This is a genomic window from Duganella hordei, assembly GCF_040369125.1.
Taxonomy (GTDB): domain Bacteria; phylum Pseudomonadota; class Gammaproteobacteria; order Burkholderiales; family Burkholderiaceae_D; genus Rugamonas; species Rugamonas hordei.
The window spans coordinates 1-56635 of sequence record NZ_BPWI01000017.1 but is presented as its reverse complement, the minus strand read 5'-3'; the positions used below and the strand labels follow the sequence as shown (position 1 = coordinate 56635).

Sequence of the window (56635 nt, the reverse complement as noted above, 5' to 3'; positions counted from 1 at the left end):
GGACACCGTGAAGCAAACAGCCAGAAAGCCTATAGTCTTGCGCATAGTTTGTATTCCTGATCTTTACCCGAAGAAAAGAAATAGTGTATAGCAAGTTTTCAAAGAATAACCGGCTGATACAATAAAATACAAACTAAGTCACAGTTAATATAGTTGATTTACTTGATTTGCAACTGACGCTCCTGGAACTCGAAATGGGCGTCGTCGGTGGCGATCATGGAGGCGCTTGGAACGTCCAGCCTCATCAGCGGGGAACCCTTGCCGCTGTTGGCTTTCTGCCAAACCGGCAGGCCTGCGCCGTTGGGATTTCCGGTCTTGATGAAGTTGGCAAAATACGCCTGCATCTGCGACGACAGCGCCGCATCCTCCGCAGTCCATGAATACACTTTATTTCCCGGCAGGTTACCCAGCGCGTATTCGATTTCCACCGAGTGGCCGGCGCCGGTCTCGCCCGGACGCGGATGCGAGTAATAGTAGCGGTAGACCGGCTTGCCACCGGTGCGGGCATGGGTGTCCAGCCACTTCCAGGTGCCGTAGGCGATGAAGCGGTCGCCGGCCAGGTCGGTGGCGGCCTGCATCACGTCGCCGCTGTAGGCTTGCCGGGCGGCGGCCGCGCGCTCGCCGTAGAGTTGTTTCAGCGCGCTGTCGAAGTTTTCGGCGGTGGCTTCCTTGTCGCCCAGGATCTGCCTATAATGGCCTTCCTGCGAATTCCAGCCGGCCAGCAGCGGCACCTTGGCCTGCTCGCCCGCCGCGTACATGGCGGCTGGTTGACGCGGCAGCACGTAGCCGTCCTGGATCGCGCTGAACCACGGAGTGCCGGGCTGCTTCAGGGTTTCCAGCAACTGCTGCGCGGGCAGGGCGCGCAGCGCGGCCAGCGTCGGCGCGCCGATTTTCTCGGCGAACGCCGCGCCGTTCTTTTCCGCCTCGGCCAATGGCGGCGGGGCGTTCAGGCCGAGCAGCGAGCCGCTCTCGCCGATGGCGCCGGCGATCAGCCCCTTGGACAGCGGCGTAATCATCTGCGCGCTAACCGACCACGAGCCGGCCGATTCGCCGGCGATGGTCACCCGCGCGGGATCGCCGCCGAAGGCCGCGATATTCTTGCGCACCCATTGCAGCGCGGCCGCCTGGTCCATCAGGCCGTAGTTGCCGGACGCCTTGTTGGGCGATTCGGCGCTCAACTCGGGATGGGCCAGGAAGCCGAAAACATTCAGGCGATAATTGACGGTCAGCGTGACGATGCCTTGTTTGGCCATGGTTTCGCCATCGTAGCGCGGCTCGGAACCGTCGCCGGCAGCGAAGCCGCCGCCGTAGAAGTAGACCAGCACCGGCAGTTTGGCCTTGGGCGACTTGGCCGGTGTCCAGACGTTCAGGTACAGGCAGTCCTCGCTGACGCCGCTGGAGCGGAACACCATGTCGCCGAACAGCGGCAGCTGCATCGCGCGCGGGCCGAAGTGATCGGCCTTGCGCACGCCTTTCCACTTTTGCGCCGGCTGCGGCGCCTTCCAGCGCAGGTCGCCGACCGGCGGCGCCGCAAACGGGATGCCCTTGTACGATGTGACGCCCGACGCTTCAAGCGTGCCCTCGACCACGCCGGTGGCGGTGGCGGCGCGCGGCGCGGAGGCGGCCTGGGAATTGAAAGTGATGGCACTGGCGGCGATCAACAGCAAACCGAATTTGTTCATATCGTCTACGAAAAGTGGAATGGTAGCGGTAACTATAGCTGGAAGCGAGACGATTGGCGACATTTTGTTGTGCAAAACGTGCAGCAGGTCTACATTCGTACTTACCCAAACTAAAACGGAGATGAATATGACCGGTATTTTTAAACGACTGCTGTCGCTGACGATCGCATTGGGTTTGCTGGCCGCCGCGCCGGCCACCTTCGCGCAGGGGAAGGGCAACGCCGACGACGCCACCGCGCTGGTGAAGAAGGCGGTGGCGTTTTACAAGAAGTACGGCAGGGAGAAGGCGCTGGCGGAGTTCAGCGATCCGAAAGGGCAGTTTATCGACCGCGACCTGTATATCTTCGTGATCGATCAAAAGGCCAAGATGCTGGCGCATGGCACCCTGCCCAAGATCATCGGCAAGGACGTCATCGAGATGAAGGACGCCGACGGCAATTTCCTGTTCAAGAACATGCTTGAACTGGTCAATTCCAAGGGCAGCGGCTGGGTCCATTACAAATGGCCGAATCCGATCACCAAGAACATCGAAGCCAAGTCCACCTATCTGGAAAAGGTCGACGACCTGGTGATCGGCTGCGGCATCTACAAATAAGCCGGCCCGGTTTTACTTTTAACGCAGCGTTTCCGTCAGTACGCGGCCTTCCGCGCCTGACGGCGGACGCACGTGCAGCAGGTTCGCCAGCGTCGGCGCGATGTCGACCACTTCGGCGTACTGGCCGTAGTAGCCAGGCTTGATCCAGCGCTTGCCCATGATCAGCAGCGGCACGTTGGTGTCGTAGGCGTACGGCGAGCCGTGCGAGGTGCCGCTGATGCCGGTGCCGAAGTACCAGTACGGCTTGGTGACCACCATCAGGTCGCCGGAGGCTTCGCGGTTCCATGCGCGGCGCATCAGGGTGGCGATGCGCGTGGTGTTGGCGGCGCCGCTTTCAAGCTGCGTGCGGGTGTACGCTTCGACGATGCCGTTCTGCTTCAGCAGGAAGCGGGCGGCGGCGTTTTCCACTTCTTCCCGTTTCAAACCGCTCTTGTCGATCTGCTCGTAGTCGAGGTGGATGTTGGGCAGCGACCATGCGCTCAGCAGCTTGGCGCCGCCGAATTTGTCCGACAGGTGCTTGCCCAGCGCCGTCATCATCTTGTCGCCGTCGATGCGCTGGGCGTCGATGTGCTGCGTCTGCGAGAACTCCGGCGTGTTCGGGAAGCCATGGTCGGCGGTCAGCACCACCACCACGTTGTCCATGCCGATCCGCTTGTCCAGGTAGTTGAAGAAGTCGGCCAGCATGCGGTCCAGCCGCTGCAGGTGGTCGTGCGACAGCTTGCTTTCCGGGCCGAACGCGTGGTTGACATAGTCGTGCGCCGACAGGCTCACGCCCAGCAGGTCCGGCACGCCGGCGGGATTGCGGCCGAGGTTTTCGCCTTCGACGGCGGCGCGCGCGAAGTCGATGGTCAGCTGGTCGAGGAAGGGGCCGGTCTTCAGGTTGTTGTAATAGCCGGCGTCGATCTCGCCGCTTTCGCTGTAGTAGGTGTACGGCAGGCGGTTGTGCGTACCGGGTTTCGGCGCATTCAGGTCTTCGCTGGCGTCGCCGGCGTAGGCGGCTTCCGGCAGCAGCGCGGTCCACGACTTGCCGTAGTAGCGGTCCTGCGGCTTGCCCGCCTGGTACTGCTTGACCCAGTCCGGATGCTGCTTCATGTAGAAGGTGCTGCTGGCGAAGTCGCCGGTCTTGTCCATGTACATATAGGCGGTGCCGGTTTTACCGGCCAGCAGGATCGCGCCGCGATCCTTGCCGGAGACCGCCACCACCTTGCTGCGATTGCCGGTGGCATAGCGCAGCTGGTCGCCCAGCGTGTCGACCTTCAGGCGGTTCGGCGAGGTGCCGTCGCTGGACTTGGTCTCTTCGCCGATATAGGTGTAGTTGGTATCTTCGGTGCAGTAGACCGATTTCCTGGTGACCGGGTCGATCCAGTTGTTGCCGATGATGCCGTGCACATAGGGATAGGCGCCGGTCAGCACGGCGCTATGGCCGATCGCGGTGACGGTGATGCCGTGTGCCTGGTGCGCGTTGCTGAACGATGCGCCCTGGTCCAGCAGGCGGCGGAAGCCGCCCTGGCCGAACTGGTCGCGATAGCGCTGCAGCTGCTCGTTCGGCAGGCCGTCCACCACCATCACCAGCACCAGTTTCGGTTGCGCGGAGGCGGCCGGTGTCACGGAGGGGGCTGCCGCGTGGGCCCAGTCGGCGGCCAGGCAGAAGGTTAAGCAGGTGGCCAGGATCCGCAGGGCGGGCAGGCATGCCGGTACATTCTTTGTCATAGTTGCTCGTGTCAGGTTGGAGGAGGCCCGCGCGTGATGCGGGCAGCGTCCATGATACCCGAGCTGTGTGACGATGCGATGACAGAAAATCGCCGGTGGCCGGTTAGTCCGGCGTCAGGAACAGCGCCGAGGTCCAGACCCGCGACTGGTCGCGCTGCCGCGCCGTGACGAACAGCGGATGCTCGCGCCCCGGTTCCAGCGCCAGTTCGCCCAGCGCGATGCTGCCTGCCACCTCGCGCGGCAGCGCGCCTGCGCTGATGCGTTCAACCGCCACGCTCAATTCCGCTCCCGGCAGCTTTTGCTCCACGCCGCCGGCGGCCAGCAGTTCTTCTCCTGCCAGCGACAGCACGGCCTGCGGCGCATGGACATAGGCCTGCGGCTGCAGCGGATCGCCGACCTTGATATAACTGTCGAGGCGCGAGTGCACCTCGATGCGGGCGCCGGCCAGCGTCGACAGATCCAGTTCGATGCTGTCGGTATCGCCGCTGGTGCTGGTGCGGAAGGCGATGGTGGTGGCGTCCTGGCGCCAGACGGCTTGCTCGGGATGATCGAGGCCGTAGGCGCTGAAGTCGCGCACCACGGCGCCGGTCACGCGGATGGTGCCGCTCCAGTAGGCGCCGCGATAGCGCTCGTGCACCCGCGCGCCGCCGAGGCGCAGGCGGATGCGGCCGTCGGCCAGCCCCGCCTCACGGTGCAGGTCGCGCTGCCAGACCACGCGCGCGCCGTCGTACAGCGTGACCGATTCCCAGCCCTGGTCGCCCAGCAGGCGATAGTCGAGTTGCGCGCCGGCGCCGGTGCTCAGCACTTCGCCCATCCAGTGTTGTCCCAGTTTCAGGCTGGCGTAGCTGCGCTCCCCGGTGGTGGCGAAAGTGCGGCGCGCGCGCAGGGCGACGGCCACGCCTTCGCGGTCGAAGCGTTCGGCGATGACGCCGGTCAGGCCGCCGCGCGAGCCGAAGACGGCGGTGGCCGGCACGCCGCCGCCGCAACGGCCCTGGTGCTCGTCGCTGTTGGCGGCGGCGCCCATGCGGTAGCCTTTCCGCAGCGCCTCGGCATACACCCAGTGGAACTGGCCCCAGGCCGACGCCACTTCGATCAGCCTCTCCAGCTGCGGGTGGTGCCAGTCCAGGTTGCAGCGGCGGCCGCCGATGTGCGGCATCATCAGATGGCCTTCGGGATCGTCCGCGTAGGCCGCATACAGTTCGTCGACCGGCCAGGCGCCGGGCTTCAGCGTGCCGGCGGTGAACTCGTTCCACTCGAAGGAGCGCACCAGCCGGCCCTTGTCGTCGAAGGGGAAGCGCGGCTTGCCGTCGCGCAGGAAGACGATGTTGCGGTCACCGCCGGCGCTGGAGTTGCCGCACCATTCGGTGCCTGGATAGCAGACGAAGCGCCCAGGCTCGTTCAGTGCGTGGATCAGTTCCACGGCCTTGTTCCAACGCTGCTCGGTGATGTTGAAATCGTTGGCGGTGTAGCCCAGCACATCGAGGCCGGCGACGTCGCGGCCGTAGCTCAGGTTGTAGCTGGTGTCGTTGGTGCCGACCGTGTCGTCGGAGTGCACATGCAGGTCGGCGTACAGCGCGCGCAGGGCACCGCTGCTGTTTTCCACGTTGACGTAGGCGCTGGCCTCGGCCAGGCGCGGATCGTCGACGCCGGCCGCGATGCGCCATTCGCCGTTGCGCGCCAGGCGCAGGCCTTCGGCGCGCACCACGGCCCATCCGGATTCGGCCAGCGTATAGGCTTGTTCCCGCACTTCGCCTTCCGGGCCATGCAGCCGCAGCGTGCCGGCCAGCGGCAGGTTGCGGCAGGTGTTGCCCCAGGCGTCGTCGGCGCGGACGATGATGTCGAACGCTTCCTCGTTGCCGACCAGGCGCGGCGCCACGATCTGCAGGCTGGCCGGCGCGCCGGGCACGATGTCGATCAGGCTGTCGCCCGGCACCTCGGCAAACTTGGAGCTGCCCAGCGGATCGATGAACATGCGGAAGCGGAAGCCCTGTTCGACAAAGCTCTGCACCCGCGTGCCGCCGCCGCCCTGGCGCCGGTCGCCCAGGCGGATCACGATGCGATCGCCCGGGTTCAGGTAGCCGTCGACGATGTCGATGATGACGGCTTTCTGGAACGGCCGTTCGTGGCCTTTCTGGTCGAAGCGCACCTTCAGCTGCTGCACCGTGGCCGCGCTCTGGCCGGGCACCAGTTCGCCGGCGTGGTATTCGGCCGAGACGTAGTTGGCGCCGGCCGGATCGCTGGTCTGGAACAGCGCCCAGTCGGAATAGAACTTGAAGGCCAGCTTGAGCCAGGCGCCGTCGGCCAGGCCGGAGCCGCCGACCGTGTAGACCAGCTGCAGCTCGGTCCATTCTCCGGCCACCAGTTCGCTGCGCGGGCAGGACAGGCTGCCGAGGAAGGGCAGGTTCTTGTTGCGTTCATACAGGCCGATGGGCGCGATGTAGTCGCCGGCTTCGGTTTTCGGATCAAATTGCGGCATGTCGTTTTCCTTGTCTGTTTATGCGGTGCGCCAGTTTTCGTAGTGGCGTTCGATGCGGCGGAACACCAGGCTTTCCATCAGCCAGGCGATCAGGCCGATGATGGCGATGCCCAGCAGGACCTGGCTGCTGTTGCCGACCTGGCCGCCCATCGACACCATCCAGCCGATGCCCTTGCTGGCGCCGACCATCTCGGCGGCGACCAGCGCGCGCCAGGCCTGGCTGAAGCCGATGCGCAGCGCCGCCGTCAGCACCGGCAGCGACGCCGGCAGGTACACGTGCAGCAGCAGCTGCGCCGGCTTGGCGCCCAGCGCGCGGGCGGCGCGCACCTCGCCGCGGCCGATGGCCTGCACGCCTTGCTGGATGGTGACGGCCATCGGAAACGCCGCCGCCACCAGGATCACCACCATGATGGAGACGTAGCCCAGGCCGAAGATGATCATCGTCAGCGGCGCCCAGGCCACCGGCGGTATCGCCATGAACAGGCTGTTAAGCGGCGAGATGAAGGCGCGGAAGCGCGGCGACACGCCGCCTGTCACGCCCAGCAGCAGCGCCGCGGCGATGGCTGCGCCGAAGCCGCCCAGCTCCTCCAGCACGCTGGCCAGCAAATGCGGCCCGAGGCTGCCGTCGCGGACCCAGCGCGCCGCCTCGGCCAGCACTTCCCACGGCTGCGGCAGGACGTAGCTGGGAAAGCGGCTGGCGGCCAGGCCCCACGCCAGCAGCAGGAACGGCAGCGAGGCCCAGCTCCATGAAGGTTTCGGCCAGCGCATTTACGGCGCCGCCTTTGGTTGTGTTTTCAATTGCGTTTTCTGCTGCCACGACAGGTCCAGCAGCTGCTCGACCTTCAGCGGCTTGGGTATGAAGCCGAGCGCCAGCGAATAGTCCATCAGCCGCTGGATGAACTGCTGGTCCGACGTTTCCAGTTTGGCCGACCAGCCCAGGCGCTTGCGCGCTTCCTTGACCACCGCCTCCGGCGCCACGGTCTTGCCGTCGACGGTCTGGATCGGTGCGATCTTGAAGGTGTCGATGATGATGCGGTTGGCCGCATCCGGCTGTTCGTTGAGGAAGGCGATGGCCTTGTTATGGGCGCGCAGCAGCTTGACCACGTCGTCGGGCCGCTCGTGCAGGGTCTTGGGCACGGCCATGATCACGTACCACGGATAGTTGGGCAGCGCCTTGTTCACGTCCAGCACCAGCCGGCTGCCGCCGCGCAGCAGCGCCTCGCTGACGAACGGCTCCCACGAGAACGCCGCATCGGCCACGTGGCGGTCCAGCGCCGCGTTCATGTTCGCCGGCGGCATGGCGACGATAGACAGCTCATGCTCGGGATCGAGCCTGGCGTAGTCCTTCAACACATAGCCGCGCAGCAGCACGTCCATGCCGCTGCCCTTGGCCACGCCGGCCAGCTTCTTGCCGCGCAGGTCGGCCACCGTATTTATGCCGGCCTCGTTCGATGCGATCACGGCGGCCTGGCCGGAATTGACCTTGGCCAGTATCTTGCCTTCCAGCCCGCGCGAGAACCATTGATACACCGGCGGCGCGCCTACATAGGCGACATCGATTTCGCCCGCCGCCACCGCCTGCTGCAGCAGCGGTCCGTCGCCGAAGGATTTGAGTTCGACCTTCAGGCCCTCGGCCGCGAACAGGCCTTGCTGCTCGGCGACCGCCGCCGGCGCGTTGGCCATGGCGTAGACCCAGCCTATCCTCAGCGGCTGGCTGGCCGCCTGGGCAAACATGGACAGGGTGCCCAACAGCAGGGCGGCGAGGATGTTGTTACGCATGGGTGGTGCTCCTGGTCGGGGTGATCTGGTCCAGCAAGTCGTTGCGGTAGTCGAGGAAGCGCGGCAGGCGGCGCGTGTGCTGCAGGCTGCGCGGACGGGGCAGGTCGATGTCGACGATGGCGCGTATGCCTTCCGGCGCCGTGCCCAGCACCACCACGCGGTCGGCCAGGAAGATCGCCTCGTCGATATCGTGGGTGATGAAGACGGTGGTCTGGCCCAGCGCGGCCCACAGGCGCAGCGTCTCCTCGTTCATGGTGTTGCGGCTGATGGCGTCGAGCGCGGCGAAGGGCTCGTCCATCAGCAGCACTCGCGGTTCCAGCGCCAAGGTGCGCGCCAGCGACACGCGCTGCTGCATGCCGCCCGACAGCTGATGCGGCAGCTTGGCGCCGGCATCGGCCAGGCCGACCAGCTCAAGGTAAGACTGCGCACGTTCGATCTGCTCCGCGGCCGACAGCTGCCGCGCCATGCGCAGGCCGAAGCGCACGTTGTCCAGGGCGCTGAGCCACGGGAACAGGTTGGGCGACTGGAACACATAGCCCAGTTCCTGCATCTCCGGATTGACCGCGCGGCCGTTGATGCGCACGGTGCCACTATCCGGTTGCTGGAAGCCGGACAACAGGTTCAGCAAGGTCGATTTGCCGCAGCCGGATGGGCCGAGGATGGCGATGAATTCGCCGGGACGGACCTGCAGCGACAGGTCGCGGAACACTTGCTGGCCGCCCGGCCAGGCGAACGACACGCCGTCCAGCGACAGCGCGGCGGCGGGCGCAAAGGCAGATGAAATGGCGGCCGGTATCGCGGGAATTTTGTTGTTGGTCATGGCTGGAAATCCAAGCATTTTTTCGGTATGGCTGTGATAATACGTTTTAATACAAGTTGTAAGAACTGACATTTCCGCATTTGCATATCTGTTCCCTGATTGCCGCTTCCCGACCCGCTATGCACCTGATAAGAGAAAACATCGCCTCGCTGTACGAACAAATCGCCTCGCTGCTGCGCGAGGAAATCCAACAGGGCCGCTTCGAACCGACGGGAAAATTGCCGTCGGAGGCGGCGCTGTGCCTGCGCTTCGGCGTCAGCCGCGTGACGGTGCGGCTGGCGCTGGCCAGGCTGGAGCAGGAAGGGACGGTGGCGCGCAAGCAGGGCAAGGGCACCTACGCGGCGGGCAAGCAGCTGCGGCATGGCCTCGACCAGCTGCGCAGTTTTCACGAGTCCTTGCTGCAGCAGGGTTTGCAGGCCGAGATGCGGCTGCTGTCGCGCGAGATCGTCGATGCGCCGGGCGGCGCCTTGAGCGTGATGGGGGACGAGGATGGACGCTGCTTGCGGCTGCTGCGCCTGCATTTATTGGATGGCGCGCCGCTGGCGGTGGGCCGCAGCTATCTGCCGCTGTTGATGGACGCCGCGGATCGTGAACGCATGGAGCGCACGCCCTCGTATGCGATCTTGCGGGAGTTGACCGGCCAGGCGGTGGCGCGCGCCGACCTGGCGATCAAGGTGGGACAGGCCGACGCCGAACTGGCGACGGCGCTGGAAGTGGTGGAGGGCGCGCCGCTGCTGGTGATGGAGCGCAGCTCCTACTTCGCAGACGGCGCGTGCTGCGACCGGTCGCAGTTCTACATACGGCCGGAACGCTACGAGTTCGTCATCAAGACTTCGTTTGCGCAGGCTGGCGGCTAGCGCCGGCGCCGCCCGCGACCAGCTGCACGATGACGGCGACGACGATGTTCAGGATCAGCGCCAGCAAGCCGGTGTAGGCGGTGTAGTTGTCGCCGCCGATCACCAGCGTGTGAATAGGCTTGATGCCGTCGCTGAACGCCAGCCAGCTGCCGGCGCCGATGCCGACCGCCCAGCCGGACAGCAGCGCGCGCGAACCGAACCAGCCGAAGAACAGGCCGAACACCACCGACGGGAAGGTCTGCAGTATCCACACGCCGCCCAGCAGCTGCAGGTCGAGCGCGAATTTGGTCGGCAGGAACAGGATGAACACCAGCGCGCCCACCTTGACCACCAGCGACACCAGCTTGGCCACGCGGGCCTCGCCGGCCGGCGTGACGGCTGGATTGACGTAGGGCTTCCAGAAGTTGCGGGTGAACAGATTGGCCGCGCCGATCGACATCACGGCCGCCGGCACCAGCGCGCCGATGGCGATGGCGGCGAACGCGAAGCCGCTGAACCAGCTCGGGAACAAGGCGTTGAACAGCGCCGGCACCACGTCGTTGTTGTTCTTGACGGTGATCTTGGCGGCGTAGGCCATGAAGCCCAGCAGCGCGATCAGGCCGAGCAGGATGGTGTAGGCCGGCAGGAACACGGCGTTCTTGCGGATGGTGTCCGCGCTCTTGGCGGCGAAGATGCCGGTCAGCGTGTGCGGATACATGAAGGCGGCCATCGCCGAGCCCAGCGCCAGCGTGGCGAACGGCAGTATTTGCGCCGACTTCAGGGTCAGGCCGGTGTTGCCACCCTTGGCCGCGAACGCTTCGGCGGCGGAGGAGAACACCACGCCGTAGCCGCCCAGCTTCATCGGCACCAGCACCACCGCGACCAGCACGACGATGTAGATCATCAGGTCCTTGACGAAGGCGATCAGCGCCGGCGCGCGCAGGCCTGCCGAGTAGGTGTACAGGGCCAGGATGACGAAGGCGGCGGCCAGCGGCAGTTCGCCGGTCAGGCCCAGCGCCTTGATCACCACTTCCATGCCGACCAGCTGCAGCGCGATGTAGGGCATGGTGGCGACCACGCCGGTCAAGGCGATCGCGAACTCCAGAGGGCGCGACAGGTAGCGGCCATACACCACGTCGGCCGCCGTCACGTGGCCGGCTTTTTGCGCCGCGTGCCACAGCTTGGGCATGATCAGGAAGACGATCGGATACACCAGGATGGTGTACGGCAGCGCGAAGAAGCCGTAGGCGCCTACCGCGTACACCAGCGCCGGCACGGCGATCACGGTGTAGGCGGTGTAGAAGTCGCCGCCGACCAGGAACCAGGTGATCCAGGTGCCGAAGTTGCGGCCGCCCAGGCCCCATTCATCGAGGTGGGCGCCCTTGTTTTCCTTGCCGCTCTGCCAGCGCGAGGCGAGGAAGCCCATCACCGTCACCAGCGCGAAGAAGAAGATGAAGACGCTCAGCGCCGTCCAGTTGATTTGGCCGTCCATCATTCCTCTCCCTTTTTCAGGCCGTCCTGGTAGACGATCCAGATGATGAGCGCCGTCAGCGGCACCCACGCGAATTGATACCAGTAGAAGAAGGGGAAGCCGAACAGCGATGGGAGTTCGTGGTTGTAGAACGGGAGCCACAGGAGGCCGATAAACGGCAGGGCGAGCAGATAGCGCATGAGGATCTCCATGATCAGGATTGTTATGCGTAGAGACGCCATCGGTCTTTTATACCGATGGTCGTCAATCGTGGGCGACAATCTATCATATTGAAAGAAAGCCTGCAGCGCCTCCCTCTAAATGATGGCTAGGGCTGCGGATTCCAGCCGGCGCCGCTGCCATAGGCGCTGAACACCTTGGCGCGGTCGGCGAAGCCCGCCGCCACGTCGCTGGCGCTGAGCTGGAAGCCGCCGACTCGTGCCGCCAGGTTGATCGGCGTGCCGTTCAGCGTGGTGCTGCCGTATTCGCGCCAGCCGCTGGTTGCGGTGGGCACCACGGGATTCGGCGCCGGCTGGCCGTTCACGCCCGCGCCGGCCCAGCCCACCGTGGCCACATGCGCATCCATCCTGGTATTGATGAAGGCGATGTTGTCCCACGTCGTCGTGCCGCCCGGGCTGCGCGCCAGGTAGGTGGCGCCGGCCGGCACGTCGCCGTGCAGCGGTCCGGGACCGGCGCCGTGCGTCAGGCTGCTGTTGAGGAAGACGTAGCCCTTGTCGGTGGCGTTGGCCACGCGCGCCTGCAGCACGTAGCCGCCGCTGGTGGCGCTGGTGGTGTCGCCGACCGAGCGGATTTCGCTTTCCTCGAACAGCGCGGCGCGGCTGCCGCCCCAGATGAAGTCCACGTTGCCGGCCACCAGCGAGCGATAGAACCACGAGTAGCCCTTCAGGTTCAGCGTGTCCTGCTCGCTGAAGAAGTTGGCGTTCTTCGCCACCAGGCGGCCGGTGTCGCTATTGAAGTAGATGGTTTCCGCCTGCGCCGAGATGGCGCTCGAGCGCAGCGTGGTGTTCTTCAGCGTGAGCGTGTCGAGGGTCAGCATGTCGGCCGATTCGACCATCATCACCGCGCGGCCGCCGGACGGCGTGGCGCTGTCGCCATTGGCCTGGCTGGCGCCGGAGCCGGTGTTCAGGGTATCGTAGTTGGCGTACTGGATGACGGCGCCGTCGCGGCTTTCGCCCACCAGCGTCACGTTGTTCTTGCCGCGCAGGTAGAGCAGCTCGTTGTAGACGCCGTTGCGGACGTTGATGGTCAGCGGATCGCTGGCGCCCAGTTCCTTCATCGCGTAGTTGAGCGCCGCCTGCACGGTGTTGAAGTCCGCGTCGTCGCCGGCGCCCACGGTCAGGCTGGCGGCGGCGCCGGCCGGGCCCGCGGCGCGGGTGGTGAACGACCAGTCGCCCAGCTTGCCGATGCCGGTGAACGGTATGCCGCCCAGCGTGGCGCCGTTGAACACGCCGTTGGCGACTGCCACGTAGTACTCGGTGCCGTAAGCGAGCTTGTTGCTGTGCGGTTTGATCGTCACCGTGTTGCCGCTGACGGCGACCGGCGTGGTGTTGACCTTGCGGATGCTGGCCTGGCCGGCATAGCCCAGGATATCGGTCTCGCCGGACAGGCGGATGACGTCCACCAGCGCGTCGTCGGTCTTGCGGAAGATGCGGATGCTGCCGCTGGTTCCCAGCGTCGGCGGCGTATCGAAGGTCAGCTTGAGCGAGGCGTCGATATTGGCGTTGCCGGCATGCGCGGGGGGCATGACCGCGCCGGTCAGCGGATAGGCTTGCGCCGGCTGCACGAACTGCGGACTGATGGTGGCGGCGATGGTGCGCTGCAGGGTCGGATCGGAATCGCTGGCGATGGTGACGGTGGCGTTGCCGGCGCCGACCGCCGTCACGGTCAGCACCGTGCCGTTGATGGCCACCGCGGCCACCGCCGGGTTGCTGGAGCTGGCGGTGAAGGTGTCGAGCGTGCCGTTCGGCTTGACCGCCGTGACGTTGACGGCGAGCGGCGCATCGCCCACTTCCGCCGAGTAGCTCAGCGTCGACGGATTGAGCGTCAGCTGCGAAGGCTTGAGTGCCGGATCGCCGATGCGCACGTCGTCGATCTGGAACGACTTGTTGGCCGTGTACAGGCCGACCAGGCCGCGATCGGCAAAGGAGGCATCGGTGACGGTGCCCAGCGCTTCGCCGTCAAGATAGACGGTCAGCGAAGTGCCGATCATTTCGAAGCGCACGGTGTAGAACTGCGCGTCCATCTGGATCGGCTTCTTCACCTGCTTGGGCCGCGACAGCGTCCCGGCCAGCATCCTGGCGATTTCCACCTGGGTGCTGGCGGTGCTGCTCTGCACATTGAGGCCGCCACCGTACCAGTTGGCGGCGTCCTTGTAGCGGGTGACCAGGTACAGCAGCTTGTTGCCGGTGGTGCCGTTGGTCATCGGCTTGATGCGCGCCTCGACGTAGTAGTCGCCGGATGGCACCGCGCTCATGGCCGCGGGCTTCAGCAGCGCCAGCACGCCGCCGGTGCTGGCCGCCGTGTACTGCATCACCATGTTGGCGGCGCCTATGCTTTCAGCCTTGACGCTGAAGCTGCCGTTGGCGCCGGCCACGGGCAGCAGGTTCCAATTGGACGAGCTGCCGTTCTGGAAGTCGTCGCAGAAGTACAGGCCCGAAGGCGGGCAGGCCAGCGTGACGGTGACGTCGGGCGTGACGTTGCCGCTGCCGGTGATCGCCGTGGCCAGCTTGCCGCCGCCGGCCTGCGCCAGCGCGTTGGCCTTGACCAGCGCCTGCGGCCGCGCGGAGTAGGCGTACGGCACCGTGTAGGCGACGCTGTTCGGCACCGAGCATCCGGCCAGGGCGGTGCCGTTCAGCACCGAGCCGCTGTCCCTGAAGGCGCCGGGCACGGTGCCGCCTATCGGCTCGACCACGTCGTCGCAGCGAGACACCCCGGCGATCTCGAACACGTTGTTGTTGGACAGGATCTGCGCGGCCTGGCCGACGCCGATGCTGTATTCGTAAGGGTAGGCCGGGTGCGATCTGCTGCCGACGAAGTAGTTGTTGTACACGTGGACCTGGCCGTAGCGCACGCGCGGCGCGCGGCTGACGATATCGCGGAACACGTTGTTGCTGAAGGTGACGTGCAGCTTGCCGCTGTCAGCGACGGCCGTGTCGCTGGAGCCGATCAGGTTGTTCTTGCGGTGCTGGCCGAAGACGTTGTACGACACCGTCACGTAGTCCGAGGCGTTGGTGACGTCGAGCGCGCCGTCGTGGCATTGCTTGACCTGGCCATTCTCGACCGGCAGCAGGTCGTCGGTCATGGCGCCGTCGGTGAAGGTGTTGTGGTCGATCCAGATGTGGTCCGAGCCGCTGACGCCGATGCCGTCATAGGCCGAGTTCCAGTTGCCCAGCGCGCCGTCGGTCGGATCCCAGATCGGCCCGACGTCGCAGGGATTGACGATCTTCAGGTTGCGGATGATGACCTGCGAGACGTTGGACAGGATGATATGGCCGTTGACGATGCCGGAATTGGCGCCGTCGCCGATCAGCGTGGTGTTGCTGGGCAGGCGTATCAGGCCGCGGATGGCCTGGTCGCCGGTGTTCGCATACGGCACGCCTTCGCTCATGTCGATGGTGCCGGCGAGCTTGATGATCTTGGCGTTGCTGCCGCCATGCTTGATCGCCGCCAGCAGCTGCGCGCGGTTGGCCGCCGTGTAGATGTTGGACGACAGCGCGGCCGAACCGCCGGCGGTGCCGCCGGCCTGGCCGGCAAAGCCGTCGGCCGGCGCCGCTTGCAGCGCGACGTCGGCCGCCGTGGCGACGGCGACGCCGCCGGCCAGCAGGGAAAACAAAAGGGACAGGCGTAGCGCCGCCCTGAAACCTGTGCGTTTCATAAGGTGCTCCTTGAGTGTGAGGGCGGACTAGTTCTGTTTGCGGCGCAGGCGGCCCAGCAGGCCCAGGCCCGCCAGCAGCATCCACGCGGCGGCCGGCTCGGGCACCGGCGCGGTCGGCGACTGCAGCGTGATCGCCGTTTCCAGCGGACTGTAGTCGCCGTTCCAGCTCACGCCGCTCAGGTCGATGGCGATGGTGTGGTTGTTCACCAGGGTCAGCACCGGCGTGCCGGTGGTGGCGCCGGCATCGGTCACGCCGAAGCCGGTGATGGGGGCGGCCAGCGTGGCGCCGAAATCGAAGCTGGCGCTGTAGCTGCCGGCGGCCAGCGGACCGTTGTTATAGATGGTCAGGTGGCCGTTGGGCGCGAAGTCGAACACCAGCGCGTAGTCGGCGCTGATGAATTCGGCATTGGACAAATAGGGATCGAGGCCGCTGACGTTGCTGCCGGCGTCGGCCGCGAAGCCGTGGTCGGCGCCCAGCATGCCCGCGGCGTCGCCGTTATAGGCGGCGGTGATGACGGCGTTGTGCAGCGGATCGGCGGTCGCTTGCGCGCCGCCGGCGGCGAGCGCAAGACATGCGGCCGCCATGGCTTTGAGTACGGGATTGTGCATTTGTGTCTCCAGATATTGAGTTCAACAACGCCGGTCTGTGCCGGGTGCCGGTCGGCACACCTCGCGTATGCCGCGCCACCGCGAGGAGGGCGCCGGGAGGGCCGAGCTCGCAGTTGGTCAAAAATCTGTGTGATGCAGTAAGCAGCTTCAAGCGCTTAAGTGGTCGGCCAATTCTATGGTGGTCTGACCAATTTTGCAAGGTGGACTGGCCGGTAAGTTGAAAATGTGTTGCTTCTTCGGCAGTGGCCGTCCATCGCAACTCCCGGGGGAAGCGCAGCGACTCTGTGCTGCGTCAATCGTGCGCTGCCCGGCGACAGTATCGTTTGAGATCCCCCCCAACACCTCAGAGGAGAATTCAGATGGCAACTACTTCCCACCCGAATATCATTCCCGGCAGCGGCCAATTGGCGTTGCAGGGCGCGGTCGCGCTGGGTCCGGTGGCGGACGAGCAGACCTTGGAAATCACGGTCCGGCTGCGCGCCAGCCCGGTGCTGGCGCCGCTGGACCTGCAGCCGGCCACGGCCGACACCTCGCCCGGCGGCCGCCGGTACCTGAGCCGCGAACAGTTCGCCCAGGCGCATGGCGCCAGCGACGACGACATCGCCAAGGTGGAAGACTTCGCCCGGCAGCGCGGCATGGCGGTCATCAGCAGCAGCCCGGCCCAGCGCCGCGTGGTGCTGGCCGGCACGGCGGCGCAGATGAGCGCCGCGTTCGGCGTGCAGCTGCAAGAGTATGAATACCCGGACGGCAGCTATCGCGGCCGGGTCGGCGAACTGAGCGTGCCCGATGAGCTGGCCGGCGTGGTCGAAGGCGTGTTCGGGCTGGACGACCGGCCGGTGGCCACGCCCAAGTTCCAGCGCCTGCAGCTGGACACCTTCGCCTCGATGGCGGCGGCCAATATCTCCTTCACGCCGCCGCAGCTGGCGCAGATGTACAACTTTCCGCAGGGGCTGGACGGCAGCGGCCAGTGCATCGGCATTATCGAGCTGGGCGGCGGCAGCCGGCCGCGCGACCTGCGCATCTACTTCGGCGAACTGGGGCTGCCGGTGCCGCGCGTCAAATCGATTTCGATCGACCACGCCAAGAACCGGCCGACCACGGCCAACAGCGCCGACGGCGAAGTGATGCTCGATATCGAAGTGGCGGGCGCCGTCGCGCCGGGCGCGCTGATCGCCGTGTATTACGCGCCGAACACCGAGCGCGGCTTCCTCGACGCCATCACCGCCGCCGTGCACGACGACGTCAACCGGCCGTCGGTGATCTCGATCAGCTGGGGCGCGCCGGAATCGGCCTGGACCGGGCAGGCGATGATGGCCTACGAGCAGGTCTTCGCCGATGCCGCCGCGATGGGCGTGACCATCCTGTGCGCGGCGGGCGACAACGGCTCGACCGACGGCGTGGCCGACGGCGCCCAGCACGTCGACTTCCCGGCGTCGGCGCCGCACGCGCTGGCCTGCGGCGGCACGCGGGTGACGATGCAGGATGGCGGCGCGCCGGCCGAGTCGGTGTGGAACAACGGTCCGAACAGCGCCACCGGCGGCGGCTTCAGCAGCTTCTTCGCCCGTCCGGATTACCAGGCCGGTGTCGGCAACGGCCAGGCGGCGCGCGGCGTGCCCGACGTGGCCGGCGACGCCGATCCGGCCAGCGGCTACCGGGTGAGGGTGGACGGCCAGACGCTGGTGATCGGCGGCACCAGTGCCGTGGCGCCGCTGTGGGCCGGGCTGCTGGCGCTGATCAACCAGAAAATCGGCCGCCCGGTCGGCTTCCTCAATCCGCTGCTGTACGGTTCGCTGCAAGGCAAGGGCGTAACCCGCGACGTCGTCGTTGGCAATAATGGAGCGCAACAGGCGGCCCAGGGATGGGATGCCTGCACCGGTTGGGGCTGTCCCGATGGGGAAAAACTATTGCAGGCACTGAGCAATTAATTTTACCGATCAAAGAGGTGTCCAGGCGGCGGTTTTGCATGGGGAAAAGACACTTTTTGCGCCTGGACACCGCTAAAAATGGTGATTGTTGCCAAAACGCTGATAGAATAGTGAGGTGAGGAATTTATTTGCGGTCGAGCCGTTATAGGAGCCGATTATGATTATGGTGAACAACATTGGTGGTGCTACCCTGTCTGCTGCGGCCGTCGCGGAGAAGGCACTCGAGCCGAAAAAAATCGCCACTCCCACCCCCGAGACCAATGCGGACATGAGCGCGTCGGTGGCGGCTTATCTGTCGCTGCCCGGCTTCAATGCGCCGCTGCAGACCGACCCGAATACGACCGTCAACGCGGCCGACAAGGCCAGCGCCGTGATCAAGGCAGTGGCGGAATCGGACGACGACAGCCTGAAGCTGGCGCTCAAACAATTCGACGAAGGCTTGAAAAAGCTGGTGCAGCGTCCCGAAACCCAATTCTTCCAGGCCAAGTTCGGCACCGACAACGGCGCCCAAGAAGACAGCCTGGTATCGCCGGACCCGCTGCCGGGCGTGGACGAGAACGGCTTGCTGGGCAGCGGCAAGGTCGACATGTCGGCCGACACCAACCGCGACGGCAAGATCAGCCCGGAAGAGCTGCGCCGCTACCAGATGCCGATCACCTACCGCAGCAGCCAGCACGCCGCCGATGCGGTGGCGGACGGCCCATCGGCCTTCTCGCTGACCGAAGCCAACCGTGCCTACGGCGTGGTGGCCACCGCCGACGCCTGATACTTGCATCCTGCAATAAAAAGGGCTTTGCCAGCGGCAAAGCCCTTTTTTTATGCCTGAGGCGGAGCAGCGGCCTCGGCTATCCCGTTCGCGATACAAAAAAAACACTAACTCTGCAAAAAGTGCGAATATGTCGGGCAAAAGTGCGTTTCAGTTAACTTTTGGCATGGCATGCATCTTTTAGCGGGAGTTTTTAGTGAGAAACCAGAAATTCAAGCATTTGCAGTGGCGCGCGTCGCGCGCCGGCATGGCGGCCCTGGCCGCCGCCGCCCTGGGCGGTTGCGCGCTCGGCCCCGATTTCAAAACACCCTCCGCTCCGGCCAACGCCGGCGACAGCTATACCCCGACGCCGCTGGCGGCGACGACGGCGGCGTCCAGCGGCCCCGGCGGCGCGGCGCAGCAGTTCGCGCCGGGGCAGGATATCTCGGCCCAGTGGTGGACCGTCTTCCGCTCGCCGGCGCTGGACCAGCTGATACGCGGCGCGCTGGAACAGAATCCGACCATGGCGGCGGCCGAAGCCTCGCTGCGCCAGACCCAGGAACTGTACAACGCCCAGGCCGGCAACCTGGTCTATCCATCGGTGAACGGCCAGCTGGGCGTGTCGCGGCAGAAGGTTTCCGCCGCCACCGCCGGCAACGGCGCGGGCGTGTTCAACCTGTATAACGCCTCGGTCAACGTGGCCTACACGCCGGACGTGTTCGGCGCCACCCGCCGCACGCTGGAAGGGGCGAGGGCGCAGGTCGACTACCAGCGCTTTCAGGTCGAGGCGACCTATCTCGCGCTGAGCGCCAACGTGGTCACCACGGCGATCCGCGAAGCGTCGCTGCGGGCGCAGCTGAAGGCCACGCGCGAAGTGCTGGACGCGCTGACCAAGCAGATGGGCGTGATCGAGAAGCAGTTCGAGTTCGGCGCCATCCCGCGCAATACCTTGCTGACCCAGCGCAACCAGGTGGCGCAGATCGCCGCCACCCTGCCGCCGCTGGAAAAGGCGCTGGCGCAAAGCCGCCATCAGCTGTCCGTACTGGCGGGCAAGCTGCCGAGCGAGGCCGGCATGCCGGAGTTCTCGCTGGAGTCGCTGACCTTGCCGGAATCGCTGCCGGTGTCGCTGCCGTCGGCGCTGGTGCGCCAGCGGCCCGACATCCGCGCCAGCGAGGAGCAGCTGCATGCGGCCAGCGCGCAGATCGGCGTGGCGACGGCGGCCCAGTATCCGCAATTCACGCTGAGCGGCAGCTACGGCTCGTCGGCGCAGACCTTCGGCAAGCTGTTCGATGCGCAGACCACCGCCTGGAACCTGGCGGGCGGGCTGGTGGCGCCCATCTTCAACGGCGGCGCGCTGAGCGCGCAGCGGCGCGCGGCGGAAGCGGCCTACGATGCGGCGGCGGCGCAATACCGCGCCACCGTGCTGGCGGCCTTCCAGAACGTGGCCGACAGCCTGCGCGCGCTCGACTCCGACGCGGCGTCGCTGAAGGCGCAGGCCGAGGCGGAATCGCTGGCGGCCGAATCGCTGGCGCTGGCCACCGAGCAGTACAAGCTGGGCGGCATCAGCTACCTGCTGCTGCTCGACGCCCAGCGCGTCTACCAGCAGTCCCACGTCAGCCTGGTGCAGGCGCAGGCGGCGCGCTATGCCGACACGGCGGCGCTGTTCCAGGCGCTGGGCGGCGGCTGGTGGAACCGTTCCGGCGGCGTGCCGGCGGCGACCGCCGTATCGGCCGCGGCGCCGTACGGAACGGCTAAGTAAACAATATCGAACAACATCCATAGCAGGAGATAGATTCATGGCCAAGCGACTCATGACCAAGCGTATATTCATCATGATAGGGTGCGTCATTTTGCTGATCGCCGTGCTGGCGTTCGGGAAGTATCTGCAGATTAAAAAGCTGATCGCCAGCTCGCCCAAGCCGGGCGCGCAGGTGGTCACCGCGATGAAGGCGGAGATCTCCGAATGGCAGCCGCAGCTGACCTCCGTCGGCACGCTGGTGCCGGTGCGCGGCGTCGACGTGACCACCGAGATCGCCGGCCTGGTACGCAAGGTCAATTTCAAGTCGGGCGATGAAGTCAAGTCCGGCCAGGTGTTGTTCGAGATGAACGCCGATTCCGACGTGGCCCAGCTGCGCGCGCTGCAGGCCGCCGCCGACCTGTCGGCCTCGGTGCTCAAGCGCGACAAGCTGCAGTTCGCCGCGCAGGCCATCAGCCAGGCGCAGCTCGACAACGACGACGCCGACCTGAAGAGCCGCAAGGCGCTGGTGGCGCAGCAGCAGGCGCTGGTCGACAAGAAGACCATCCGCGCGCCGTTCGCCGGCAAGCTGGGCATCACCGCCGTCAATCCCGGCCAGTACCTGAACCCGGGCGACAAGCTGGTGACCCTGCAAACCATCGATACCGTGTATGTCGATTTCTACGTGCCGCAGAAACAGCTGGCCGGCCTGTCCATCGGCCAGAAGCTGAACCTGACCAACGATGCCTATCCCAGCCTGGGCTTCCCCGCCAAGGTGACCTCGATCAGCCCGAAAGTGGACCCGGCCACCCGCAACGTGCAGGTCGAGGCGACCGTGCCGAACCCCAAGCGCCAGCTGTTGCCGGGCATGTTCGCCAACGTCAGCCTGGACCTGGGCGACAAGAAGAAATACCTGACCCTACCCCAGACGGCCATCACCTACAACCCGTACGGCTCGACCGTGTTCGTGCTGGCGCCGGGAACGGGCAAGGACGCGCCCAAGGATGACAAGGGCAACGCCCAGCTGGTGGCGCAGCAGGTGTTCGTCACCACCGGCCCGACCCGCGGCGACCAGGTGGCCATCCTGACCGGCCTGAAGGAGGGCCAGACGGTGGTCACCAGCGGCCAGCTGAAACTGAAGAACGGCACCCCGGCCGTCATCGACAACAAGGTGCAGCCGTCCAACAGCCCGAATCCGACGCCGCAAGAACACTAAGGAGGGCGCGCCATGAACTTTACCGACATCTTCATCAAGCGCCCGGTGCTGGCCAGCGTGGTCAGCCTGCTGATCGTGGTGCTGGGCCTGCGCTCGCTGTTCAGCCTGCCGATCAACCAGTATCCGAAGACGCAGAACGCGGTGGTCACCATCTCCACCACCTACTACGGCGCCGATGCCGCCACCGTGGCCGGCTTCATCACGCAGCCGCTGGAATCGGCGGTGGCGCAGGCGCAGGGCATCGACTACCTGTCGTCGTCGTCCAACAGCGGCGTGTCCGTGATCACCGCCACGCTGCGGCTGAACTACGATTCCAACCGCGCGCTGACCGAGATCACCACCCAGGTCAACTCGGTGCGCAACCAGCTGCCGCAACAGGCGCAGCAACCGGTGCTGACGGTGCAGACCGGCCAGACCACCGACGCCATGTACATGGGCTTCTACAGCGACACGCTGCCGACCAACAACGTCACCGACTTCCTGGCGCGCGTGGTCAAGCCCAAGCTCGATTCGATCCAGGGCGTGCAGACCGCCGAGCTGCTGGGCGCGCGCCAGTTCGCGCTGCGGGCCTGGCTGGACGCGAACAAGATGGCGGCCCACGGCGTCACCGCGACCGAAGTCAGCGCCGCGCTGGCGCAGAACAACTACCTGGCCGGCCTGGGCGCCACCAAGGGCCAGATGGTGACCGTGCCGCTGACCGCCGGCACCGACCTGCACACGGTGGAGGAGTTCAAGGCGCTGGCCATCAAGCAGGCCGGCGGCGCCATCGTCCACCTGGAGGACATCGCCACCGTCACGCTGGGCTCGGAGAACTATGACTTCAACGTCGCCTTCAGCGGCGTGCGCTCGGTGTTCATCGGCATCAAGGTGGCGCCGGAGGCCAACATCCTCGACGTCGCCAAGCGCGTGCGCGAGGCCTTCCCGCCGATCAAGGAGCAGCTGCCGAACGGCCTGACCGGCGAAATCGTCTACGACTCGACGGACTTCATCAACACCTCGATCGACGAAGTGGTCAAGACGCTGATCGAGGCGCTGATCATCGTCACCATCGTCATCTACCTGTTCCTGGGCAGCTTCCGCGCGGTGATCGTGCCGGTGATCGCGATGCCGCTGTCGCTGATCGGCACCTTCTTCGTGATGCTGATGCTGGGCTATTCGATCAACCTGCTGACCTTGTTGGCGATCGTGCTGGCGATCGGCCTGGTGGTCGACGACGCCATCATCGTGGTGGAGAACGTCGACCGCCACATGAAGGCGGGCATGAAGCCCTACGACGCGGCCATCGTCGCGGCGCGCGAACTGGGCAGCCCGATCCTGGCGATGACGGTGGTGCTGATCGCCGTCTACGTGCCGATCGGCTTCCAGGGCGGCCTGACCGGCGCGCTGTTCACCGAATTCGCGTTCACGCTGGCCGGTGCGGTGGCGGTGTCGGGCATCGTCGCGCTGACCCTGTCGCCGATGATGTGCGGCCACTTCTTCGACGCCAAGCAGGACGAGGGGCGTTTCGTCAAGGCCATCGACAAGGTGTTCGACAAGGTGCACAACGGCTACCTGCGGCTGCTGCACAGCCTGCTCAACACCTGGCCGGTGCTGATCATCATGGGCGTGATCCTCAGCCTGCTGCTGGGCCTGATGTTCAAGATGTCGCAGGCCGAGCTGGCGCCGGAAGAGGACCAGGGCATCGTGCTGTCGCAGGTGGTCGGCGCGCCGACCGCCACCTCGGACCAGATGCAGGCCTACGCCAAGCAGATCTTCGACATCGCCCACTCGCTGCCGGAATACGAGCAGATGTTCCAGATCACCGGCGTGCCGACCACCAACGCCGGCATCGGCGGCGTGCTGTTCAAGTCGTGGGACAAGCGTTCGCGCTCGGCGCACGAGATCCAGACCGAGCTGCAGGCCAAGTGGAACAACGTGGCCGGCGGCCGCGTGGCGGCGTTCCAGTTCCCGGCGCTGCCGGGCAGCTCCGGCTTGCCGGTGCAGTTCGTCATCACCACCACCGAGCCGTTCGAGAACCTGAACACGGTGGCGCAGGCGGTGCTGGACAAGGCGCGCAAGGACAACAAGTTCTACTTCGCCGACGTCGACCTGAAGATCGACACGCCGCAGGCGCGCGTCGAGGTGGACCGCGACAAGCTGGCCACGCTGGGCCTGACGCAGCAGGACTTCGGCAACGCCATGGGCGCGGCGCTGGGCGGCGGCTACGTCAACTACTTCTCGATCTCCGGCCGCTCGTACAAGGTGATCCCGCAGGTGCAGCAGGTCGACCGCCTCAATCCGGCCGACGTGCTGGACTTCCAGATCAAGACGCCGAGCGGCGCCATGATCCCGGCCAGCACCGTGGCCAGCATCAGCTACAGTGTGCAGCCGGAATCGGTGACCCGCTTCCAGCAGCTCAATTCGGCCACCATCGCCGGCGTGACGGGCGCCTCGCAGGGCGAGATCCTCGAATACCTGCGCAACACGCTCAAGGAAGTGGCGCCGTCGGGCTACACGGTGGACTACTCGGGCAGCTCGCGCCAGTTCGTCAGCGAGTCGGGCGGCTTCGTGCTGACGATGGCGTTCGCGGTGGTGATCGTGTTCCTGGCGCTGGCGGCGCAGTTCGAGAGCTTCCGCGATCCGATCGTGATCCTGTTCTCGGTGCCGATGGCGCTGTTCGGCGCGATGACTTTCATCTTCCTCGGCTTCGCCTCGATCAACATCTATACCCAGGTCGGGCTGGTGACGCTGATGGGACTCATTTCCAAACATGGTATCCTGATCGTGGAAGTGGCCAACCACCTGCGTTTGGCCGGCAAGAACAAGCGCGAAGCGATCGAGGAAGCCGCCGCCACCCGGCTGCGGCCCATCCTGATGACGACGGCGGCCATGGTATTCGGCGTGGTGCCGCTGGTGATCGCCTCGGGCGCGGGGGCGGCCGGACGCCATGCGATGGGGCTGGTGATCTTCACCGGGCTGTCGATCGGCACGCTGTTCACGCTGTTCGTGGTGCCCGCCATGTATATGTTCCTGGCGGGCGAGCACAAGGCTGAAACGCATGCCACGGCTGAATCGGCAACGGGCCCGGCTGACCAACCCGCAGGCCAGGCGACATAACACCATAAGAAATATGCCCGAAGAAGTGCAGGGAAAGCGGCAGGGAAAGCGCAAGCGCAGCCTGGAGGAAGTGATACTCCTGCTGCTGTGCGCGCTGAGCATTCCCAGCATCCTGCCGTTCGGGATCTACCGCCTGCTGCAGCACAGCTGGATGTCGGCGGCAGTGGACATGACGCTGGTACTGGGCATGGTGGCGGTGATGCTGCATGTGTGGCGCACCGGCCGCCACCGCCTCGCCAGCCTTGGGGTGACGATCTTCTACTCGGCCGGCATGCTGGCCACCGTGTATCTGCGCGGCGTATCGCTGGTGTACTGGGTGTACCCGACCATGATCGCCGCCTTTTTCGTGCTGCGGCCGCGCGCCGCGCTGACCATCAACAGCGTCTCGCTGGCAGGACTGGTGGCGATCCTGCTGCCCCAGCTGGAGCTGCTCAACCTGCTGACGATCGTGGTGACCATCGTGCTGGTCAATCTGTTCGCCTATATTTTCGCCGACCGCACCGGCCTGCAGAACCGCGCGCTGCACACGGCGGTGGAGCTGGACTTCCTGACCGGCGTGGGCAACCGCCGCGCGCTGGACCGCAAGCTGGCCGCGCATGCCGAGGAACGCCGCCCGCACCTGGAATCGAGCCTGCTGCTGCTGGACCTGGACCACTTCAAGCAGGTCAACGATCTGTTCGGCCATGCGGCCGGTGACGAAGCGCTGAAGCGCCTGTGCGAGGTGATGCGGCAGCATACGCGGGCGTCGGACCGGATCTTCCGCTACGGCGGCGAGGAGTTCGCCATCATCGCCAGCGGCGCCGGCCTGAGCGCCGCCGCCAGGCTGGCCGAAGGCCTGCGCGGTGCGGTGGCCGGCGCTCCCCTGGTGCCGGGCCATCCGGTCACGGTGTCGATCGGCGTCACCTACATGGACAAGAGCACCGGCCCGGCGGACTGGCTGATGCGGGCCGATAAGATGCTGTACGCGGCCAAGCAGGGCGGCCGCAACGCGGTGCGCGTGGCTGATTCAGCCGATTCAGCCGATTCGGCCGTCCCGTCAGAGCACACCCAGGGCGCGTAGCGGCGCCAGGTGCTTGTCGTGGAACTCGGCGGCCTGCCGGTTCAACTCGGCCACGTTGGCGTCGTCGCCCTCCAGGGTCTTGCCGTCCTTGACGATGGACTGCCCCTGCGACTTGAGCACATGCCAGGCATATTCCACCCATTCCCCGGGCCGTGTTTTTCCTTGCGCCTGCGCGGCGATGAACAGCTGCTGGAAACGGTGTACGGGAATTCCGCCGCCGAGGGCAGGGCTGGCCAGGAAGGGAATCTCGGCGGTATAGTGCGCGCGCTGGATCAGCGCCCGATTCAGCTTCTCGGTCTCGGGCCGGCGTGCCGTGGCTTCCTGCTCGTCGAGCGCCGCGCCCAGGACGTTTTTCTCGACCAGCAGCATGCAGGCCTGGTGCAGCTGCGGCAGCGTGATGCTCCGCAAAGCCTGCTGCATCTGGCCTATGGTGCGCGCCTGATGGTCGCTCATCAGGTCCAGTATCGGATTGTAGATCTCCGCGCTCAGCGCGCCCTCGCCAACCGCGCCGGCGATGGTGAGCGTGACGTCGTCGCGCGCCATGCACATGATCATCCGCTGGGCGCGCAATTGTTCGGCGTATTCCAGCGGCTGCAGCTGGCGCCTGCCCTTGATCCAGTAGTCGCGCCGGAACTGCTGGTTGATCATGAAATCGAAAACGCTTTCGCGGAATACCAGGTCCGGTATTTCATCGAGCAAGGCCCGTTGTTCCGAGGTCAGGTTCAGCTCCGGCACCAGCTCGGGATAGCTGGCGGAGCAGGCGTAATCGAGCTTGGCGTCGACCAGCCAGCCGGCCATGTCGGCGAAGGACATCGGCAGCCAGTCGCGGTTGAAGTATTCGTGCGCCAGGTACTGGCGATTCTGGCCGCCGAGTTTCTTCATCCGCTCCGCCACGCCGGGATTGGCGCGGGCATACAGCGGGTTGGCCGCCATCAGCTTGTCGGCGAAGGCCAGCGCGCCGTCGACCTTGGCGACGATGCCGGCGCCGGGCTCGGTCATCACGCTGGCGTGTTGCGTCATCAGGTCGCGCATCGGGACCATCGCCGCCCAGCCGGGCTGGGTGTTATAGCTGATGTACAGCAGCCCGCCGACCTTCAGCTTGCGCCGCACGAAATCGACGATGACGGCGCGGTTGTCATCCGAGATCCAGCTCCAGATACCGTGCAGGCCGATGTAGTCGAAATCCGGCAAGTCGCTGCGGTTGCAGAATTCCGCGAAGGACTGGTCGTACAGCGCTGGGCCGTCGGCCAGGTGCTCCGCCAGTTGCCGGGCAAATCCCGCCTGGCCGGGATTGAAATCGGTACCGTACCACCTGGTGGCTGAAGCGGCCGCATGGATATTGGTGCTGATGCCCTGGCCGTAGCCCAGCTCGCAGGCGGTGCCGCTTTCGGGCAGAGCGATGCGCGCGTGCAGCAGCGCCAGGTTCGCCCGCAACGGGTTCAGCGCGTGATAATACCCGTAGGTGTAGCCGATGTCGGCGATATAGCCATTGCTCCAATTTGTCATGCTCCACCTCGTCGATGAACTGCACAAATTCTAGTGCAGTTTTGATATGATGGGCGCAAGGATGCGAACGAAACGGGGGATGGCATGAGATACATCATTGCGGCAGCGGTGCTGGCGGCAAGCGCGCGCGGCGCCGCCGCCTTGCCGTCCCCGCCGCCTTCTCCACCGCCGGCCAGCCCGCCGGTGCTGACCGATGAGATCATCAAGAAGGCGGTGCGGGAGACCATCGCGGAAAATCCGCAGCCGCTCGTCAACCGCAACGCCGGGGCATTTTCCGCCGGCACCGCGCACGACAAGATGAGCGCAGCATTCGAGCAGGCCAAGGTACCCGACTGCCTGCACGGCGACGCGCTGAAACATCAGCCGGCGCAGATTGGTCCGATCGCCGTGGTTGGGCCGTATTCGCTGCCGTGGGTGATCGCGGCGGCGCTGCGCGGCAAGTGCAACTGAATCTCTAGAACGGGCTGCCGCCGATCAGCAGCAGGTGCAGCCAGTGCGCGAACAGCACCGACACCGCAAACCCCACCACCACGGTAATCGTCGTACCGATGGCGGTACCCGCAGGGTAGGTGGTGCCGGCGGCCCGGTCGCGCCTGCGGGCCGCGCGGAACAGCAGCACCGACCATAGCAGGAAGCTGCCGAACAGGATGATGTCGTGCAGCGTGCCGTTGGCCAGCAGGTGCGCCAGCGCCCAGGTCTTGACGGCCAGCGTCATCGGATGATGGATCTTGGCCTTGATGCTGTTGCGCGGCACGTAGGCCGCCGCCAGCAGAATGAAGGCGATGACCATCAGCGGAGCGGCGACGTGGGCCATGGCCTTCGGCGGCGACCAGACCACCACCGGTTGCTGGCGCGCGATGCTGTAGCCCCAGACGATCAGGCCGAAGCCGGCCAGCGACACCGCCGAGTACAAGCCCTTCCACGCGTTCGCGCCGAGCTTCGCGCGCATGGCCGTGCGCCAGTCGTCGGCGAAGATGCGCACCGAGTGCAGTCCGAGAAAAATTACCAAGCCGAGTATCAGTATCGCCATCGCGCATCCCTGTGCTGGTTAAATGTGATGACGATACACTGCTGCGCGGCCGCACGCAACGCCGCGGTGCCTAGCGCAGACGGCCCGTCAGATGTACGACGGTGCCGCCATCGCCATCGCCATCGCCGGCCAGCCGCAGCGCGCGCCAGCCCTCGGCGTCCGCCTCGCTCGCCAGCTGCACCGACAACGGCGGGCAGGGCAGCGGCACCGGTCGCAGGAAGCGCACGTCGAGCTCGCGGAAGCCGCCGCTCCCCAGCGCTTCAATACTGCGCGCCAGGCTGCCGAAGCCTTGCAACACCTTGCCGCCAAAGACAGAGCGCCGCGCCAGCGGACCGCACCAGTGGATGGGATTGAAATCACCGGTCAGCAGCGCGAAGCGCAGGCCGTCGCTGGCGTCGGCCCGCCACTGGCCGGCGGTATGCCAGGCCGGATCGGGCGGGCGCGGCGCCGCGGTTTTCGGCGGACGCTTGCCGGGCAACAGAAAACTCATATGCAGGCGCGTCTCGACCAGCCTGGCCTGGCCGGGGACGCCGGTGAAGATGGCGACCACAACCCGCACGCGCCCGGCCGCCGGTTCCATGGATTCGATGGAGGCGCTCAAGGTCAGCGCCGTATCGCAGGGCAGCGGGCCATGGACGGTCATCGATACGCCCTGGTTGATCACACGGGTGAGCCGGTAGGGCAGCTGCATCAGCAGCTCGCCGACCAGCGGCAGGCTCCATTGCGACACCATATGCGGCGGCAGCTCGCCTTCGTAGCGGCCGGCGGCGCCGCACCAGCGGATGTACTGTTCGACCAGCCGTGCAGGCGGCGCCGCGATGGTGCGCCGGATCGTCATGCCGACCGGCGCTTGCGCCGACGCCGCGCTCGCGCGCGGCGTCAGTATGCTGCGGCCGGCGGCCTGCAGCAGGATGCGGGCGCTGGTCTTCAGCATCGGGCCCTGGTGCCGCAGCAGGCCGTAAGGGACGCCTGTCGATATCACCGTCATTCAAGCGCCTTGATCACCGCCGCCAGCAAGGCCTGCGGCGCATATTGCAGGCGGGACGGCGTCAATCCAAGGCGCACCACCACCAGTTCCTTCGACGGCACGACAGCGATGCTCTGTCCATCATGTCCTTCGAGCCAGTACGTATCGGCGGGAAGCTTGAACGGCAGGTCCGGGTCCTGGCCTTCCGGCGTCGGCCCGGACGGGCCCCAGCGCCACAGCTGCCCTTGCCCATATTGTCCGCCCGATGCGGGCGCCACCTGCCGCATACCTTCGACGAAACCTTTCGGCAGCAGGCGCTTGCCCTGCCAGACGCCGTCCTGCAGCAGGAACTGGCCGAAGCGCGCCCAGTCCTGCGTGCTCGCGTACATATAGCTGGAGCCCACCAGATTGCCGCGCGCGTCGGCTTCCATCACAGCGCTGCTCATGCCCAGCGGCTCGAACAAACGTTCGCGCGGCAGCGACAGCACGGCGGCCGACGTGGCTTCGTGGCCTGGCCCTGCGGCCGCGCGCTGCCAGATGCGCGACAACAGCAGCGTGGTGCCGCTGGAATAATTGAAGGTGCTGCCGGGGGGCTGGACCAGCGGCTGGCTGGCGGCATAGGCCGCCATGTCCGGCTCCAGGTACAGCATGCGCGTGACGTCGGAAACGTCGCCATAGCCTTCGTTGTATTGCAGGCCGCTGCTCATCGACATCAGCTGCGCCAGCGTGATCGCCGCGCGCGGATCGGCGGCGTCGGACCAGAAGCCGCTTTGTTGCGGCTTGAGTTTGTCGTCGGCGAGCTGGATGCCGACCAGCGCCGCGCTGACGGTCTTGGTCATCGACCAGCCCAGCAGCGGCGTGGCGGCGGTAAATCCGACGCCGTAGCGCTGCGCGATCAGGCGCCCTTTGTAGATCACCGCCAGGCCGCGCATGCCGGGGCCGGCCAGCGCAGCCTGGTCCAGCAAGGCTTGCACGGCGGGCGCAGTCTCCGGCTGCGAGCCGGTTGGCCAGGCGACGTTGGGCGAGGGCGCCCAGATCTTCAGCGGCGAGAACTGGTACTGCGCCGCCTGGACGACGTCGCCGTCCGGCACCACGGCGCAGCCGGTGCCGGGACGGTACACCGCCAACCCTTTGCCGATAAATCCCAGCAAGTCGGCGTGCACCAGCTTGCGCTCCCGGTCGACGCTGATCTCGAGCAGCTTCAGGATCGGATGGCCGGGCGCCTGCACATCGTCGGCCAGCACGGCCTGGGCGTCGCGGCCGGCCAGGAACACATTCGAGCACACCATCTTGGCGCCATAGCTGGCGCCGACCCGCAACAGCTCGGGCGGACGCACCCACAGTGTCAGCACACCCCCTGCGATCAGCGCCAGGGCGCTTGTCCCGGCGATTTTAAGTTTTCGGCCCACGCTATTCTTTACCCTCACATGCTGGCCCGGAATTCTACCGCGACCTGGCGCGGCGGCGTGAGGCACGCGTACGGCGCGCCATATTGCTCGGTCTGGCCGCCCAGCGTCTGGATGTAGCGTTTGTCGAACACGTTATTGACCAGCAGCGCCACGCCATAGCGTCCGCTCTCGCTGTCCCACGCCAGCCGCGCATCGAACTTGGTGGTGGCTACGCCGGTCTGCAGCTTGGCGGTGCTCAGGCAGCTCAATTTGGCGGTGTCGCTATTGCAGCGGGTCGCGCTCGAATGCGTGCCCTGGAAATTGAGACTGCCGCGGCCGCCCGCCGCTTCCCAGTTCAGGTTCACGCCGGCCATCGCCGTCAGGCGCGGCGTGCCGACCGGCTGGCCCCCCAGGTCCAGGCTGACGTTGCCGGCGGCGTCCAGCCGCTGGTAGCGGGTGTAGGTCTGGTCGATGTACTCCATGCCGCCGAATACGGTCACGCGCGGCGTGATGCGCATGCGGCCGTCGAGATCGAGGCCCTGCGCCTTCTGGTCGCTGCTGACGACGTTATAGGTCGGCAGCGAGCCGACGCTGTACAGCTGGACGTCCTGCAGGTTCTTGAACTTGTAGGCGAACAGCGACGCGTTGACGGTGGCCTTCAGCGCCGGCAGCGACATCTTCACGCCGGCTTCGAAGTTGGTCATCTTCTCCGGCTCGAAGCTCGGGTCGCGGCCGATGGCGGTGGCCGAGGCGGGATTCGGCGGCGTGAAGATATTGAAGCCGCCAGCCTGGTAGCCGCGCGCGATGGAGGTGAACAGCAGCGTGTCCTTGTCCAGCTTATGGTCCAGCACCAGGCGCGGGCTGAAGTCGGTCCAGTCCTTGCTGCGCGTGACCGGCGACGACGCCAGCTGCGCCGCCGTGCCGAAGATGACGTTGGACGGGAACGAAGCCGCGTTCAGCCCGGCCAGCGGGCCGAAGCTGTCGAGGAAGTTATCCAGCTGCGGCGACACGCGGCCCGGCACGTACCAGGTCATCTGCTTCTTGTCCTGGGTGTAGCGCAGGCCGGCGGTCAGGTTGGTGGCCGCCGTCAAATGCCAGATGGTGTCGCCGTAGATCGAGGCGGACTTGGTCTTGACGTCGCTGTAGTGGGTCTCGTCCCAGCTGAACGTGGTGCTGGGGCTGACGCCGGGCAGGCCTGCCGCGGCCAGGCCGCCGAACAGCATGGCGAAGTTGGGATCGCCGCCGCCGAACTGGCTCAGCGTGTCCAGCGTGCCGGTGCTGACGTAGGCGCCGGCATCCTGATGCTCGTTGTTGTGATAGAAGCTCAGGCCCGCGATCCAGTCCAGCTTATCGGTCTTGCCCGACAGTTTGAACTCCTGCTGGAAGCTGTGCGCCCGCTTGGCGTCCAGCGTCGTCAGTTGCAGGTCCTGCCGCGCGCCGCCGTCGTTGTCGGTCAGGTTGTGGGTGGCGAAGCGGCGATAGGCGCTGGTCGAGCTGAAGGTCATGCCGGCCAGCGGCGCTTCGAAGCGCAGCGTGGCGCCGTCGAACTTGCGGCCTTCGCTGCCTTGCTGGTCGTTGGCCAGCGGCGCATCGAACGGATTGACGAAGTTGGCGGTGTAGGTGGCGTTGTAAACACCTGTGTAGCCGCCCAGTGGCAGCGACGGATCCTTGATCACGCCGAACGCGGGGCGGCCGTACTGCTCCATGTTCTCGTGCTCCCATGAGAACACCAGTTTTGCGTCGCCGCCGAAGTCCTTGCGCAGCGACAGGCGGGTGGCCCAGTCCTTGTCACCGCCGGACTTCTTGCCGGTGGCGGTGTTGTCTGCCCAGCCTTCGCTGCCGGAGCGCACCGCGACCAGGCGCGCGGCCAGCGTGTCGGAGATCGGCAGATTCATCATCACGTCGGTGTTGGCGCGGCCGAACTTGCCCAGCTTGAGGTGGCCCGCCGCATCCAGATCCTTGCCCGGCTCATTGGTGGTGATGGCGATGGCGCCGGCCGCGCTGTTGCGGCCGAACAGCGTGCCTTGCGGCCCCTTGACCACCTCGATGCGCTGGATGTCGATGAAGTTCATCAGCGCGCCGCCGGTCTTGCCGGTGTAGACGCCGTCGACATAGATGCCGACCGGCGAATCGGTGGCGATGCCGAAATCGGCGGCGTTCACGCCGCGTATACCGAAGCCGGGCTGGGTCGGTTCGATGGCGTCGACCACCAGGCCGGGCACGTAGCCGTTCAGGTCCGCCAGGTCCTTGGCGCCGATGTTGTCGATGTCCTTGGCGGTCAACACCTGCATGGTCATCGGCACGTCCTGCACGAACTGCTTGCGCGACTGCGCGGTGACGACCACCGACTGGATTTCATCCGCAGCCCAAACCGGCGGCACCGGCACGAAGAACGCGGCCGCCAGGCTGGCGGAGATGATAGTACGCACAGGTTTAATCATGTCGTCTCCATTCGTATGTTTTTTGTATTCAGATCCAACCAGACCACTGCAACCAGCATGACAATCAATATGCTCGCCCTGAGGGCCAGCGGTGCGTCGAAACCGAACCATTGCGGCAGCAGCGCGAAGGCCATTCCCATCGCCAGCGCGCGCGCCTGCTCCAGGCGCAAGGCGAACCGGCGTCCTTCCAGCAGCGCGCCGAGGCTCAGCGTGGCGCCGACGATGACGGCTGCATACAGCGCCAGCTGCGGCGTGGGCAGCAAAGGGCCGACGGCGATCAGGTGCGACACGCAGGGCACCAGCAGCGCGAACTGCAGCATCGCGTAGATGCCAGCGCCCGGCGGCGTGGCGGGACGGTAGGTCTCGAATTGGCTGCCGTCGAAATGGCCCAGCGGCTGGCCGGTCCAGCCGCCGGGCGGTCCGAACCACACATGCAGCCTGGCGCGCCAGCCGCGCACGCTGCGCGTCGCTTGCCACAGATTGGCGTAGTAGTGCAGGTTGGCCCAGGCTGGATTGAGGCTGCGCAGCGGCGTGCGCACGCCGTAGACGATGCGTTCGTCCTCGCGCTCGTCGGCGTAGGTGCCGAACATGCGGTCGAACAGGATCAGGATGCCGCCGTAGTTGCGGTCGATGCAGTAGTCGTTCTGGCCGTGGTGCACGCGGTGGTTGGACGGCGTGACGAACACGCGGTCCAGCCAGCCGAGGCGGCCGACCAATTCGGTATGCACCCAGTACTGGTACAGCAGGTCGATCATGGCGACGCCGGCGAACACCAGCGGCGGCACGCCGGCCAGCGCCATCGGCAGGTAGAAGATCCAGCCGAGCAGCCAGCCGCTCGAGGTCTGCCGCAGCGCGGTCGACAGGTTGTAGTACTCGGACGAGTGGTGCACCACGTGCGCGGCCCACAGCACGCCGACCTCGTGGCCCATGCGGTGCAGCCAGTAGTAGCAGAAATCGTAGGCCAGCAGGGCGCCCAGCCACACCCACACGCTGTTGGCGGGCAGCGACGCGAGGCGCCAGCGGTCATGGACGGCGGTATAGATCCCGAGCAGCGCCAGCTTGACGAACAGGCCGACGACCTGGCTCGCCATGCCCAGATGCAGGCTGGTGAGGGCGTCGGCCGTGTCGTAGGCGGCGACGCCGCGGCGATGCGCCAGCCATGCCTCCAGCAGGATCGTCAGCATGAAAACGGGGATGGCGAATACGATGGGATTCACGTCGGGCCTGGATCGTTTAGGTCGAAACGATTATGCCTACAACCATGAAATATATACAAGAAAATCGTGGTAGCACTGACGATTTTGAAACACTATCGGGTCAGAATGGTATTGATAGTTAATCCAGTTTTAGCCCGGATGCCCTGGCCTTGGCCACCGCGATGACGCCGGCCACGGAGCCCAGCAAGTGCGCCTGCCATGCGATGGCGACGTCCGGCGGCAGGTCGGACCAGCCCCGGGTCCAGCCTGCGGCTTCGGCGACGACCTTGGCCGGCAGCGCGACGGCCATCAGCATCAGCACCGCGCGTGCGCGGCCGTCGGCATCGCGCCACAGCGACAGGCCGGCCATCACCGTCAGCATCACGGCGATGCCGGACGCGCCGCGGTAGTAGTGCAGCTCCGGCGCCGCCAGCAGCAGCCCGAGCGCGATGCACGGCGCGCCGAACGCCAGCGCCTTGCCGACCGTGCGCAGGCCCAGGCGCTGCGCGGCGATCAGGCCGGCGATGGCGACCACCGCGCCGTCGAGCAGCAGGTGCTGCAGTGTGTAGTGGACCAGGTGGCAGGTCCACAGCCGCCAGATGTCGCCCGCCAGCAGCGCCTGGCGGTCGAACTCCAGCAGCTCAGACGCGGCGGCGAAGTCCATGCGCGATCCAGGCCAGCATTGCGGCCAGCGCGAGGCTCAGCCAGCCGAGGGCGCCGCCGCCCTTGTAGCCTTCCTTGTTCTCGACCTTGTAGGCGGCGTCGTTCTTGATGCGGTCGCGGAAGCGATCGAGTTCGGCCTGCAGGTTGGGGACCAGCTGGTCGACGGCGGCGTTGTAGCCCTCGATCTGCGCGGCGCGCGCTTTCTCGCTGAAGCCGACCATGCTGGCGCCGCCCTTGACCCGGCTGGTGCCCGGCGCGCGGAACAGCAGCTTGCGGCTCTGGACGTCGAATACGGAGGCGTCCAGCATGGTCTGCACGTCGTACTGTTCGCCGTGGATCACGTAGGCGCCGATGATGGTCCAGTACAGCAGCGACAGCGCGTTGCTGTCGCTGAACTGCACCTGGTCGTAGGAGAGCAGTGCCACCACCTCCACATCGAACATGCGGGCCACCTGTTCCAGGTTGGTGAAGCCGCCCTTGGCGCGCATGTACTGGGTTGGGATGATCTCGATCTTGCCGATGTAGGGATGCGCGGCGAACGAATCGCGCACGCGCTCCAGCAGCTTCATGCGCGCCGCTTCCGACAAGCCGTTGCCCCAGCCTGCGCCGGGCACGAAAGCGATGCCGACACGTACCGGAGGCCGCAGCCTCGTGACGGTCGGCGTCATGGTGGGCGCATCCCTGGCGTCGGGATACAAATAATCGACGATACTGCCGTTCTGCTTGACGCTGCGGCCGGGGCTCATGAAGGCGCAGCTGGACAGCAGGGCCGCCGCCAGGATGGTGATCAAACCTCGAATGACTCGCATGCTGCTCTCCGGGAAGGGGCTGATGCGGCGAATTGTAGGCAGGGTATATGTTTGTGCAGTGATCTTTTCGCAAAAGTGCATATGGCGCTATCGGCGGTGGCGTCGCATAATACCCTTGTCATTTAAAGAATGTCTTGTCTCTCTTATCTTGGGGATCGAATGCCTGGAAAGCGAATTCAGATTGCTGTTGTCGGTGGCGGAGCGAAAGCGGCCGCATTGGCGGCCAAGGCGTTTGCGCTGCGCAAAGCCAATGTCGCCAATATTCATATTACTGTGTTTGAAAAGACAGAGATAGGCGCGCATTGGACCGGTAAAAACGGATATACGGATGGAGAACAGCGTCTGTGCACTCCCGCGGAGCGCGATCTGGGCTACCCATATTTTTCAAACTATCACACGGGCTTCCAGGAAGGCGTTCACAAGATCGTTTACGACGAGTTCTCCTGGTCCAGCTACTTGTTGTCCGAGTCGCAGCAATTTAGCCGTTGGGTGGATGGCGGGCGCAAGCCACCCGAGCACCAGCAGTTTGCGCTTTATTTACGCTGGGCCTTGGATCGCTCCGAGGCGGAGGTGTTGAGGGCGGAGGTAGTGGGTCTATCTCCGCTTCACGCAAAATCGAAATGGCAAGTGTTGAAACTGGGAGAGGAAGGTAAATCGCAGCTCGCGTCCCGGCGGGAATTTGACGGTATCGTTATCAGCGGCCCCGGACCTGCGAGAAAAGTGCAGAAGGGCGGCCCGTCCACACGCATGTTTGACGGCGTGGACTTTTGGAGGCGGCGGGAAGAATTTAAAGGAGTTCTCGCCGATGTGCCGGTTGGCGGCGATGCTCCTGAGATCGCAATTATCGGCGCTGGCGGAACGGCCGCAGCCGTGCTCGCCTGGCTCGTCCGCAATGGCTATAAAGACTATCCCATTCACTTGATCGCGGGGCAGGCGGCGCTGTTTACCCGGGGCGACAGCGTTTTTGAGAATCGCTTGTTCAGCGAGCCGGAACTGTGGGGGAAGCTGTCTACCGATAGCCAGGATGCTTTCTTCAAGCGGCTGAACCGGGGTGTGGTATGGGGGACTGTGATGGATCAGGTGGCAACAGCCACTAATCTGAATTTTGTGGACGGCCGCGTGGAGAGCATTTCGCTGCATGCGGGAGCTGAGTTGCAGCTGGACGTGCACCAGAACAAAGAACCTTTCGCATTGCTGCGCCCTGCGGTGGTGATCGACGCCACGGGCTTTGACGAATGGTGGTTTTTGTCGCTGATAAAGGGATGTAAGAATAACCCAGACTTCAGGGAGGAATTGCTCGCGAAGATGGAGCCTGGCTTGCGGTTCAGCCGGCCCAAGTGGCCTTATCCTTCCCTGCACGCGCCCATGGTGTCCGGCAGGATAGGTCCCGGGTTCGGCAGTCTGATGGCGTTGGGCGGAATGTCGGATCGCATACTTCGCTCATATTTATAGGCTATAGGCTGGTTGAGAATCTGGCAAGGGTTGACATTGATTTTTGGCTGGCGTATACATATGTACATATGGATGGATCTTTAGGGCACTGCAATGGCTACTTCTAATCTGGTTTTACGTACGATATATATCAGTCCCGAGGTGGATGACGATCTCAGGATTGAAGCTTTCGATAATCGCACCAGTAAGAACGATTTGATTCGTAAATATCTGGAATTGGGCATGGAAGCTGCGAGACGCCAGAACCGCGACAGAGGTGTCGCGGCCAAGCCGGCGGTGAAAGCAGTGGCCAAGCCTGCGCTCAAGAAGGCTGCGGCCAAGCCAGCGGCAAAGGCCGCACCAAAAGCGGCAGCCAAGCCTGTAACGAAGAAGGTGGCGGTTAAGGTTGCTGCCAAACCTGCGGCCAAAAAAACGGCCACCAAGCAGGCCTGAGTATTCAGCACCGGGCGGGCGCAGGTGCCTGCCCGATGCCGGCCTGGTTAGAAACTGGTCGAGATTCCAGCGTAAAGCGTGCGGCGAGCACCGTATTGCGGCGCGCCCACGCCTACGCCGGAACCGTCGCGCAGCAGGTAGGATTTGTCGAAGACGTTGACCAGCGCCAGGCGGCCTTCGATATTCCCCACGGCGGTATTCTTCCAGTTGTGCGTCAGGGACAGGTTGACGGTGGTGTAGTGCGGCAGGGTGCCGGAATTCGGCGCGCCGCCGTCCGGCGTCAGGCGCAGGCCGCTGCCGTACAGGAAATCGCCGCTCAGCTGCGTGTCGCCCAGATGGTAGTGGGCGCCGCCGGACACCGTGTAGGTCTGGTCGTGGTCGACGTAGATGTAGTGGTTGGCGATGTAGGCCAGTTCATCCGGCGCAAACAGCGACTGGCCGGAGATGATGTTCTGGCCCTTGGCCTGCTGCGTGGTCAGGTTGAGGAAGCCGCCCCAGTTGCTGCGGTTGTACACGGCCGACAGTTCCAATCCCTTGGCGTAGCCGCGGTCGTAGTTGAACGGCGACAGTATCAGCGCCTGGCCGAACTGGCCTTCGTCCAGCATGTTGCGGATCTTTTTATAGTAGGCATCCGCCGTCACGGTCAGCTGTTCGTTGAACTGGTGGCTCACGCCGACGTCGTAGTAATTGGTGCGCTCGGCCTTGACGTTGTCCGATACCGCCACTTCCGGCGCGTTGGTGGTGTTGGCGTATTTGTCGATGCTCGATTGCGCGGCCAGTTCCTGCGGTGGTGGCGTGAAGTAGCGCGAATAGCCGGCGTGCAGCGCCGTCCCCTTGGCCACCTGGTAAGCCAGGTTGACGCGCGGGCTCCATTGCTGTTCGTCGACGAAGGCCGAGACCTTGTCGAAGCGCACGCCGTAGTTCAGCGTCAGCGGCGCGGCGATATGCCATTCGTCCTGCAGGTAGAAGCTGGACAGCTTGCCGGTCTTGCTGCTGTTGTCGATGATGGTGCGCGGATCGGTGCTGGCCTGCGCGCCGCTGCCGTCGGTGTCGAACACGGCCACCGAGTTGTCGCTGTGGGTGTTCTGGCGCGAATAGGCCAGGCCGGCGCGCACGGTGTGGCTGTCGTTGAGTTTATAGCTGGTGTCGAACTGCAGGCCGCTCGACGAGTTGGAACGCAGCGTGTCCGAGGCGACGCCGTTGTAGACCAGGTCTCCCACCGGATCCGGCGTGTAGTGCAGTTCCGAATACTGGTGGAAGGCCGAGACCTGGTAATTCAGGTCGCCCACGCTTTTTTGCAGCGACAGCACGAGGAAGCGGTTCACTTCGCGCTGGCGCTCGTCCAGTTGCGACGAGGCCAGCTTGCTGGTGCCGGCGTCGGCGTCGCTCTGGCCGGTCAGCGAGAAGCCCGGAGCCTGGTCCGGATTGTTCGGAATCTGGAAGCGGCCGTTGTAGGTGCCGAACATCAGGCCCAGGCGGGTCTGATCGTCGAGGAACCAGGACAGCGCGCCGAAGGATTTGCTTTGCTTGGTGCGGTCGTGCAGCGCGCTGCGGGTCGGCAGCGGGTTCTCGATGCCGAGCGCGTTCGACACGTAGCTGCCGGACAGGTAGTAGTTGAACGAGCCTTGCGTGCCGAAGAATTCCGCGCTTGGCTCGACATAGTCATGGCTGCCCACCAGCACGCCGATGCGGCCGCCCGGCTTGGTCGTGCCTTCCTTGGTCTGGATGTCGACGATGCCGGAAGTGCGCAGGCCGTATTGCGCCGGCAGCGCGCCGGTGACGAAGTCGATCTGCTGGACGAAGCGGGTGTCGATCGACTGGCCGAAGCCGGTGATACTTTCCGGCAGCTGCACGCCGTTCACGCGGTACTGCACGTTGGCGTGGTCGTCGCGCACGTGGATCGAGCCGGAGCCCTTGGAATCCTGGCTCACGCCCGGCAGGCGCAGCAGCACTTCGTTGAACGGCGTGCTGTCGCCCTGGCCCAGCTGGTCGATCATGTGGCGGTCGATCGAATACACCGTGGTGCCGATGTTGGGCGACAGGTCGATGCGGGCGTTCTTCAAATGAGCGGCGGTGACTTCCACTTGCTGCATCGGGCTGCCGTCGGCGGTGGCTGCGGCGGCTGCGGTTGCGTCGTCGGCGACCGCGTGGTGGGCGTAGAAGGCGCCGGCGATCAGCAGCGGCAGGGTGCGGAGTTGTGGAGTGCGTTGCATGGTAAATCCTTGAAATGTTCGGGACGTGACGAGCCGCCGGCCGGTACGATCGTGTCGTACAGGCGCGCGAAAACACCACGTAAAAAGCGTTTTAAAAAAACGTTACGAGAGAAATCGAATCAGCAGGGAATCAGGCAACGCCGGGCGGCGCGTGGGAGGGCGGAGTAAGGAAGTCGGTCCGGAGAGCGCGGACGGAGCGCTGCAGGACGGGGACGGGCACGCTGACCAGCTGCGCCACCGGAGCCACCACCAGCGCCGGCGGCGTGCCGCCGGTAGGCAAGTGGGCGATCACGCAGGCTGCGCAATCGTTCTGGCTGTCGGTATAGGCGTGCTTGTGCGAACTCGCCCCGAACAGTTGCAGCGCCAGGAACACCAGCACGAACAACATCAGGACGCGCTGGATGCGCGTCTTGTGACGTTGGGTGCCTACGGAGAGTGTATGTGCGTGCATAACCCTGATTTTACAGGGCTTCTGCACAATTCGCCAACGACTATTGTTTTGAACTAGGCCATATGCTGGCTGGCGGCGCCGTCGCCCACCAGGCCGCGCCGCGTGGCCAGCACCACCGCGTGGGTGCGCGCCGTCGCGCCAAGCTTGTCGAACAGGCCTTTGACGTGGGTCTTGACGGTGCCGACGCCGATGCCCAGTTCGCGCGCGATCGACTTGTTGCACTGGCCTTGCGCCAGCAGCTGCAGCACGTCGGTTTCGCGGTTGGTCAGGCCGATGCGGGTGAAGCTGTCGGCCACGCAGCGGCTCAGGTCCGCGCTCAGGTAGCGCATGCCGCGGCTCAGCGTGCGCACCGCCGCCAGCAACTGGTCGGCCGGGCAGCTTTGCAGCAGGTAGCCGTGCACCCCCGCCATCATCGCGGTGCGCACTTCCCATTCGCGTTCGAGCTGGGTGACGATCAGCACGCGGGCGCGGTGCTCCTGGTGCGGCGCGTCGGCGCAGCGGCGCATGTGTTCCAGCGCGCCCCTGTGGTCGAGTATGAGGACGTCGGCCTGCGCGATGTCGTGCACCACCTGCATGTCGGCGTTGTCGCCCAACAGCGCGGCCAGGCCGGCGCTGACGATGGCGTCGCAGTGGGCGATCTGCACGCGTGTCCTGGTATCGAATTGCATCTGGTTCCTCCCGAAGATTGGCTATGCTGTACAGAAGATTAATCTTTTCCGCCGCCGTTGCCACGCCCCGATACGGGGGCTGTCCACTACCTAGATGGGGGTATGGCAGAAAGCATGCGTTTGTGTCATGCTGGCGCCTCCGAGCAAGATTTTTTGAGAGCGCCATGAACACGGCCCAAACCACGCCGATCACTGTACTGAGCGTTGACGATCATCCAATGTTCCGCGAGGGCATCGCCAGCGTCATCGCCGACGAAGACGACATGCGCCTGGTGGCCGAGGCCACCAATGGCCGCCAGGCCATCGACTGCTATCGCCAGCTGCTGCCCGATGTGACCTTGATGGACATCCAGATGCCGGACATGAATGGTATCGATGCCACTATCGCCATCCGCAAGGAATTTCCCAATGCCCGCATCGTGGTGCTGACCACCTACGAGGGCGACGTGCTGGCCCAGCGCGCGATCGCCGCCGGTGCCGCCGGTTATCTGCTGAAAAGCATGCTGCGCAAGGAGTTGCTGGCGACGGTGCGCTGCGTGCATGAAGGCCGCCGCAGCATCCCGGCGGTGGTGGCCAGCGGCATCGCCGAGCATTGGCACGAGAGCTCCCTGAGCAAGCGGGAAACCGAGGTGCTGCAGCTGGTGGCCGGAGGCCAGAGCAACAAGCGCATCGGCATGCACCTGTCGATTTCGGAAGAGACGGTCAAGGTGCACATGAAGAGCATCCTGGCCAAGCTGAACGCCAGCGACCGCACCCACGCGGTGACGATGGCGATCGAACGCGGCATCATCGATTTGCACGCCTGCGGCCTGGGGTTTTAAGCGGCGTCCTTCGACAGCCACTCCTGCACGCGGCGCAGTGCGCCGGGGCGGCGTTTGTGGCTGTAGACCCGGGCCGCCGGCGCCTTCAGCCGCACCGCCGTACCCATGCCGGGCTGGCTCCACAACTCCAGTTCCGCGCCGATCTGGGCGGCGCGTTCGCGCATGCCGGTCAGGCCCCAGTGGCCGGGACGCGCGCCAGTCCGCAGCACCTGCGGGTCCATGCCGCCACCGTTGTCGCGCACCTGCAGCGTCAATTCGTCGTCGCCGTATCCCAGTTCCAGTTCGATGCGTTCCGCGTCGGCGTGGCGGAAGGCGTTGAGCAGCGCTTCGCGGCCGATGCCGTACAAATGCTCGCCGGCCGCCTCGTGCAGCCTGGCCGGCTGGCCGGTGACGATCAGCGCGAAGCCGGCCGCGTGTTCCTCGCGCAGCGATTGTCCCAGCTCGCCGAACATGCGCTGCAAGTCGGCCGCGTACCGGTGCAGGCTGCGCAGGCCGCTGACCTGGTTGCGGCCCTCGATCAGCACCTGGTCGGCCTGGTTGAGGATTTTTTCCGCCAGCGGGCGCGCCTCGCCGTCGGACGGCAGGCGCTTGAGCAGCGTCTGGAAGCGCAGCATCAGGCCTTGCACGCTTTGCAGGAAGGTGTCGTGCAATGCGCGGGCGATGCGTTCGCGCTCGTCGGCGCGGGCTTCGATGCGCTGCTGCAGCTGGCGCGTGACCTGGCGCACGCGCAGCCGGTACAGCAGCGACAGCACCACCACCAGCACCAGCGCGCACAGCGCCTTGAACCACGCGGTCTGCGCGAATGTCGGCGGGATCGTGAAATCGAGGCCGGCCTCGCGCTCGTTCCAGACACCGTCCTCGTTGGCGGCCATCACGCGGAAGCGGTAGCTGCCCGCTTCCAGGTTGGTGTAGAAGGCCTGGCGGCGGGTGCCGGGGTCCTGCCAGTCGAGATCGACGCCGTCGAGCCGGTAGCGGAAGCGCACCCGCTCGGGAATGCTCAGGCTCAGCGCCGTGAAGTCGATGCGCAGGCTGTTGGCGGACTTCGGCAGCACCAGTCCGGGCAGCGGCGCGTAATGCCGGTCGCCGACGGCCACGCCCAGCACCATCACCGGCGGCGGCACGCGGTTGCGGGCGATGTGGGACGGATCGATCCAGCTGATCTGGTTGGCGGTGGCCAGCCACAGCAGGCCGTCGTCCGACTGCACCATCGACGGCATCGGCCGTAGCTGCGAGGCGGCGCCGGTCAGGCCGTCGTGGGCGTCGAAGCGTTCGAAGTCGACTTCGTAGTCCGGCTTCTGCTTGAAGCGCGCCAGTTCGGCCGGATCGATGCGGCTCAAGCCGTCGGCGCCGAACAGCCACAGTTCGCCGCCGGACGTGCGCGCGATGCCGGACACGCCGCGGAACGGCTCGCCCTTGCGCCCGCGCAGCATGGTGAAGCGCTTGCCGTCGAACCAGGCCACGCCGCGTTCGCCGCCGGCCCACAACTGGCCGTCGTGCTGGTGCAGACTGAGCACCGGGCCGGTTTCCAGGCCCTGGTCGCCGTTGAACAGCGTCACGCGCTGGCCGTCGATGCGGGCGATCTGGCTGCGGATGTAGCCGGCCCAGACCACGCCGTCGGCGCCGCTGGCCAGCGCGTGCGGGAAGCGCCCGGGCAGGCCGGGGAGCGCGCCGTTGCCGGTCCACACGCCGTTCTTCAGCAGGTACAGGCCGGCGCGCACCACCGACACCCACAGGCCGCCATCGCGCGCACGCGCCATGGCCTGCACTTCGTAGCCTTGCGCCTCCGGCGGCAGCGGGTAGCGCGCAGCCGGCTGGCCATTTCCGCCCATGCGCCAGACCTCGTTCTGGTTGCCGGCCCAGAGCACGCCGTCGGGATCGCGGTAGAGCGCGGAGATGGCCTGTTTCAATGGCTGGCCGCGCTGGCCGTCGGAAGCCAGCGCGCGCAGCGGGCCGACGCGTTCGCCGGCCCAGACGCCGCCGCCAGGACCGGGAGCGATGGCCGGGTGGTCGAAATCGGAGGACAGCGGCAGCGACTGCAAGCGGTTGCGGCGGAAGCGGTCGACGCCTGCCGCCGTGCCTATCCAGACGTTGCCTTCGCGGTCCTGCAGAAAGCTTTGCGGCAGGCCGCCGCTCAGGCCGCGCTCCGGCGTCAGCACCTGGCCGGGCTCGTTCAGGTGGCCGGCGGCGCGCCGTTCCACGCCGCCGGTGCGGAACAGCCACATGCCGCCATCGCGGTCGAAATGCAGGTTGTTGGCCAGCAGCGCAGGGTGGGCCGCCGGCTTGCCGGACACCGCCTCGGGCGCCATCTTGTAATAACTGTCGACCGTGTCGCCGGCCCACACGGAGCCGTCCGGCGCCTCGACCAGGTTGGCCAGGTCGCCGCGCGGCCAGGCCGGCCGGAACGATGCGTCGGCGCCGGCGCGGCTGTAGACGCCGCCCTGCATCGCCACCCACTGCCGGCCACTGCGGTCGAACAGGATCTGGCGCGCGCGGCGCGACGGCAGTCCGGCGGCGGCGCCGATGGCGTCGAAGCGGCGGGCGCCGGCGGCGAGGCGCGCCAGCCCGTCGCGTGTGGCGGCCCAGATGCTGCCGTCCGGCGCGCGCGCGATGTGGCTGACGGTGCCGCCGGGCAGGCCCTGGCTTTCGGTGTAGTGCTGGACCTGGCCTTGATGGAAATAACTGACGCCGCCGCCCATGCGGTAGCCGACCCACAGTCCGCCTTCGGGCGGCGCGTACAGCGCCATGACGTTGGAGGAGAGCAGCGAATGGCCTTCGACGCTGTCCATGCGCTCGTAGCGCTTGCCGTCAAAGCGGAACAGGCCGGTGGAGGCGGCCAGCCACAGCCAGCCGTCGGCGCCTTGCGCCAGCGCGAGCACGTCGACCGGGCCGTTTTCTATCGCACCCCATGCGGTATGGGTGTACTGTTCCAGCAGGCGTGGCCGGGCCGTGGGCTCGGCTTGCGCCTGGGCCGACCACAGCGCGAGGCTGCACAGCACAGAACACAGCAATGAGGGGGCGGACATGGGGAAGCTCCGGGTAAGCTACAGATTAAGTAACAGTGGCTTGCCGGCAGTTTAACACTTTATGGTAACGCTTCCATCGGTATTTTTACTGAGGTTTTGCTGAAATACCCCTGCAATAAGAGAGGGGCGCCGGCGGTGGCTGGAAGGTACTCTTATGCTTTAAAGGAGTCGAACCATGAAACTGTATATTGTGTCGTTGGCGGTGGGGCTGTTGGTCGGATTGATCTACGGGTTTTTGAATGTCCGTTCGCCGGCGCCGCCGGTGATCGCGCTGGTCGGCCTGCTGGGCATCCTGGTGGGCGAGCAGTTGCCGCCGCTGTTGCGCCAGCTGTGGCGGCCGGAGGCGGCCAAGGTGTCGTGGCTGGAAGACCAGGTCAAGCCGCATTGCTTCGGCCAGCTGCCGGCCGCGCAAAAGTCCGATGAAACCAAGGGGAATGCATAATGGAAAGTCCTGACCTGATCCTGCACCGGGGGCTGTTCACCACGCTCGACCGCGGCAACCCGCACGCCGAGGCGGTGGCCATCAAGGACGGCCGCTTCACCCACGTGGGGCGCGCCAACGAGATCATGGCGCTGGCCGGTCCGGCCACCAGGGTCATCGACCTGCAAGGCAAGCGCGTGCTGCCCGGCCTGATCGACAACCACTGCCACATCATACGCGGCGGGCTGAACTTCAACCTGGAGCTGCGCTGGGACGGCGTGCGCAGCCTGGCCGACGCGATGGCCATGCTGAAGGCGCAGGTGGCGATCACGCCGGCGCCGCAGTGGGTGCGCGTGGTGGGCGGCTTCACCGAACACCAGTTCGCCGAAAAACGCCTGCCGACCATCGCCGAGCTGAACGCCGTGGCGCCGGATACGCCGGTGTTCATCCTGCACCTGTACGACCGCGCGCTGTTGAACGGCGCCGCGCTGCGCGCCGTGGGCTACACCAAGGACACGCCGGAACCGCACGGCGGCGAGATCCTGCGCGACGGCGCCGGCAATCCGACCGGCCTGCTGCTGGCCAAGCCCAACGCCGCCATCCTGTACCAGACCTTGGCCAAGGGACCCAAGCTGCCGCTGGAATACCAGCTCAACTCGACCCGCCACTTCATGCGCGAACTGAACCGCCTCGGCGTGACCGGCGCCATCGACGCCGGCGGCGGTTTCCAGAATTATCCCGAGGACTACCAGGTGATCCAGCAGCTGTCGGATGCCGGGCAGTTGACGATACGCCTGGCCTACAACCTGTTCACGCAAAAGCCGCAGCAGGAGAAGGAAGACTTCCTGAACTGGACCCAGGCCGTCAAGTACCAGCAGGGCGACGACTACTTCCGCCACAACGGCGCCGGTGAAATGCTGACCTTCTCGGCGGCCGACTTCGAGGATTTCCGCCAGCCGCGCCCGGACATGGCGGGCAATATGGAGGACGACCTGGACGGCGTGATCCGCGTGCTGGCGCAGAACCGCTGGCCGTGGCGCATGCACGCGACCTACGACGAGACCATCAGCCGCGCGCTGGACGTGTTCGAGCGCGTCAACCAGGAGATTCCGCTGACGGGCCTGAACTGGTTCTTCGACCACGCCGAGACGATCTCCGACCAGTCGATCGACCGCATCGCAGCGCTGGGCGGCGGCGTCGCCGTGCAGCACCGCATGGCCTATCAGGGCGAGTACTTCGTCGAGCGCTACGGCCACGGCGCGGCCGAGGCCACGCCGCCGGTCAAGAAGATACTGGAGGCCGGCGTCAAGGTCTCCGCCGGCACCGACGCCACGCGGGTGGCTTCGTACAATCCCTGGGTGTCGCTGTCGTGGCTGATCACCGGCAAGACGGTCGGCGGCATGCAGCTGTACCCGCGCGCCAATTGCCTGGACCGCGAAACGGCGCTGCGCATGTGGACCGAGAACACCACCTGGTTCTCGAACGAGGTCGGCAAGAAGGGCCGCATCGAAGCGGGCCAGCTAGCCGACCTGATCGTGCCGGACAAGGATTTTTATGCCTGTGCCGAAAGCGAGATCGCCGACATGTCGTCGCGCCTGACCATCGTAGGCGGCAAGATCGTCTACGCGGCCGGCGAGTTCGCCGGCTACGACCAGGCGCCGCCGCCGGCGATGCCGGACTGGTCGCCGGTGCGGCGCTTCGGCGGCTATGCCGGCTGGGGCGAGCAGATCGGCAACAACCGCGCGGCGTTGAAGGAGCTGGAGCAGCGCAAGCAGCAGCAACAGCAATTGCGGCAGCAGCAGGCCGCCTGCGGCTGCGCGCACCAGTGCAACGTCCACGGCCACCAGCATGCCACGGCCTGGACCAGCAAGTTGCCGATCGCCGACCTGAAGGGCTTCTGGGGCGCGCTGGGTTGCGCCTGCTGGGCCGTTTAACCACCACTACCGTCATTCCCGCGCAGGCGGGAATCCATGCTGAATATATTTCGTCAGCGTTCTATGGGTTCCCGCCTGCGCGGGAACGACGTGCTAACACGGAGCTATACCTGATGAATCTGAAGAATCGCCTATCCTCACCCTGGATACGCTGGATCTGCCTGCTGCTGTTGTGCTCGGCCTACCTGCAGGGCGGCATCAACAAGCTGACCGACTTCGGCGCCGCCGTGGGCGAGATGCAGCACTTCGGCCTGTCGCCGGCCGGGCCGATGGCCGCGCTGGTGATCGCCGGCGAGCTGGCCGCCTCGGCGATGATACTGACCGGCTTTTACCGCTGGCTGGGCGCCGGCTTCCTCGGCGCCTTCACACTGATGGCGACCTTCGTCGCCAATCGTTTCTGGGAAATGGCGGGCATGGAGCGCTTCATGGCCGCCAACAGCTTCTTCGAGCATCTCGGCCTGACCGGCGCCTTCCTGCTGGTGGCCTGGCTCGACCTGCAGAAAGGCGCAGATGGAACGCGGTGACTCCAGACAAAGCGCCGCGCTGGGCTTCCTGGCCGGCTACGTCGACACGCTGGGCTTCATCGGCCTGTTCGGCCTGTTCACGGCCCACGTGACGGGCAACTTCGTGCTGATCGGCCGCGCCATGGCGACGCCGTCGCACGATGTGCTGATCAAGCTGCTGGTGTTCCCGGTGTTCATCCTGTTCGTCGCGTTCGGGCGGCTGATGATATTGCACTGGGAGCGTTCCGGCGCCCGCCAGTTGCGCAACAGCTTCCTGCTGCAGCTGGCGCTGATGGCGGCCACCGTCGTCTGCGCGTGGCGGGCGTCGCCGATGCTGGACGCGGCCGCGCCGTTGACGCTGCTGACCGGCATGCTGTGCGCGGGCGCGATGGCGGTGCAAAACACCTACGGCAAGCTGTTGTTGGGGAAGGTGGCGGCCACCACGGTGATGACTGGTAACGTGACGCAGCTGGTCATCGACCTGGTCGACACGCTGCGCGGCGACGCCGAGGCGCGGGCGCGCCTGAAGAAGCTGGTCTGGCCGGTGCTGGCGTTTTGCGTCGGCTGCATCAGCGGCGCGCTGGCCTATATCGCGGTCGGCTTCAACGGCCTGCTGCTGCCGTGCGCTATCCTGCTATGGCTGGCCAGCACCGCCAGCGATTAAATCGTGATGATGCCGCGCTTGAGGGCGATGGTGACGGCGTGCGTGCGGTCGTTGGCGGCCAGCTTGGCCAGCACGTTCTTCATGTGCGCCTTCACCGTTTCTTCCGAAATCAACAACTGCTCGGCGATGCGGCGGTTGGAGTGGCCGGTGGCGACATGATTCAACACTTCCGTCTCGCGCGCGCTCAGCGGACCCTGACCCATGTGCTGCGCCAGCTCCATCGCGATCTCCGGCGGAATGCGGCGCTGGCCCTGGTGCACGCCGCGTATGGTGTCCAGTAATTCCTTGCGCAGGGTGCTTTTCAATAAAAATCCTGCGGCGCCGCCTTGCACGGCGCGCAGGATCTGCGCGTCCGCCTTGTAGGTGGTCAGCATGACGACGCGCGCGTTCGCGTGCTCGCGGCGGATTTCCTGCAGCGCCTCGACGCCGCACATCTCCGGCATGGCGATATCCATGATGGTGACGTCGGGCCGCAGGGCCGCGTAGCGCTCGACCGCGTCGCGACCGTTGCCGGCCTCGCCAGCCACGCGCATGTCGGCCTGGCTGGAGATGGCTTCGACCAAACCCATGCGCAGCAAGGGATGGTCGTCTACTACAAGGACGTTGATGGGAGATGAAATGGTGCTCATCCCCGCATTATGACGGTATTCGCTGACACTTGCCTGACTGGTGGACTCTAGCGCAGCTGGCTGTAATTCACCGGCACCCACTGGAACGACGCCTGGCCGGCGCCGCGCACATGGCCCAGCCCCGGGAACGGCAGGTGGGTGGCGCCGATCAGTGTGCCGTCCTTGGCTGCGGCCTGGAAGGTTTGCTTGCGGGCGAGGGCGGCGGTCTTCTGGTCGCTGTCGAAGCCGATCGTCACTTCCGGATGGTCGAATTGCACGGCACCCACGTGTATCAGGTCGCCGACCAGCAGCAGCTTCTTGCCCTTGCTCTCAACCAGGTAGTTGACGTGGCCCGGCGTGTGGCCGTAGCTGGTGACGACGCGGATGCCGGGTGTGACTTCGGCGGCGCCGCTGAACGGTTGCAGGTGCTTGGTGGCGACGTACGGCGTCAGCGAGGCGATCGCGCCCTGGAAGAAGCCCTTGCTGTCGGCGGACGCCTTGTCCAGGTTGACCTGGCTCAGCCAGAAGTCGGTGTCGTGCTTGTCGGCGTGGACGACGGCGTTGGGGAAGGCCGCCTTGCCGTTGGCGGCGAGGCCGCCGACATGGTCCGGATGCAGGTGGGTCAGCAGTACTTCATCGACCTGCTCGGGCTGATAGCCTGAAGCTTTCAGGTTGGCCAGCAGCTTGCCCAGCGTCGGGCCGAACAGGCCGCCGGCGCCGGTGTCGATCAGCACCAGCTTGCCGCCGGTGTTGACCAGGTAGGCGGTGACGGAGGTCTCGGTCGGGCTGCCGATGTAGGCGTTCTTCAGCGCCAGATCGGTCTTGGCGGCCGGCTGCTGCAACAGCTGGTTCATCGGCAGGTCGACGGTGCCGTCGCTGATGGCGGTCACTTCAAAGTCGCCCAGCATGATGCGGAAAAAGCCCGGGGCATTGGTGCCGGCCATCGGCGCGGCGGCCATGGCTGGGGCTGTGGCGACGAAGGCGAGGGCGGCTGCGATTGTGCTCAGTTTCATGATTCTTTTCCTTAAGAAGTTTTGATGGAATGAAGTATGCAGCTTTGCAAAAAATGGCACAATATGGATTAATGCAAAATGTCTTTGCAATATCTGCAAAAGGAAAGTCATGATCGATACCCTGCGTTGCCTGGTTGCCGTGGTGGATAGCGGCAGCCTGTCGCGCGCCGCCATTGAGCTGGGAATGGCGGTGTCCTCGGTTTCGCGCAAGCTCGACGCGCTGGAGGCCGAACTGGGATCGCGCCTGCTGTTGCGCGGCTCCCGCCAGGTGATACTGACCGATGCCGGCAACCGCTTCCTGCCGCGCGCCCGCAACATCCTTGCAGAACTGGCCGACGGCAAGGCCGCCGTGCAGGAGATGGACAGCGAGCCGCGCGGCCTGCTGACGGTGACCGCGCCCGCCGCCTTCGGGCGGCTGCATGTGGCGGGAGCGGTGGCGCAGTTTCTGCAGCGCTATCCGAAGATGGAAGTGGAGCTTCACGTCAGCGACGATATCGTCGATCTCGGCGCGCAGCGTGTCGACGTGGCGGTCAGGGTGGGCGTGCTGCCGGACAGCAGCCTGGTGGCGACGCGGCTGGTGACGCAGCACCGCGTGGTCAGCGCCAGTCCGGCCTATCTGGAGCGGCACGGCTGGCCGCAGTCTCCGGTCGATCTGCTGAAGCACCAGTGTCTCAGTGTCATGGGGCGCACCATGCCGAGCGGCTGGTGGCGGTTCGAGGGCGTCAACCAGGGGCAGCCGCTGGCGGTCAAGGGCAATTTGCGTTGCGACGATACGGATTCGCTGCTGCACGCGGCCATCGCCGGCGGCGGCATCGTGCATCTGGCGAACTGGCTGGTCAGCGACGCGATCGTGGCCGGCCAGCTGGTGCCGGTGTTTCCGATGATCCGGCTGGCGCCAGGCGGCGAACGCCAGCGGCGCGATCCGAGCGAATCGGCGGTGCACGCCGTGCACCTGCCGGGCCGCTCCAACCAGGCCAAGGCACAGCTGTTCGTACGTTATTTACGGGAGTATTTCGGCGATCCGCCGTATTGGGATGTTGCGATGATGGCTGCCGGGGCGGGCGAGCGCCGCGCCCCGTGAGGACTGCCTAATCTCAGTGAATTAATCCCAGTCGCCGCCACCACCGCCGCTGTCGCCGCCACTGCTGCCGCCGCCATCGTCCCAGCCGCCGCTGGTGCCGAAGTCGTTGCCGCCCATGTCGTCGCGGCGCAGCAGTTCATCACGCGACGGATCGTCGTAGACAATGTCGTTACGCGGCTGGTCGTGGTTGCCCGACGAGCCGTGGTCGCCGGTGAACTGGCGCGCAATCGCTTCGCCTGCCACGATACCCGCGCCAACCGCGGCGCCGGTCGCCAGGCCGCCCATGATGCGCGAACCCATGCCGCTGCCTTGCGGCTGGCCATAGCCGGGGCCATAACCCTGCTGCGGATAGCCGCCCTGCGGTGGGTAGCCGCCGGGTGCGTAGCCAGGCGCCTGGCCGCTTGGATCAAAGCCGGCAGGACCGTTGGCTTGCGCGTTACGGCGCGACATGAAGCGCGTCGCCAGCCAGATAAAGCCCAGCAGGCCGCCGCCAAGGATCAGGATGGTGCCCCATGGCATGCCGCTGCTTGGGCTGTTGTTATAGCCGCCGCTGCTGTAGCCGGCATTGCTGTTGCGCGGCTGTTGCTGGCTGTAATTGGCCTTGGGCTTCTGGCCGTCCGCCAGCAGTGCGCGCAACTTGGCCACCGCGCTTGGATTCACTTTCGGCAGGCCGGGTGCCAGGCGTTCAGCCGTCGCCAGCTCACCTTGCGCGGCGGCGAACTGGCCTTGCTTGGCCAACAACTCCGCTTCGACAAAGTGCGCCGTGGCGCTGTTTGGATGCGCTTTGAGGACCTGGTCCATCAATGCCTGCGCTTCGGTGTATTTGCCCGCTTCGGCCGCTACATAGACCTCGTGGATCGTAGGCTCGGCCGCAAACACCGGCGTCGCCAGCGCCAGGGCGCTCGCCAGCAGGGTCATACGTGCGATAGATTTTGCCGTCATGTCAGATCTCCTTGTAGGGACAGGCTCAAGATGATGGCAGTTTACGCCATTTTCAAGGCTTGCGCGGTGCGCTGGCCCACGTTGGAGCAGGCAGCGCCCAGGGCGGACAGTACCGTTTCGGCAATAATGTCCGCCGTGGCGGCCGACAAGGTCCAGCCCAGGTGGCCGTGGCCTGTGTTGTAGAACACTGTCGGCGCCTTGCCGCGGCCCACGCGCGGCATCAGGTCCGGCGTCATCGGGCGCAGGCCGGCCCACGGCGTCACGTTGCGGGTGCTGACGCCGGGGAAGCATTGCTGCACCCAGTTCAGCAATGGCGCGATGCGGTCGGCGCGGATGTCGCGGTTGAAACCGTTGAATTCGGCCGAACCGGCCACGCGGAAGCGGTCTTCGCCCAGGCGGCTGCAGACCAGCTTGGTGGCGTCGTCGAGCAGGCTGACGTTGGGCGCGGCCGCCTGGCTGGCGGCATCGTCCAGGTGCACGGTGATCGAATAGCCCTTGACCGGATAGACGTTGACGTGATCGCCCAGCATGGACGCCATTGCGCGGCTGGCGGTGCCGGCGCAGACCACCACCGCGTCGTAGCGGCTGGTGTCGTCGCCGCCTTCCTGCTCGACGGTGACAGTGGCGCCGGTGGCGTCGGCATGCATGGCGGTCACGCGCTGGCCGAAGCGCAGCTCGACGCCGAGGCGCTGCGCGGCCTGGGCCAGGCCGGTGGTGAACTTGTGGATGTCGCCGGAGCTGTCGCTTTCGGTGTAGTGGCCGCCGTAGTACTGGCCGGCCAGCGTCGGCTCGATGGCGCGCATCTCCTCGGGGGTGACGGCGCGGCGCGGCAGGCCGCCCAGTGCCAGCAGCTTCGATACTTCAGCCGCGCGCTCGAAGCCTTCGCGGTTGCGGTAGATGTGCAGGATGCCTTCGCGCTTGAGGTCGAAGTCTATGCCTTCCTCGTCGGCCCAGCTGAACAGATGCTGGCGCGCGGCCACGGCCAGTTTGGCGGTGGCGATGGTGTTGTCGCGGTAGTGCGGGATGGCGGCGATGAATTCGGCAAACCACGACAGCTTGTGCCAGCTGGGCTTGGGATTGACCAGCAGCGGCGCGTCGTTCTTCAGCATCCACTTCAAGCCTTTGACGATGGTGCCGCTGTGGTTCCAGACCTCGGCGTTGGAGGCGGACAGCTGGCCGCCGTTGGCGAACGAGGTTTCCATCGCCGCGTAGCGATGGCGTTCCAGCAGCGTGACCTTGAAGCCGCGCTTGGCGAGTGCGTAAGCGGTGGTGACGCCGGTGATGCCGCCGCCGATGATAGCTATGGTTTTCATGAGGGTAAAGCTCCAGCACGTCAAGGGGAATGGTCGATGCGCGACATGCGCAGGGACACCCCCTCTGTTCTGGACCTGAGAGATTCACAACGACCGTGGGTAGCGACGCTGCTTGCTCCTTCGGTGCGCCGGGTGACGTCTGTCCGGCTGCTCTTCAGAGTTTGAATGCGGTATCGGTCCTTTTGCCTGAGAGTTTCCGGGGCGGTTGCTCCTTCGGCGCTGTGCGGGTGGGTTCCTGGACAGGCTCTCCCGATACTGCGTTGGCTCGTGGCCATTTTGCAAAGGGGTAGCTTACAACAAAAGCAGGGGGCGTCAAACGATTATTTTTTGCGAGGCCGTCCGCTCGGGATCTGACCTCAAAGATTACGAAAGGCGACAGGCGGCTTCCGCCCCTTTATAGTTAGTCCGTCTCGTTTTTCTCAACACTAGAAAGATCAATGGTGTTGTGATTGGAAGGCGGGACATGCACCTGCGGACCACGAATATTCCGCCCCAAACATCCGATGTTCGCCGCTTTAGCTTCGGCTCCGCAGGTGCGCTTGTGTTCGAAAACGAATACTCAGGGTTTGCCGTCCGACCGGCTCGCTATATTGCCTTCGAAGAGCACAAGCATGCATGATCCCATTGATCATCCTAGCACTTCGGAGGTGTCTGATGAACCATTTCGACGAGGCGTGTTTCACCGTCTACATAGGCATTGACTGGGCCGATGCAAAGCATGATTTCTGCTTGCAGGAAGCCGGCAGCACCCAACGAGAGTTTGGAGTCTTTTCAAGCCAGGCTGCGAACATTGACGAGTGGGTTAGCAACTTGCATCGGCGCTACGGCGGCAAGATCGCCATCGGTCTAGAACTGACGAAAGGGCCGTTGGTCTACGCGCTGCAAAAGTACGATTTTCTCGTATTGTTTCCGATTAATCCGGCAACACTGGCCAAGTACCGTCAGGCGTTTAAGCCGAGCCGCGCAAAAGACGACCCCACGGATGCCGAACTAGCGCTAGATTTATTGTTACGTCATCCAGAGCGCTTTAAGCCTATCGAGCCGCAGAGTCCGGCAATGCGGGCACTGCTGAGTTTCGTCGAACGGCGCCGCGAACTCATTGGTGACAAGACCCGGTTTACCAATCGCCTCACCAATACACTTAAGCAGTATTATCCTCAAGTTCTGGAATGGTTTGACCACCATGACACCATTTTGTTCTGTGATTTCATCACACGTTGGCCGACCTTGGAAAAAGCTCAGGGCGCGCGCCCAGCAACTCTCGATAGGTTCTTCAAGCAGCATAACGCCAGACGTGCATCGGTAATTGACGCGAGGATGGCGGCGATTAACGCCGCGAGACCATTGACGCGGGACGTGGCGATCATTGCTCCGCATCTGCTGGAAACACTGGTGTTGATTGAACAAATCAAAGTCGCGTTAAAGGCCATCGAACGCTTCGACGATGCCATTGCCCGTCTGGCCCCAACCCTGCCGGATTTTGAATTATTCGCGGCCTTGCCAGGAGCAGGTCCCACACTGGCGCCGCGACTCCTGGTGGCGTTTGGCGAGCAACGCGAACGATTCGCTTCCGCGAAGGAGTTGCAGCAATACTCAGGTGTGGCACCAGTGACTGAGCGAAGTGGGAAGAAAAGCTGGGTGCACTGGCGATGGCAGTGCCCGACCTTTGTTCGCCAGACATTTGTTGAGTGGGCAGGCCAGACCATCAACAAGTCGGACTGGGCAGGCAGCTACTATCGACAACAGCGTGCCAAGGGAAGTTCCTACCAAGCGACTGTACGAGCTTTAGCCTTCAAATGGGTACGCATACTTTTCCGTTGCTGGCAGAACCGCGTGCCCTACGATGAAGCAAGGTACATGGCAAAACTGCGGCAGAAAGGCTCTGCCCTCGGCAATTCAACTGCGCCTGCGGCTTGACGGAGCACCTCAGGGCGTGATGCTGACCTTCGCATTTATTAATGAATTCGCCGTAGCGGAACCACGATTGGGCTTTGTCAGTTATTCGTCCATCCAGCTAGGAACCAATATTCTTGAAGCGCGTGGATACATCTTTTTGCCAATTTTGACGGAGCGGCGAGTGGTCGGCTGTAATAACACTCTCATAGGTGGGCGCATCAACAATTTTAAGAAGTTCTTCAGCACTCCCCCCAGTTTTAAATATCTGTCCTCGCTGAGGGCGCACCGAACAGCTCCATCCAACTATGATTTCGTATCGCTCATTTTCGGGCAGTAGCGCGCTATTGTTCAATAGCCAAGCCGAGACGTCTCTTACAAGCCCCCACGCGGCTTTCAATGTTTCCGTTTCCGAGCCTCCCGGTGTAACCGTCACGCCTATCTGGATTCCATAACACTCAAGGTGCGAAAGCCAAAGTCGATTCAACTCTGCTTCAGTTCCAAATTTCGCCTTCAGCTCACTCGTATTCATATCGTTTCCAAAATCAAGACGCAAAGTTGAGACTTCATAAAAGCCAGGAGCTCCAATAGCGATAGCTCAAGATCAGGCACGCTGCTTTCAACCGTGTCCTCTCTTTCAATTTTCTCCCAAAGCTCCCAGAAGCGAGATTCAGCCTGCTGTTCTGTCACGATTTCCTCGCATGTCTGCTGCTGGCCGGTTGCTGGCTTCACGACTCAATTTAATAAGCAAGCAAAACTGTCAAAACCTCTTTTTGTCCGCGTTCGATTGCAAATGCTCTCGCATCCATGTCTGTCATTGACTGGCCTGTATAGGCGACAGTGCAGTCAATCCCGTGCTCAATGAACAATTTAGTCAGCTCGGTACTACCAACATAGATTGCGCTGAAAAGCGCATTTCTCTCCGGCTCACTTACGTCAAACTCAGCTCCTTGGCTTAGGAGATATTTGCAGACTTCTACCTGGCCCTTTGATGCAGCATAATTTAGGGCATCACCGCCAAAGGTTCCTCCCCTGGCGTTAATATTGGCATCAAAGGATAGAAGTAGTTTTACAGCCTCCAAATTTCCAGCGCCTGCTGCAACATGCAATAGAGGACCGAATGCTGTCTGAGTGTCCACTAAAGCTGAATCATCACGCACAAATTGCTCCAAGCTTTCAATTCGTCCTTCCTGAATTGCGTCGTACGCGGCCTTGATTTTACTCATGATGATGTGATTCTTCGGTATTACGTTAAAAAAACGGACAATTGGAAATGGCCGTATATGGACTCCTCCTCGTTTGCAAACATTCCGTCTTTGACTTTCAGGTACGACTGCTCACGTATATTCGGTCTCTAACTGCATTGCCCGTCGTCGGGCAAGGACCATAATGGGCTATTCGCGCGCTGGCTCCCAATTGCTTCTTCGGGCTCGGAGGCCGCGGACGTTGTCGGGTTCTGCCAGCGCCGGTTCGACCTGTTGGCCATCATCGGCATGTTTCGCAATCGTGGTTGGATACTCCTTTTTACGTACTGACTGCTCTACTGTTTAAAC

48 protein-coding genes and 2 riboswitches (1 of these 50 cut by a window edge) are annotated in these 56635 nt (G+C 64.9%); of the genes, 18 read left to right on the top strand and 30 right to left on the bottom strand.

The genetic code is table 11. The features are described from left to right. Both ABWW33_RS27545 and ABWW33_RS27540 read right to left on the bottom strand, forming a co-directional pair. A protein-coding gene (locus ABWW33_RS27545; RefSeq protein ID WP_353404639.1) for a M1 family metallopeptidase crosses the window boundary here: on the bottom strand, window positions 1-45 show its beginning. Its footprint begins 2337 nt before the window's first position; only the first 45 of its 2382 coding nucleotides appear in the window; it begins with the start codon at window positions 43-45; the stop codon falls past the left edge of the window. Between the two features lie 113 nt (window positions 46-158). Continuing rightward, window positions 159-1682 (bottom strand): carboxylesterase/lipase family protein, encoded by a 1524-nt coding sequence (locus ABWW33_RS27540; RefSeq protein WP_353404637.1) that lies wholly within the window; start codon window positions 1680-1682, stop codon window positions 159-161. A 127-nt stretch (window positions 1683-1809) separates the two neighbouring features. On the opposite strand from ABWW33_RS27540, the gene ABWW33_RS27535 reads away from it, so the two are divergent. Beyond that, window positions 1810-2277 (top strand): cache domain-containing protein, encoded by a 468-nt coding sequence (locus ABWW33_RS27535; protein ID WP_353404636.1) that lies wholly within the window; start codon window positions 1810-1812, stop codon window positions 2275-2277. Window positions 2278-2295: 18 nt separating this feature from the next. Here the strand turns inward: ABWW33_RS27535 and ABWW33_RS27530 are convergent, their stop codons facing one another. From ABWW33_RS27530 to ABWW33_RS27510, 5 genes are all read right to left on the bottom strand, one after another. Next, window positions 2296-3987, bottom strand: a complete 1692-nt coding sequence (locus tag ABWW33_RS27530; protein ID WP_353404635.1) for an alkaline phosphatase family protein — start codon at window positions 3985-3987, stop codon at window positions 2296-2298. Window positions 3988-4090: 103 nt separating this feature from the next. After that, window positions 4091-6463, bottom strand: coding sequence for a CehA/McbA family metallohydrolase domain-containing protein (locus ABWW33_RS27525; RefSeq protein WP_353404633.1), 2373 nt, complete (start codon window positions 6461-6463; stop codon window positions 4091-4093). Window positions 6464-6481: 18 nt separating this feature from the next. Beyond that, window positions 6482-7231 carry an ABC transporter permease gene (locus ABWW33_RS27520; RefSeq protein ID WP_353404632.1) on the bottom strand — a complete coding sequence of 250 codons (750 nt, stop codon included), beginning with the start codon at window positions 7229-7231 and terminating at the stop codon, window positions 6482-6484. Further along, window positions 7232-8242 carry an ABC transporter substrate-binding protein gene (locus tag ABWW33_RS27515; protein ID WP_353404631.1) on the bottom strand — a complete coding sequence of 337 codons (1011 nt, stop codon included), beginning with the start codon at window positions 8240-8242 and terminating at the stop codon, window positions 7232-7234. Then, a complete protein-coding gene (locus ABWW33_RS27510) occupies window positions 8235-9062 on the bottom strand; it encodes an ABC transporter ATP-binding protein (RefSeq protein WP_353404629.1) in 828 nt (275 codons plus the stop codon). Before ABWW33_RS27510 ends, ABWW33_RS27515 begins: the two co-directional genes overlap by 8 nt. Before the next feature lie 119 nt (window positions 9063-9181). On the opposite strand from ABWW33_RS27510, the gene ABWW33_RS27505 reads away from it, so the two are divergent. Next, entirely contained in the window at window positions 9182-9919 is a 738-nt protein-coding gene (locus ABWW33_RS27505; RefSeq protein ID WP_353404628.1) for a GntR family transcriptional regulator, read from the top strand. On the opposite strand, the gene mctP is transcribed toward ABWW33_RS27505, so the two are convergent. From mctP to ABWW33_RS27485, 4 genes are all read right to left on the bottom strand, one after another. Then, window positions 9888-11390: a monocarboxylate uptake permease MctP gene (mctP, locus tag ABWW33_RS27500; protein WP_176652104.1), complete on the bottom strand. Its 1503-nt coding sequence runs from the start codon at window positions 11388-11390 to the stop codon at window positions 9888-9890. The two genes, ABWW33_RS27505 and mctP, sit on opposite strands and share 32 nt — an antisense overlap. After that, a complete protein-coding gene (locus ABWW33_RS27495; protein WP_176651497.1) occupies window positions 11390-11569 on the bottom strand; it encodes a DUF3311 domain-containing protein in 180 nt (59 codons plus the stop codon). The genes mctP and ABWW33_RS27495 overlap by 1 nt, the downstream gene beginning before the upstream one ends. A gap of 128 nt (window positions 11570-11697) precedes the next feature. Next, window positions 11698-15264 carry a pectinesterase family protein gene (locus ABWW33_RS27490; RefSeq protein ID WP_353404627.1) on the bottom strand — a complete coding sequence of 1189 codons (3567 nt, stop codon included), beginning with the start codon at window positions 15262-15264 and terminating at the stop codon, window positions 11698-11700. A gap of 27 nt (window positions 15265-15291) precedes the next feature. Continuing rightward, window positions 15292-15873 carry a PEP-CTERM sorting domain-containing protein gene (locus ABWW33_RS27485; RefSeq protein ID WP_353404626.1) on the bottom strand — a complete coding sequence of 194 codons (582 nt, stop codon included), beginning with the start codon at window positions 15871-15873 and terminating at the stop codon, window positions 15292-15294. Between the two features lie 359 nt (window positions 15874-16232). Here ABWW33_RS27485 and ABWW33_RS27480 point away from each other — a divergent pair, with 359 nt between their 5' ends. The 6 genes from ABWW33_RS27480 to ABWW33_RS27455 all read left to right on the top strand — a co-directional run bounded on the left by ABWW33_RS27480 (window position 16233) and on the right by ABWW33_RS27455 (window position 25650). Further along, window positions 16233-17798, top strand: coding sequence for a S53 family peptidase (locus ABWW33_RS27480; RefSeq protein ID WP_353404625.1), 1566 nt, complete (start codon window positions 16233-16235; stop codon window positions 17796-17798). A 157-nt stretch (window positions 17799-17955) separates the two neighbouring features. Continuing rightward, on the top strand, window positions 17956-18564 hold the full coding sequence (locus ABWW33_RS27475; protein WP_353404623.1) for an EF-hand domain-containing protein: 609 nt from the start codon (window positions 17956-17958) through the stop codon (window positions 18562-18564). Window positions 18565-18760: 196 nt separating this feature from the next. After that, window positions 18761-20302 carry an efflux transporter outer membrane subunit gene (locus ABWW33_RS27470; protein ID WP_353404622.1) on the top strand — a complete coding sequence of 514 codons (1542 nt, stop codon included), beginning with the start codon at window positions 18761-18763 and terminating at the stop codon, window positions 20300-20302. 52 nt (window positions 20303-20354) lie between these two features. Further along, entirely contained in the window at window positions 20355-21494 is a 1140-nt protein-coding gene (locus ABWW33_RS27465; protein ID WP_353404677.1) for an efflux RND transporter periplasmic adaptor subunit, read from the top strand. A gap of 12 nt (window positions 21495-21506) precedes the next feature. Then, a complete protein-coding gene (locus ABWW33_RS27460) occupies window positions 21507-24590 on the top strand; it encodes an efflux RND transporter permease subunit (protein WP_353404621.1) in 3084 nt (1027 codons plus the stop codon). Between the two features lie 13 nt (window positions 24591-24603). Continuing rightward, on the top strand, window positions 24604-25650 hold the full coding sequence (locus tag ABWW33_RS27455; RefSeq protein ID WP_353404620.1) for a GGDEF domain-containing protein: 1047 nt from the start codon (window positions 24604-24606) through the stop codon (window positions 25648-25650). Here the strand turns inward: ABWW33_RS27455 and ABWW33_RS27450 are convergent. After that, on the bottom strand, window positions 25627-27156 hold the full coding sequence (locus ABWW33_RS27450) for a class I SAM-dependent methyltransferase (RefSeq protein WP_353404619.1): 1530 nt from the start codon (window positions 27154-27156) through the stop codon (window positions 25627-25629). The genes ABWW33_RS27455 and ABWW33_RS27450 overlap by 24 nt on opposite strands. Window positions 27157-27240: 84 nt before the next feature. Between ABWW33_RS27450 and ABWW33_RS27445 the strand changes: the two genes are divergently transcribed. Beyond that, window positions 27241-27606 (top strand): hypothetical protein, encoded by a 366-nt coding sequence (locus ABWW33_RS27445; RefSeq protein ID WP_176651489.1) that lies wholly within the window; start codon window positions 27241-27243, stop codon window positions 27604-27606. A gap of 4 nt (window positions 27607-27610) precedes the next feature. On the opposite strand, the gene ABWW33_RS27440 is transcribed toward ABWW33_RS27445, so the two are convergent. From ABWW33_RS27440 to rhlP, 7 genes are all read right to left on the bottom strand, one after another. Continuing rightward, a complete protein-coding gene (locus tag ABWW33_RS27440) occupies window positions 27611-28186 on the bottom strand; it encodes an NnrU family protein (RefSeq protein WP_353404618.1) in 576 nt (191 codons plus the stop codon). 70 nt (window positions 28187-28256) lie between these two features. Further along, on the bottom strand, window positions 28257-29174 hold the full coding sequence (locus ABWW33_RS27435; RefSeq protein ID WP_353404617.1) for a MaoC/PaaZ C-terminal domain-containing protein: 918 nt from the start codon (window positions 29172-29174) through the stop codon (window positions 28257-28259). Continuing rightward, complete coding sequence (locus ABWW33_RS27430) at window positions 29171-30505, bottom strand: serine hydrolase domain-containing protein (RefSeq protein WP_353404616.1); 1335 nt, start codon at window positions 30503-30505, stop codon at window positions 29171-29173. The genes ABWW33_RS27435 and ABWW33_RS27430 overlap by 4 nt, the downstream gene beginning before the upstream one ends. Window positions 30506-30576: 71 nt before the next feature. Next, window positions 30577-32982 carry a TonB-dependent receptor gene (locus ABWW33_RS27425; RefSeq protein ID WP_353404615.1) on the bottom strand — a complete coding sequence of 802 codons (2406 nt, stop codon included), beginning with the start codon at window positions 32980-32982 and terminating at the stop codon, window positions 30577-30579. Further along, window positions 32979-34199 (bottom strand): sterol desaturase family protein, encoded by a 1221-nt coding sequence (locus ABWW33_RS27420; RefSeq protein WP_353404614.1) that lies wholly within the window; start codon window positions 34197-34199, stop codon window positions 32979-32981. The genes ABWW33_RS27425 and ABWW33_RS27420 overlap by 4 nt, the downstream gene beginning before the upstream one ends. A gap of 118 nt (window positions 34200-34317) precedes the next feature. Then, window positions 34318-34842 (bottom strand): rhombosortase, encoded by a 525-nt coding sequence (gene rrtA / locus ABWW33_RS27415; protein WP_353404613.1) that lies wholly within the window; start codon window positions 34840-34842, stop codon window positions 34318-34320. Continuing rightward, a complete protein-coding gene (rhlP, locus tag ABWW33_RS27410; protein WP_176651483.1) occupies window positions 34820-35650 on the bottom strand; it encodes a rhombotarget lipoprotein in 831 nt (276 codons plus the stop codon). Before rhlP ends, rrtA begins: the two co-directional genes overlap by 23 nt. Before the next feature lie 159 nt (window positions 35651-35809). Here rhlP and ABWW33_RS27405 point away from each other — a divergent pair, with 159 nt between their 5' ends. Together ABWW33_RS27405 and ABWW33_RS27400 are read left to right on the top strand one after the other, a co-directional pair. After that, window positions 35810-37102 carry a SidA/IucD/PvdA family monooxygenase gene (locus ABWW33_RS27405; RefSeq protein WP_353404612.1) on the top strand — a complete coding sequence of 431 codons (1293 nt, stop codon included), beginning with the start codon at window positions 35810-35812 and terminating at the stop codon, window positions 37100-37102. Window positions 37103-37195: 93 nt separating this feature from the next. After that, a complete protein-coding gene (locus ABWW33_RS27400; RefSeq protein WP_353404611.1) occupies window positions 37196-37534 on the top strand; it encodes a hypothetical protein in 339 nt (112 codons plus the stop codon). A gap of 47 nt (window positions 37535-37581) precedes the next feature. Here ABWW33_RS27400 and ABWW33_RS27395 read toward each other — a convergent pair whose 3' ends face one another. The 3 genes from ABWW33_RS27395 to ABWW33_RS27385 form a co-directional block, all read right to left on the bottom strand. Further along, window positions 37582-39747, bottom strand: a complete 2166-nt coding sequence (locus ABWW33_RS27395) for a TonB-dependent receptor (RefSeq protein ID WP_353404610.1) — start codon at window positions 39745-39747, stop codon at window positions 37582-37584. Window positions 39748-39877: 130 nt separating this feature from the next. After that, window positions 39878-40198, bottom strand: coding sequence for a hypothetical protein (locus ABWW33_RS27390; RefSeq protein ID WP_353404609.1), 321 nt, complete (start codon window positions 40196-40198; stop codon window positions 39878-39880). A 53-nt stretch (window positions 40199-40251) separates the two neighbouring features. Further along, window positions 40252-40866, bottom strand: a complete 615-nt coding sequence (locus ABWW33_RS27385; protein WP_353404607.1) for a response regulator transcription factor — start codon at window positions 40864-40866, stop codon at window positions 40252-40254. A 164-nt stretch (window positions 40867-41030) separates the two neighbouring features. Here ABWW33_RS27385 and ABWW33_RS27380 point away from each other — a divergent pair, with 164 nt between their 5' ends. Further along, window positions 41031-41687: a response regulator gene (locus ABWW33_RS27380; RefSeq protein ID WP_176651478.1), complete on the top strand. Its 657-nt coding sequence runs from the start codon at window positions 41031-41033 to the stop codon at window positions 41685-41687. On the opposite strand, the gene ABWW33_RS27375 is transcribed toward ABWW33_RS27380, so the two are convergent. Beyond that, the gene (locus ABWW33_RS27375) at window positions 41684-44710 is read right to left on the bottom strand and encodes a sensor histidine kinase (protein WP_353404606.1); all 3027 of its coding nucleotides are present in this window, start codon (window positions 44708-44710) and stop codon (window positions 41684-41686) included. The two genes, ABWW33_RS27380 and ABWW33_RS27375, sit on opposite strands and share 4 nt — an antisense overlap. Window positions 44711-44885: 175 nt before the next feature. Between ABWW33_RS27375 and ABWW33_RS27370 the strand changes: the two genes are divergently transcribed. The 4 genes from ABWW33_RS27370 to ABWW33_RS27355 all read left to right on the top strand — a co-directional run bounded on the left by ABWW33_RS27370 (window position 44886) and on the right by ABWW33_RS27355 (window position 48232). After that, window positions 44886-45152 carry a XapX domain-containing protein gene (locus tag ABWW33_RS27370; protein WP_176651476.1) on the top strand — a complete coding sequence of 89 codons (267 nt, stop codon included), beginning with the start codon at window positions 44886-44888 and terminating at the stop codon, window positions 45150-45152. Further along, window positions 45152-47065, top strand: a complete 1914-nt coding sequence (locus ABWW33_RS27365) for an amidohydrolase (protein WP_176651475.1) — start codon at window positions 45152-45154, stop codon at window positions 47063-47065. The genes ABWW33_RS27370 and ABWW33_RS27365 overlap by 1 nt, the downstream gene beginning before the upstream one ends. Window positions 47066-47178: 113 nt before the next feature. After that, window positions 47179-47589, top strand: a complete 411-nt coding sequence (locus ABWW33_RS27360; protein ID WP_176651474.1) for a DoxX family protein — start codon at window positions 47179-47181, stop codon at window positions 47587-47589. After that, window positions 47576-48232 carry a YoaK family protein gene (locus ABWW33_RS27355; RefSeq protein WP_353404604.1) on the top strand — a complete coding sequence of 219 codons (657 nt, stop codon included), beginning with the start codon at window positions 47576-47578 and terminating at the stop codon, window positions 48230-48232. The genes ABWW33_RS27360 and ABWW33_RS27355 overlap by 14 nt, the downstream gene beginning before the upstream one ends. Here the strand turns inward: ABWW33_RS27355 and ABWW33_RS27350 are convergent. Together ABWW33_RS27350 and ABWW33_RS27345 are read right to left on the bottom strand one after the other, a co-directional pair. Beyond that, the gene (locus tag ABWW33_RS27350) at window positions 48229-48861 is read right to left on the bottom strand and encodes a response regulator (RefSeq protein WP_176651472.1); all 633 of its coding nucleotides are present in this window, start codon (window positions 48859-48861) and stop codon (window positions 48229-48231) included. The two genes, ABWW33_RS27355 and ABWW33_RS27350, sit on opposite strands and share 4 nt — an antisense overlap. 47 nt (window positions 48862-48908) lie before the next feature. After that, window positions 48909-49853, bottom strand: a complete 945-nt coding sequence (locus ABWW33_RS27345) for an MBL fold metallo-hydrolase (RefSeq protein WP_353404603.1) — start codon at window positions 49851-49853, stop codon at window positions 48909-48911. Window positions 49854-49962: 109 nt separating this feature from the next. On the opposite strand from ABWW33_RS27345, the gene ABWW33_RS27340 reads away from it, so the two are divergent. Continuing rightward, window positions 49963-50934 carry a LysR family transcriptional regulator gene (locus ABWW33_RS27340; protein ID WP_176651470.1) on the top strand — a complete coding sequence of 324 codons (972 nt, stop codon included), beginning with the start codon at window positions 49963-49965 and terminating at the stop codon, window positions 50932-50934. 21 nt (window positions 50935-50955) lie between these two features. Here the strand turns inward: ABWW33_RS27340 and ABWW33_RS27335 are convergent, their stop codons facing one another. Next, window positions 50956-51876 carry a tetratricopeptide repeat protein gene (locus tag ABWW33_RS27335; RefSeq protein WP_353404602.1) on the bottom strand — a complete coding sequence of 307 codons (921 nt, stop codon included), beginning with the start codon at window positions 51874-51876 and terminating at the stop codon, window positions 50956-50958. A 41-nt stretch (window positions 51877-51917) separates the two neighbouring features. After that, a complete protein-coding gene (locus ABWW33_RS27330) occupies window positions 51918-53189 on the bottom strand; it encodes a D-amino acid dehydrogenase (protein ID WP_353404601.1) in 1272 nt (423 codons plus the stop codon). A 54-nt stretch (window positions 53190-53243) separates the two neighbouring features. Then, window positions 53244-53346: riboswitch (glycine riboswitch) on the bottom strand. A gap of 7 nt (window positions 53347-53353) precedes the next feature. Further along, window positions 53354-53451, bottom strand: a riboswitch (glycine riboswitch). 392 nt (window positions 53452-53843) lie between these two features. Between ABWW33_RS27330 and ABWW33_RS27325 the strand changes: the two genes are divergently transcribed. Further along, window positions 53844-55106 (top strand): IS110 family RNA-guided transposase, encoded by a 1263-nt coding sequence (locus tag ABWW33_RS27325; protein WP_353404600.1) that lies wholly within the window; start codon window positions 53844-53846, stop codon window positions 55104-55106. A 97-nt stretch (window positions 55107-55203) separates the two neighbouring features. Here ABWW33_RS27325 and ABWW33_RS27320 read toward each other — a convergent pair whose 3' ends face one another. From ABWW33_RS27320 to ABWW33_RS27310, 3 genes are read right to left on the bottom strand one after another with little or no spacing between them, the layout of a single operon-like run. Beyond that, the gene (locus tag ABWW33_RS27320) at window positions 55204-55614 is read right to left on the bottom strand and encodes a hypothetical protein (protein WP_353404599.1); all 411 of its coding nucleotides are present in this window, start codon (window positions 55612-55614) and stop codon (window positions 55204-55206) included. After that, window positions 55611-55814: a hypothetical protein gene (locus ABWW33_RS27315; RefSeq protein WP_353404598.1), complete on the bottom strand. Its 204-nt coding sequence runs from the start codon at window positions 55812-55814 to the stop codon at window positions 55611-55613. Before ABWW33_RS27315 ends, ABWW33_RS27320 begins: the two co-directional genes overlap by 4 nt. Before the next feature lie 8 nt (window positions 55815-55822). Next, complete coding sequence (locus tag ABWW33_RS27310) at window positions 55823-56308, bottom strand: ankyrin repeat domain-containing protein (RefSeq protein WP_353404597.1); 486 nt, start codon at window positions 56306-56308, stop codon at window positions 55823-55825. Window positions 56309-56635: the final 327 nt, after the last annotated feature.

Excerpts from the sequence above, each read along its gene's own strand:
- ABWW33_RS27540 (WP_353404637.1), bottom strand. The coding sequence starts at position 1,682 with ATGAACAAATTCGGTTTGCTGTTGATCGCCGCCAGTGCCATCACTTTC.
- ABWW33_RS27535 (WP_353404636.1), top strand. The coding sequence starts at position 1,810 with ATGACCGGTATTTTTAAACGACTGCTGTCGCTGACGATCGCATTGGGT.
- ABWW33_RS27530 (WP_353404635.1), bottom strand. The coding sequence starts at position 3,987 with ATGACAAAGAATGTACCGGCATGCCTGCCCGCCCTGCGGATCCTGGCC.
- ABWW33_RS27525 (WP_353404633.1), bottom strand. The coding sequence starts at position 6,463 with ATGCCGCAATTTGATCCGAAAACCGAAGCCGGCGACTACATCGCGCCC.
- ABWW33_RS27520 (WP_353404632.1), bottom strand. The coding sequence starts at position 7,231 with ATGCGCTGGCCGAAACCTTCATGGAGCTGGGCCTCGCTGCCGTTCCTG.
- ABWW33_RS27515 (WP_353404631.1), bottom strand. The coding sequence starts at position 8,242 with ATGCGTAACAACATCCTCGCCGCCCTGCTGTTGGGCACCCTGTCCATG.
- ABWW33_RS27510 (WP_353404629.1), bottom strand. The coding sequence starts at position 9,062 with ATGACCAACAACAAAATTCCCGCGATACCGGCCGCCATTTCATCTGCC.
- ABWW33_RS27505 (WP_353404628.1), top strand. The coding sequence starts at position 9,182 with ATGCACCTGATAAGAGAAAACATCGCCTCGCTGTACGAACAAATCGCC.
- mctP (WP_176652104.1), bottom strand. The coding sequence starts at position 11,390 with ATGGACGGCCAAATCAACTGGACGGCGCTGAGCGTCTTCATCTTCTTC.
- ABWW33_RS27495 (WP_176651497.1), bottom strand. The coding sequence starts at position 11,569 with ATGCGCTATCTGCTCGCCCTGCCGTTTATCGGCCTCCTGTGGCTCCCG.
- ABWW33_RS27490 (WP_353404627.1), bottom strand. The coding sequence starts at position 15,264 with ATGAAACGCACAGGTTTCAGGGCGGCGCTACGCCTGTCCCTTTTGTTT.
- ABWW33_RS27485 (WP_353404626.1), bottom strand. The coding sequence starts at position 15,873 with ATGCACAATCCCGTACTCAAAGCCATGGCGGCCGCATGTCTTGCGCTC.
- ABWW33_RS27480 (WP_353404625.1), top strand. The coding sequence starts at position 16,233 with ATGGCAACTACTTCCCACCCGAATATCATTCCCGGCAGCGGCCAATTG.
- ABWW33_RS27475 (WP_353404623.1), top strand. The coding sequence starts at position 17,956 with ATGATTATGGTGAACAACATTGGTGGTGCTACCCTGTCTGCTGCGGCC.
- ABWW33_RS27465 (WP_353404677.1), top strand. The coding sequence starts at position 20,355 with ATGACCAAGCGTATATTCATCATGATAGGGTGCGTCATTTTGCTGATC.
- ABWW33_RS27460 (WP_353404621.1), top strand. The coding sequence starts at position 21,507 with ATGAACTTTACCGACATCTTCATCAAGCGCCCGGTGCTGGCCAGCGTG.
- ABWW33_RS27455 (WP_353404620.1), top strand. The coding sequence starts at position 24,604 with ATGCCCGAAGAAGTGCAGGGAAAGCGGCAGGGAAAGCGCAAGCGCAGC.
- ABWW33_RS27450 (WP_353404619.1), bottom strand. The coding sequence starts at position 27,156 with ATGACAAATTGGAGCAATGGCTATATCGCCGACATCGGCTACACCTAC.
- ABWW33_RS27445 (WP_176651489.1), top strand. The coding sequence starts at position 27,241 with ATGAGATACATCATTGCGGCAGCGGTGCTGGCGGCAAGCGCGCGCGGC.
- ABWW33_RS27440 (WP_353404618.1), bottom strand. The coding sequence starts at position 28,186 with ATGGCGATACTGATACTCGGCTTGGTAATTTTTCTCGGACTGCACTCG.
- ABWW33_RS27435 (WP_353404617.1), bottom strand. The coding sequence starts at position 29,174 with ATGACGGTGATATCGACAGGCGTCCCTTACGGCCTGCTGCGGCACCAG.
- ABWW33_RS27425 (WP_353404615.1), bottom strand. The coding sequence starts at position 32,982 with ATGATTAAACCTGTGCGTACTATCATCTCCGCCAGCCTGGCGGCCGCG.
- rrtA (WP_353404613.1), bottom strand. The coding sequence starts at position 34,842 with ATGGACTTCGCCGCCGCGTCTGAGCTGCTGGAGTTCGACCGCCAGGCG.
- rhlP (WP_176651483.1), bottom strand. The coding sequence starts at position 35,650 with ATGCGAGTCATTCGAGGTTTGATCACCATCCTGGCGGCGGCCCTGCTG.
- ABWW33_RS27405 (WP_353404612.1), top strand. The coding sequence starts at position 35,810 with ATGCCTGGAAAGCGAATTCAGATTGCTGTTGTCGGTGGCGGAGCGAAA.
- ABWW33_RS27400 (WP_353404611.1), top strand. The coding sequence starts at position 37,196 with ATGGCTACTTCTAATCTGGTTTTACGTACGATATATATCAGTCCCGAG.
- ABWW33_RS27395 (WP_353404610.1), bottom strand. The coding sequence starts at position 39,747 with ATGCAACGCACTCCACAACTCCGCACCCTGCCGCTGCTGATCGCCGGC.
- ABWW33_RS27390 (WP_353404609.1), bottom strand. The coding sequence starts at position 40,198 with ATGCACGCACATACACTCTCCGTAGGCACCCAACGTCACAAGACGCGC.
- ABWW33_RS27385 (WP_353404607.1), bottom strand. The coding sequence starts at position 40,866 with ATGCAATTCGATACCAGGACACGCGTGCAGATCGCCCACTGCGACGCC.
- ABWW33_RS27380 (WP_176651478.1), top strand. The coding sequence starts at position 41,031 with ATGAACACGGCCCAAACCACGCCGATCACTGTACTGAGCGTTGACGAT.
- ABWW33_RS27375 (WP_353404606.1), bottom strand. The coding sequence starts at position 44,710 with ATGTCCGCCCCCTCATTGCTGTGTTCTGTGCTGTGCAGCCTCGCGCTG.
- ABWW33_RS27370 (WP_176651476.1), top strand. The coding sequence starts at position 44,886 with ATGAAACTGTATATTGTGTCGTTGGCGGTGGGGCTGTTGGTCGGATTG.
- ABWW33_RS27365 (WP_176651475.1), top strand. The coding sequence starts at position 45,152 with ATGGAAAGTCCTGACCTGATCCTGCACCGGGGGCTGTTCACCACGCTC.
- ABWW33_RS27360 (WP_176651474.1), top strand. The coding sequence starts at position 47,179 with ATGAATCTGAAGAATCGCCTATCCTCACCCTGGATACGCTGGATCTGC.
- ABWW33_RS27355 (WP_353404604.1), top strand. The coding sequence starts at position 47,576 with ATGGAACGCGGTGACTCCAGACAAAGCGCCGCGCTGGGCTTCCTGGCC.
- ABWW33_RS27350 (WP_176651472.1), bottom strand. The coding sequence starts at position 48,861 with ATGAGCACCATTTCATCTCCCATCAACGTCCTTGTAGTAGACGACCAT.
- ABWW33_RS27345 (WP_353404603.1), bottom strand. The coding sequence starts at position 49,853 with ATGAAACTGAGCACAATCGCAGCCGCCCTCGCCTTCGTCGCCACAGCC.
- ABWW33_RS27340 (WP_176651470.1), top strand. The coding sequence starts at position 49,963 with ATGATCGATACCCTGCGTTGCCTGGTTGCCGTGGTGGATAGCGGCAGC.
- ABWW33_RS27335 (WP_353404602.1), bottom strand. The coding sequence starts at position 51,876 with ATGACGGCAAAATCTATCGCACGTATGACCCTGCTGGCGAGCGCCCTG.
- ABWW33_RS27330 (WP_353404601.1), bottom strand. The coding sequence starts at position 53,189 with ATGAAAACCATAGCTATCATCGGCGGCGGCATCACCGGCGTCACCACC.
- ABWW33_RS27325 (WP_353404600.1), top strand. The coding sequence starts at position 53,844 with ATGAACCATTTCGACGAGGCGTGTTTCACCGTCTACATAGGCATTGAC.
- ABWW33_RS27320 (WP_353404599.1), bottom strand. The coding sequence starts at position 55,614 with ATGAATACGAGTGAGCTGAAGGCGAAATTTGGAACTGAAGCAGAGTTG.
- ABWW33_RS27310 (WP_353404597.1), bottom strand. The coding sequence starts at position 56,308 with ATGAGTAAAATCAAGGCCGCGTACGACGCAATTCAGGAAGGACGAATT.